Raw genomic sequence first — 57,072 nt, 5'->3', positions numbered from 1 at the left:
GAGAGCTTCGCCAACTTTTCGGAAGGTGTTGTTCCCTCTTGAGTAGGGTGGGGCAATTTTACTCGGAGGGTTCTGAAAGTTTGCTTTAATGGTTTTGCGAGTTTACAACGTAGGTTTCGAGAGTTTGCTTTAATGGTTTTGCGAGTTTGCAACGTAGGTTTCAAAAGCTACTTCGGAGGGTCGTGAGGGGCTGCAAGAAACTTTCAATGAAAAAGAGGGGGAGAATAAGTGGGGAGGAATAGAGGAAGCTGCTCGATAGGTAAGAGGTTTGCTCTGCTTTTATCGAAGAGGGCAAAAAAAGAGGCTGTGTTATAATGAAAATGACACAGCCTCTTGCTCTTCTTACGAGAGGGTAGTTGGTTTATTCTGTTCTGTACTTAACGGTGAAAGTACCCTCTTTTTGGTACTCAACGTAAATTTCAAAGTTTTTATCGACTTCGAGGGAGTTGGTCAGCTCATAGGCTATTCGCATAGCTTCGGACTGCTCCTTTCCTTTGCCTCCTATGCTCCAACTTTCATCTGTTAGAGGCTCTCCTGCTTGGGAGTCGCTATTTTTTCTCACTACAAGATGGGCAAAAGCCTCCGATACCTTATACTCTTCTTGACTCATGGCAAGATACTCATCGGACGAAGCTATGTGTAGGATGTAAAAATCTTCGGTAGGGTATTTTTCCATCCCTTCGGTGATAGCCTTTCCCAGTGGAGTCTCTTTTATTTGAACCTCCTCGATGGTTTGCTCTCTATTGCTTGTGTTACTACTCTGACATGCCATTAAGGACAATAGAGACAATCCTACGGATAAAAGTAGGTATAATCCTTTTCTGTATTCCATATTATTAGAGTCTTTTAGTTGTTAATTGATACAGTAACCGCCTCGTAAGATGTGGAGTTGCGAACATTTCACAACGTAAAGATATGTTTTTTGATATGCCGAAACAAATTTTTTTGTTCTCTCTCTCTTAAAGAATGCTACTGCGGAGTGTTTCGTATGGTTTAATTCTATATTTTTGCGTGCAAGAGACTGTGATACTCTACGGACTACTCCTTTCGGGTAGAGGAGCTACTTGGCAAGGAGAGGGCAGTAGGAAACCAAGAGTAGAATTATTATTCCAAAACGATTGAAAGCTATGGTAAGAGCTGGTGGTGCAAGAGGTTGTATTACCTCGTGGGTAATGTGTTTTTTCATGGTGGCTTCACTAACGGTATTCTCTTCGTGCAAGACGAGGGCTGTTTTGTCGAGCAAGGTAGCGTTGGGCATGACCCAGCAAGAGGTGGTAAAGATCTGTGGTAAACCCTATAAACAGAGTGCAAGAAAAGACCCTGCCAATAACTTGCAGGAGGAGTACTTCTATAAGGAGAAGATTTGGGACGATGTTTGGTCGTCCGACGAAACGACGGTCAATCACGTATTTGTCTTCAACAACGGCGTTTTGGTGGCTATCGAACAGGCCGAAGAAACCCACAACAGCACCAAAAGACATATGGTAGTGAATCTCTAAGCACCGCATAAAAGTATTTTTGTGATACGTAGTAATGAGGGTGGGGGCAAAAGCAATTTTGTTGCCCCCTCTTGCTATTTTTTAGAAGTCTTGTGTAGACTTTTGGGAGACTCTATAAGGGTCTCTCTTTATTTCTCTATTATCTTTTGTATTTTTGTGCGTAACTTATAAGTAGCAAAAGAGTGGTAGTGACCGAACGAATTTATATCCCCGAAGATGTTGATTTGGGCGTTTTTTATGGGGTCAATAGAGAGCACTTGATTTTACTGCGTACCCTCTTTCCAAAGATAAGGCTCTTGGTGTAGATGGGGCTTTGAAAATTTTGGGAGAGCCTTCGGCTATCGACCAATTTGTATTGGTGCTTGACGCTTTGGTGGCACATACGCAGAAGTATAATCAGCTCAACGAAGAGGCCATCCGACGCATTGCCCGAGGCGAAGATGCCTCTACTCCAGAGCCTGCCTACCATATACTCTATGGCACTAAAGGCAAGAGTATTTCGGCAAGGGGTAAGAATCAGCAACGCATGGTAGAGGCTTTCGATACGAAAGATATGATCTTTGCCTTGGGTCCTGCCGGTACGGGTAAAACGTTTATAGCGATCTCTTTGGCTGTAAAGGCTTTGAAAGAGCGCCGCATCCGTCGCATAATCCTCTCTCGCCCTGCGGTAGAAGCGGGAGAGAAACTGGGCTTTCTGCCCGGAGAGATGAAAGATAAGTTAGACCCCTATCTGCAACCTCTGTACGATGCACTGGAGGAGATGATACCTCAGCCCCGTCTCAAGGAGTATATAGAGATAGGGACTATACAGATAGCGCCGCTTGCCTATATGCGTGGGCGTACACTCAACGATGCGGTGATTATACTCGATGAAGCGCAGAATACGACGGTACACCAGATGAAGATGTTCCTTACCCGTATGGGGTACTACTCCAAAATGATTATTACAGGCGACGTTACGCAGATAGACCTCCCCTACGGAGTGCGTTCGGGGCTTAAGCACGCACAGGAGGTATTAGAGGGTATCCCATCTATTGCCCACATCCATTTTGAGCGAGGCGATATTGTTCGCCACCCCTTGGTACAGCAGATTGTCGAAGCCTACGATAAGGACGACCTGCGCCGAGCCGAGGAGCGTAGAGAGAAGACTAATGAAGAGAATACAAATAGACAAAAAGAAGGGTCGTTATGAAGTTAGAAACATTACTCCGCACAGATTATCACTTCCCCGGGCAGCAGAGCGTTTACCACGGTAAGGTACGTGATGTTTACTTTTTAGAGGGAGACCTTGTGGCGATGATTGCCACGGACCGCATCTCCGCTTTCGATGTGGTACTTCCAGAGGGCATACCCTACAAGGGGCAGGTACTTAACCAAATAGCTGCAGGACAGCTGGATGCCACTGCCGACATTGTACCCAACTGGAAGATAGCTACCCCTGACCCTATGGTAACAGTGGGGCATTGTTGCGAGCCTTTCAAGGTAGAAATGGTTATCCGTGGCTACATAACGGGGAGTGCATGGCGTGCTTATAGCGAGGGCGAACGCACGATATGCGGTATTAAGCTCCCAGAGGGTTTGCGCGAAAATCAACGCTTCGACCGCCCCATTATAACCCCTACTACCAAAGCTGACGAAGGGCACGATGAGAATATATCTCGTGAGGAAATTATCCGACAAGGGATTGTTTCGGAAGAGGATTATACGCTCTTGGAGCAATATACGCAGGCACTCTTTGCTCGTGGCACTGAGTTGGCACGCGAAAAAGGGCTCATCCTCGTCGATACCAAGTATGAGTTTGGTAAGAAAGATGGCAAGATTTACCTTATTGACGAAATCCATACCCCCGACTCTTCTCGTTACTTCTACGCCGATGGCTTTGAAGAGCGTTTCGAGAAGGGAGAACCTCAACGCCAACTCTCCAAAGAGTTTGTGCGTCGCTGGCTTACCGACAATGGCTTTATGGGACGTGAGGGCGAGCAGATACCAGAGATGACACCTGAGTACTGCAAGAGTGTTTCTGACCGCTATATAGAGCTTTATGAGAAGGTTACGGGTAAGCCTTTTGAACGTACCGAGCTATCCAACCTCTCCGAACGTATCGAGAAGAACATCGTCCGCTTCTTAGAGCAGCATAAGTAGAGACCTCGATACGGGCGTTTTACCTTATAGTAGACCTATGGGAGGGCATACCTCTCTCTTGCCAGATGTGGTGGGAGGGAGGAATGCTCTCAACACTTTTTTATTTTGAAGATTATGCCCACTCAAACGGAGACCAAAACCGAACGCGTGCGGAGTATGTTCGATGACATTGCTACCCGCTACGATTTGCTCAATAAACTCATGACCTTTGGGGTAGACCGCTCTTGGAGGCATCGTGCTGTGCATCTTCTAAAAGAGGACCAACCCACCACACTACTCGATGTGGCAGTGGGTACGGCAGATCTTGCGCTCGATATGGCAGAGAGAATACCCTCGCTTCGCTCTATCGTAGGGGTCGATATTTCTACCGAGATGCTTGAGAAGGGCGAGGAGAAAGTGCGTAAAGCCCATCTACCATTCCTATAACTCTTATGGAGGGCAACTGTGAGGCTCTTCCCTTTGCCGAAAGTTCTTTCGATGCCGTTACGTGTGCTTTTGGTGTGCGTAACTTTGAGCATTTAGAGCAGTCGCTCTGCGAGATGTACCGAGTTACTATACAGGGAGGTCAGATAGTTATCTTAGAGCTTTCTGTACCGCGCAATAGCTTGCTCCGCATGGGATATACCTTTTGGACGCATACGTTCGTGCCTTTTGTCGGTTCGCTCGTGGCGCACAATCGGGAGGCGTATCGCTACTTACCTCGTTCTATCGTTGCTATGCCCCAGTATGAAGCCTTTGCTTCGTTGCTTCGACGAGTAGGCTATCGCAATGTCTCTTTTACCCCTCTTTCGGGAGGTATAGCCACTTTATACAAAGCCATAAAATGAAAGAGTATGCACTTATAGGACACCCTGTAGAACACTCTAAGTCTCAGGTGTTTTTCAATGAAAAGTTTCGCTTAGAGGGTATTGATGCACAGTATATCAATGTCGATTTGGATAGCCTTAGTCGATTGAGGCGTTTTCTCTTAATGCACCCCCATCTGTGTGGTTTTAATGTAACCAGTCCCTTCAAAACGGCTATTCTCCCTTATCTGCACACCTTAGATGTAGAGGCAGGTTATGTGGGGGCTGTCAATACAGTGGTCGTACAGAAGAGTTTTTGGGGCAAGCGCAGATTGATAGGTTTCAATACCGATGTAGAGGGTTTCTACCAGTCGATGCTCTCTATTATGAAACCCCATTACAACAAAGCTCTTGTTTTAGGTACGGGGGGAGCATCGCTTGCCGTGCAGAGAGCTTTTAAGAAATTGGGTATTATGACTCTTGTAGCGAGCCGTAGAGAGGCTTTTGAAGATACCATCGGATATGACCAACTAACGCCCGAGTTGATTGCTTCCTGTCCTATTATCGTCAATGCTACGCCTGTAGGTATGAGTCCTCATATTCTGGCTATGCCTCCTATTCCCTACGAGGCCTTGACGCCCAATCATCTCTGCTATGACCTTATCTATGCTCCAGAGGAGACTCGCTTCTTGCGTATGGCACGAGCGCAGGGCGCAACGATAAAGAATGGTATTGATATGTTGCTTATCCAAGCTAATGAGAATTGGCGCATCTGGAGTGAGTATGGGAAGTAACCTATGCAAAAGATTGCTACCAAGAGGGGGAAGAAGCTATTTCTGTTGAGGAAAATAGCACATCAAAGCGACAAATAGACGCTTATTTTTGTCTAATATCTTGTTAGATCGAAAAAATGTACTACTTTTGTCGTGCGTTTTGGAACAGATAGTTTCAAATGGCGAGATAGCTCAGCTGGTTAGAGCGCATGATTCATAATCATGAGGTCCCCGGTTCAATCCCGGGTCTCGCTACTTTTTTTGAGTCATAGAAGATAGGGGAGAGGGTGTCGATGTATATCGGCACTCTTTTTTTGTATCCATACCTTTCTGTTGGGAGGGTGCACCGTCCGCCTCTTGAAGCTGTTGGTGAAGACTATTTTGTGCAGAGAGTAATGCTCTTTTGCCTCGCTTTTTATAAATAATTCTAACGGAGAGTTTAGTGTCATAGTTTTGCTTATTTTTGTCTTGGTGCACATGAAAGTGAGCCGATATGTATATATAGAGTTTAGAACATAAGAAGAATAGTATGAGCGAATTTATCAATAACTCTTCCCAGAGAAAGGAGATGCTTCGGCATCTAATCTTGCAGCTTCACAAGGGAGATAACCCAGAGGCACTGCGCCAGCAATTAATAGAACGTTTACGCTCTATACCCTACAACGAAGTGGTAGAGGTAGAGCAAGAGCTCATAGATAGTAAGGAATTACGCGAAGAGGAGATACTCCACTTTTGCGACCTGCATACGAAAGCTCTGGAGGGAGCTATCGACCACTCTTCACTCCAGCAAGTGCCGGCGGGTCATCCCATAGATACTTTTAAGAAAGAGAATATCGCTCTTCAGGCAGAGATCGAGCGTTACGAGGCATTGCGCAAGCGTGTAGAGACGGAGGCCCTCTCTCAAGAGGAGTTAGCAGCACTCTTTTTACAACTACACAAGATATTCAACAATTTAGCAGACGTAGATAAGCACTACAAACGAAAGGAGTTTTTGCTTTTCCCCTACTTGGAGCAGAAGGGCATCACTGGTCCACCCAAAGTGATGTGGGGCAAGCACGATGAGGCTCGAGACCTATTGAAAAAGGCTTTTGAGGCTATCAATGCGGGCTTCTCTTCGCAGGAAGAGTTTGCTGGGTTGATAGAGTTGGTTTTTACTCCTGCCATTGAGCAGATTGGAGGCATGATATTTAAGGAAGAAAATATCCTCTTTCCGATGTCGTTAGATACGCTTTCCGAGGCGGATTGGGGCAGGGTGTACGAAGAAACTATGGATTTCGGCTATTGTCTCATTGACCCTACCGATGAGTGGACACCCAAGGAAAAGCACGCTCAGGAGGCGCAGTACATTCAGAGCGATGCTATCCGTCTCTCTTCAGGGGCTTTTAGTATCAAGGAGTTGGAGGCTCTTTTTATACATCTCCCGATAGATATAACTTTTGTCGATAAGGACGATAAGGTGCGTTTCTTCTCGCACAGTCCGAAGCGAGTTTTCGAGCGTAACCGCTCTATCATTGGTCGAGATGTACGTATGTGTCATCCCCCAGGCAGTGTACATATCGTGGAGCAAATCATAGAGGACTTTAAGAGCGGACGGGAAAACAAGGCTGCTTTTTGGTTGAGCAACTTTCAAGGTCGCTTTGTCTACATCGAATACTCTGCTGTCCGTTCGCCCGAAGGGGAATACCTTGGGGTGGTAGAGGTAACGCAAGACCTTACTGAACTGCGCAAGTTGGAGGGAGACCAGCGTTTGCTCTCCTATACTAAGAAATAATAGCTTATAACTGTCCCCCCACTTCCGTATGGCTATATGCTTGTCGGAGGTGGGTTTTTTATTGATTATGTCAGAGCAAAAGTTACTTATCACTCCTGAGACCACCGTGGCGGATCTTTTGGAGTATTACCCCGGATTAGAGCAACGACTCTTGGAGCTATCTCCCTCTTTTGCTAAGCTCAAGAACCCTCTTTTGCGACGTACTGTGGCTCGCATCACGACCCTACGGAGAGCCGCCCAAGTAGCTGGCTTAATGCCATTGATATGGTTAATACCCTACGTAAAGTAGCTGGACAATCGCCTCTGCAAGAAAGTAGTCTACAAGGTGTAGGCGACGAGCTTTTGAAGCGTTTGCCTATTGAAATGGGGGCAATAGAGCCGACCCTCCGCTTGGATGTACGACCTCTTTTGGAGCGTGGAGCTTATCCTAAAGAAGAAGTTTTAGAGAGGGTAGAGAGTATGGAGCGTAGTGATACGTTGGAGTTGATAGCTCCTTTTCCTCCTATCCCTATTCTTGAAATATTGTTAGAGCGTGGCTATCACGTTTCACAAGGGATGCAGACCACAGATGTGGCAGTACATTACTATATTCGTCGTTCATAGAGTACTGTTGCATTAGCTTGCAGAAGTCTGTTTTTCTAAATGGACTTTTCTTCAAAAGGTACAATGGTTAGGGGCAAAACCATCGTACCTTTTTGCTTTAAGCATTAACCCTTGGGAGAGTAACCTTTATACCTTTTGGCTCCACTTATTGGAGTCGTTAAACACATAGTATTATGCCTCCTAAAGGCGACTTATATGGAGTGCTGTATGGTGATGACAGGACAAGGGCGAGTTGGTTATCTTTTCCTCGAAAATTTCCACTTGTAAGGGTGCAGAATATCCGTTTATTTATATTAGATTTGGTCTTAATTCTACAAACATAATGATGCGGAGCTATTGCCCTTGGTGTAGCTATCCCATAAGCGTTCCTCCCCTGCCCTATCATCCGATAAGCGGTAGTTGTAGGCACCCCATTCCTTTTTGGAACGCTCTTTGTGTTTTACCAGAGTAGAATTACCTGTATAAATTCAGCTTAAGAACTACTAAGTATATGGAAAATAACGCTTACAGTAGGCACATTTTTATCTTTCCCTTTCAGTGGGATTATATAGCGAAGAAAAAATACCCCTCCTACAATGATAGAACGGACATTAAGAAGTTCGACGAATTGTTTTCGGAAGTTAGCCCTCTTAAAAGGCATTACTTCGAAATAGGCGCTTCGGAAGAGCGCTACAATGAATACACCTATTTTCATCCTTTCGCCCGAAGAGCCCTCTTTGGAACAGAAAAACACACTTCGGTCTATCACTACGAACTGAGCGACACCCAAGGCACTTACAACATCTCCGTGAAAGCCGATGGAGGCTCTACAACCTACTCTCTACAACTTGAGAAGATAGTCGTGTCCGTGTTCGATACGGGGGTGGGAACGGTAGCCTACTTTCTCCGCAACGACAAACACACTGCATTTGAAGACATCCTCCGCATCAACGACTCGGGCAGACGCATCTATCCTCAATATATGGTAAAAGGGAACAGATTAAAGGCCAAAGATTCTTTTCTTGCCGACCGCATCTATGGGAGTTTAGGAGTGCTGAATTTTGACGACGACTTCCGTCAATTTGAGGGAGAGATCAGTCACAAAAACACCTTTCTCCCCCCCGACCATATTCGTCAGGTGTTCGGTTACAACAAAATGGATCGAACAGAAGACGATGGGTATCAAAAGTTCGTATTTCATCAAGAGAGCGAACGGAAAGAGATCATACGCATCTCCCCCGTTATGGACGATAGGATGTTCTTTATAACCTACTACCATAGCCCCGATTATGCCCAAAAACTGAAAGACAAAGTCCCTTTTCTCCCCAGAGAGGAAGAAAATATCGTCAATAAAGATGAAGACTTTGAAGACCTTTGGTTTCGATACCTTTTTGGGGATGGGAGAGGAAAAAGTGTGGCGAATGCTTCTGTACAGAGGGAGGATGTCAAGAGAACAACCTATGCAAGATGGTCGGGAGGAGGCACTCTCTTCGGTCTAACCAAAGACTCTCTCGTAGGTATTTCAAATGAGGATTTTATCGGGGATCACATTACAACTATGTACTACCAAATGGCGACATTGAGCCTTGTGCAACGCTCTACTATACTGCGCTTCAGCAATGAAATAGCCACCATCACACAACAGATATTGGATAAAAAGACAAAGAGAAAGACCGAAAAGCAGGTCAAAGAGCTGTACGGCAACTATATCCGCTTTCTCAATGAGACGTACTTTCGAGAGGTTACCCCTCAAATACAGGGCATAGAAATGTACGATATGCTTCAAAATAATATGAACATACGAAAAGATGCTAAAGCTCTCGACGAAGAGATGGGTGAACTTTTCAATTATACGGAACTTGAGGAGCAGGGGGTACTCAACAAAACTGCCAATCGCTACCTCCCTCTTACTCTATTTGTGGCTATTTTGAGTACTTATGCTCTCCAACGAGGAAAGCTTTTCAATAAGATATTTGAAACACAACATATAGCAGGAGTTTGCTCCTCAAATTGGAGACTAAACTATGGAGATATTATTACAATTATTCTCCTCTTAATATGTCTCTATTTTCCAATACAAAATTATCTCAAACATAAAACAATGATATGGAAAAAGAAACTTTGATATTACTCTGTCTGAGTGTGGTAGCCTTTACTATTATTGGTGTTGTAGCCATTATATGGGGTTACAAATTCAAAATCAAAAAAGAAGAATTAGAGTATCGAAAATTGGTCGAACAAGAGCGAGAAAGAACAAAAGAACTAAACAATGCTTTTGCCCAATCATTGCTTCAGACCAATAAGGAGATTATAGATGTCTATTGTAAGAACAATACAAAACAAAAAGAATAGACCACAATGTATAAGTTAGAATTTAAATTGGAACAGCATACGCCCATCATCCACTTCCAAGCCAAGGATGCAGGGGCAACGCTTCGCGCCTCCGAGGTCAAACCGAAGCTCGACAAGTTTGTCTTGATGCAAATAGGTAAGAGGTTTGTGAATGACCCCAAAGCAAATGAAGAGGTGTGTTACAAGGAGGGTAAAAAGCATCTCCAAAATAAAGATGCAGAGGCTCGTAGAGTGTACGAGGAAGAGAAGAAGAAAGGGAATAAGGATGCAAAATTGGAACTTTGTCTTATCCCCGGACAAGAGGGAGCCTTGAACTACAAACTCTCCTTTAAGCTAAGCTCTGATGCGAAAGTGCAATATTTCTTGCCTCGTGTTAAGGATAAGGGGAGAATAGAAGAAGGGGTAACAAATCTTTCAAACACTCCCTATTTTGCTAATGAAGCCAAGATAAAGGAACCTACAAAAGGTCCCGTATGTTTGGCAAATCATTTAGAAGAAGGTTGTGTTAAAGGCATTGTTTTAATCCATAATAAGGATATGAAAGCAGATATAGAAAAATACTTAGAAGCATTTTTCTTGTTGCATAACTTTGGTGCAAGGCAAACCAAAGGCTTTGGTAGCTATAGCCTTTGTCTCAACGGAGAAAAAAGGATTGACTCCTCGCCTCAAAAAGTAGTAGAAATCATGAAGAGTTATGGGGTAGAATACTGCTTAAAGCACAATTGTTCTAATATATCGGACACTTTCAATACGATTAGATCCTTTCACAACAAATTGAAAACAGGAGACAAAAAAAAGCGCTCTCTTATAAGAGAGTATTTCAGAAAAAAGGAGATAGAATGGGAAAAGCCTATCGAAAGAAAGTTGTTATCCTTGCGCATAGAAAAAGACACTCACGAAGATTTTCCTCAAAAATATGTTCGGGCTTTATTAGGATTACACTCTCTTTTTGATTTTACACACTCAAACCAACAAGTAATAGTATCTAACGAGGATATTGAACGATTTGCTTCTCCTATTGTGTACAAACCAATAGGTTCTACCATTTTTCTAATTCTGAAAGAAATAGACGAAGACATATTTGGCAAAAAGTTTATTTTTTCATACGGAAAGGAGAAGAAAGATGTTTACACACCATCAAAAGACACTTTTTCCTTGAAAGAATTAATATCTACAATACCAGAGGTAAAACCAATTTCTGCAAAGCACAATGAAATACACCGCAATAACCATAGGACCAATAGGTAAAACTTTGTCTAAGGCTCGGAGCGTAAAGTCCTTTTGGACGGCGAGCTACCTCTTCTCTTGGATAATGCACGAACTAATCGTGAGGATGCACAAAAAAGGGATTAATATTATCTCTCCAGTGCAAACAGACAATGATACTTTTCAGAACATTTTTGAAAAGGTGGGCTTATTCCCCGATAGACTTTTTGCAAAGGGAGTACTTAAAGAGGGAGAACTCGACACTATAAAAGGAGAGATTTTCGAGGAACTTCTCGAAAAATTCATACCTATTCTTCAGAGTAAAGAAAAGGAGATTGAGCAAAAGATAGCTACGGAAAGTGATCCAAAGAGGAAGAAAGAACTTGAAGAAATAAAAAGTCGGTATAACACCGATACATCAACGGGCAAGAAGTACATTTGTGAATTCTTAGAGAGCTACTTTTCTATCTCCTGCATAACGGTAGAGCTTGACTCCAATTGTGGCATTTTGAAGCGACTCAATAGCTACTTAGACACGCAAGAGTTATTCAACAAAGCCCCCATTCAAACCAACGAAGATTATATAGAGCTCTTTATCGAGGCCTCGAAGAATTCGTTCTTACAAGGTTATTCCAAGGAAAGAGCTTTCCCAAGCACTTCGGAGATAGCCGTATCGGGATGGGAACAAGCTCCTCCCAAAGATGAAAACGGAGAGGTAGAGTACACCCAATTAACCTCAAAGCCTGGTTTTCGCAACTGCTACAAGTATTTGGCAGTCATAAAGGCGGACGGAGATGGCTTTGGGACATATATCAAAAATCTCAAAGTACAAGAGGACGAGGATAAAAAGGTGGATGATGAGCTAACGAAATTTACAAAATCGTTCTTCGAGTTCTCTGTTGATGTAGCCGATGAGTTAATACAGAAAACAAAGGCTATACCTGTCTATATCGGAGGGGATGATCTCTTTCTCTTTGCTCCTGTATTGGAGGGCAATACCGAAAAGGATGTATTCAACCTTATTAAGGAGATAGATAAGCTATTTATCCAAAAGGAAATAGGCGAGGGTCTATCGATGTCTTACGGCGTAAGTATCTTTTACTACAAGAGTCCCATGTCTGAGGCAATAGAGATAGCCGAAAGTATGTTGAGGAAAGCAAAAGATGCAACGAGAGATGCCGTAGCTATATCCATACAAAAGCACAGTGGGCAGCGGATAGAGTTCTTGCTCCCCTGCAAGCATAGTACCGATAAGTGTAAACAAGAGACAGGGCTATACAAAAAGGCAACCGAGCTTATACGAGCCTTTAAGGAGGATGAGAGTATGCTCAACAGTCTTATCTATTGGATAGAAGATATGTATGAGACAATTTTCACCGACGAGGTTGCCCTATACAAAGAGCGTATCAATGCGGTCTTTGACAACTTTTTTGACGAAGGAATTCACAAAGAGAACGAAACGTTTTTCTCCCTCCTCAAGGATTTTATCTACTCTATGCATCGCTCCGAAGATGCTCCTCGCGAGTTGAAAGAGAAAAAGAAACTCCTGCACGGCATCTTGCGCTACTGTCAATTTGTAACTTCTAAAACAGAGAAATAATATGTCTACCTATCTTATTAAACTCACGCCTTTGGACAAGTTTTTCTTTGGGCAGAAGAAAACATTTGGCGATGATAATGCCGACTACTTTGTGTACTCCTCCCACTTTCCACAGCAAACTGCCTTGTTGGGGCTTTTGCGCTATCAACTGTTACAAATAGCGGGAGAGGACGTATTCAAGGATAATAAAATACAAAATGAAGATAAAGCTGGCGAATTGATTGGCGAACAGAGCTTCTCTCCATTCGCTGGGAAGAAGTTGGAGTTTGGTGTTATCCAATCGCTCTCTCCTGTCTTTATCATAGACAAGAAGAAGAACAATGAGGGTAAGGAAGAGTACTTCCTACCTGTGGGTAGACGGTTTCAAAAGAAGAAAGAAGAAGCCCCATACAATCTCTTACACCTCTCCTATGAATATGAAGATGAATACCCTCCCATCTTTGAGGCTTATGACCCCAAGAAAGAGCTGGCATCTTGCTGGCTATCATCCAATGGCACTACGCTCCTTAACGAAGAGGACTTTTTTATAAAAGATGAACGCATCGGGATACGCAAAGATTATAAAGGGGCTACGAACGACGATGCCTTCTTCCGTCAGAGATACTACCATTTCAAAAACTTCAAAGAGCTAAAGAGCGAAAAGACCAACGAGTGTAAGCAATCACCCGTGCGAGAGCACGACTTCTGCTTTGCCACTGTTTTAGAGATAGAGGGAGAAATCGAACACAAAAAGTTGAATGGGAGAATTGTCTACCTCGGTGGAGAGCGACAACCTTTCCTCATGGAGGTAAGCGAAAAGACAGAGGATCTCCAACTCAACATTAAGGGTTCTGCTCTTACGAGCGATGAGAAGCACTATACCGTGGTACTCCTATCCGATGCTATGATTGAGCCTAATCACCTCAAGGGGGTAAAATTTGCAAGCACGGAAGTGAAAGACTTTGCCTGTTTGCTCACTCACGTAGGAACACAAAGGTTCTACAACAAGAAGAAGAAAAGAGAGGAGCAGAGCCTCAAAGAAGCTGAAACAGCCCTAAGTCACCAGTACGAACTATACGCCAGAGGTTCCGTGTTTTACTTCGATACTAAAGAGCAAGCGGATAAATTCTGTAAAGAACTCAAGGAAGTTCCCAACTTCTATACCATCGGCTACAATCGTGCCGAAGTAATCAATCCATCAAAAACAATAAAATAAACAGAATATAAACATGAAAACTGCCACCTATATCATTCGATGCCTTACCAATATGCACGTGGGTAAGGGAGATGCCACCTACGAAGTAGTGGACAAATGTGTACAACGAGACGTAACCACAGGGACGCCCTGCATCTACTCCTCCAGCCTCAAAGGAGCTTTGAGACAGTTCTTTTCGAAGCAAGGCTTTACCGAGCTTGACTATGTGTTTGGGGCTGATGTGAACAGGGATAAGAAAAATAATAGTAATGAGAAGAATGAAGAAGAGCACAGCATTGGCAACTTCACCTTCTTCCAAGCTAACCTATTAGCCTATCCTGTTCAGACAACTGAAAAGAATATCAGTTACATTCTCAAAACAAACGAAGCTCTGCAAAAGCCTATAGGGGAGTTAGCAAACCTTCTTTCTACTCCGTCGAATATTGAAGCTCTGTTACCTGAAGGGACTGAAAAGAATTTATCCAATGAGGACTTTGAGCAACTCCCCGTCATAGCCCGCAACAAATTGGACAATGGAGAGAGTAAGAACCTATGGTACGAAGAGGTTGTGCCTGCCGAGAGCCATTTTGTCTTCTTCGTATCCTACGATAATGAAGACATTTTCAAAGAGTTCAACAAGATAATCGAAGAGGGTGTTATCCAAATAGGAGCTAATGGCTCTATTGGTTACGGTTTTTGCAAGATTACTAACCTTAAAGCTCCTCTCAAAAATGAATAAGAAAGTCATTCAGAATTTAATTCCCAAGGCGATGCAAGCCATCGAGTATGTAGAGGTGCAATTAAAGAAGAAAGAAAGTAGCAAACCAGAACTGACTAAGATTGTAGACCCTCAAACACACAAATTCGAGAAAGTCCACGAGGGGTATATCAATGCTCTTGGTCCTACTATCATTCAGTCGGGACTTCTTCCTACGCTCATATTCTACAATAAGGAGAAGCGAACCTTATGGCTCAGAGCTTTATACTATATGGCAGTGGACGGAGAGGAAAAGATGACTAATAACTCCCCCGCAGCGATTATCGAACTTGTAATAGACAAAAAGGGAGGAAGTATAGAAGAGTTAGAGGCAAGGCCAAGGAGTGGGAGCGCAAAATACTTGAGTATGCGGTAGCTCTCAAGTTGGCACTTCGGACTTTTGTTGCTGAAGAACCTGAGACAAGCAATACAGAACAACAAAAAGGAGGTGCACAATGAATTTTGGATACTGGTACTATCGAGAATATTTCAATACGATAAAACTCAATAGTGAGGGCATTGTAACCAACTTCTCTACGTTCAATAAAGGAAAGAATGATAAATTAAATGAGGAGCCCCTACTTCCCCACAACGAAGAAGTGAATATTCAAGGGATAAAGAGCTTCGAGCTAAAGACCTGCTATCCGGGGTTGCTCTGTGGTGTGGGCTATCACCACGAGATAAACAAACCTAAAGATGAGGGGGATAAAGAGGATGCCCCAGAGGTTTATAACCTTGGGATGTACTTCGACTATACGTCGGGTTTGCCCGTTATCCCCGGTTCTTCTATCAAAGGGATGCTACGCTCTGCCATCGAAGAGTGGGACTTCCTTGCAGATTACAAACCCAAAGAAGAGAAAACCCTTCCAGCCAGTCTATCCGATAGAGATGTTCTACGTAAAGCAATTATTCGGGCTGTCTTTGAGGGGGATGGGCTTTCCATTTACGACAGAGACATTTTTCTCGATGCCATTCCTGTAAAAGTAGATAACAAACTCTTTGGAGAGGACTACATCACCCCCCATTCCAAGCCCTTGAAAAATCCCAATCCTATACGCTTTTTGAGGGTCAATCCGGGTGTAACCTATCAGTTTCGCTTTATCTTGAAAGATCATGTTGACTTAGATGACAAGGTTGTTCTCAAAGATTCCATTTCTCTGAAAGATGACGATAAAGTATTAATAGCAGATTTTAAGGAAGAGCTCTTCAAAGCTATTATCTGCGACTTTGGTCTTGGGGCAAAGACCAACGTTGGCTATGGTCAGTTCATAGACGTAGAAAAGCCTAAACAGTAGCCTCTTTTGCACTAATCTCTAAAAAAGTAAGCGCCTACCCTATACGCAAAAAGTATTGGGGTAGGCGTTTTTTTGTATCCAGTGATGTACATCAAGAGAGAAACAAAATAGGTTGTGTATATATTAAAAAATCTTTTAGAGCATCAATCTAAAATTTTTTTCGCAAGGCGATAATTTTTTGTATATATAGAAATTTATTTTTGTACGTACAAAAAATTATTTTCGCACGTACGAAAATTTATTTACCTTCGTAAGCATAGTAGAAAACATTTATAACCAACAATTTATGCTGTTATGATTAAGATTAAAGCAGTAGAGCGAAAGGCATCATTCGTTAAAGGGTCTGGCAAGACGCTTTGGTATCCTGCCATTCATTTGCATTCTGATGTGAAGTTTGAGGAGTTTATCGAACTTGTGGCTGACGAGACGACCATCTCTTCGGCTGATATTAAGGCGGTGTTTGACCGTACTTCTAAGGTGCTTATTCGCCTGCTCCAAGAAGGTAAGAGTGTCGATTGTGGCGACATGGGCACCTATCGTCCAAGCATCACGGCGAAGAAAGGTTCGGGCGTTGAAAGCCCCGATAAAGTGGGGATTGACCTCGTGGATAAGGCGAAGGTCATCTATACGCCTCGTGTGAAGGTTAAAGTAGCTCTCAAAGGTGTTCGCTTAGAGCGAGCCGATCGTCTCCTTGATGTCGCCTATAACTCTTTGGGCAAGAAAAAGGGCGAAAAATCCTAAGAAGAAGCCCCTTTGCCCCCCAACAATGACGGGCATATAGGGATAAGATTTTGGCTAAAAGGTTAGAGGGAAAGCAGAGGGGGCAAGCGGGAGGCGAGGCGTTAGGGAAGGAGTTGCTCGAAGTGGAGGAAGAAGTTCTCCATAGCATCAGCGAAAGTGATTGGCATCAGCGAGGGGCGGTTGGGACGCCAAGCAGGGAGTTGTGCCATCATCGAGCCGAGCGTTTGGCTCATCGCTTCCACATCGTATGGGTCGAAAATATGTATTGCCGCCCTCTCCTCTGCCAGATAAGAGATACCAGCATTACGACTCACAGCTGTGGGAAGTCCCATCAAAAGAGCCTCATTGGCAGTTGCTCCAAACCGTTCTACTATACTGGGCAACACAAAAGCATCGGCAGCCACATAGTGTTTGTAAAGTTCTCTGCCCTCTTGCTTGCCACAGAAGAAGAGTTGTCGTGCCACAGATGTACGCCCCGCATACTCTTGTAGCATGGCTCGTTCGGGTCCGTCGCCTACGATGAGTAGTTGCATTTCGGCTGATGCGTAAAGGCTCGTTCAAAAGCGGTTATAAGTCGCTTGAGGTTTTTCTCAGGAGCTAATCGCCCCACATAGAGCAGTAGACGGCTTCGCTCGCCCTCTCGTTGGCAAAATATCTGTCGCAGAGCTTGGCTCTCCTCCTGCACCAGAGCCTTTTGCTTCTCGAAGAAGGCTTCGCTCTGTATAATCGGTAGGGTGAAGAAGCGACTACTTTTGGGGAAATAGTCCCGATAAATTTGCTCGGTACGCTTGTCGCAGAGTACCCAACCGTCGATATTACCATAGTTCATCACCTGCTTTTTGAGGCTCCAGTGGTCTCGGATTAAGTCTTGCGCTATAGGGTAACTATCATCGCACACCACAATCAAGCGCATAGGGTGCATAGTAAAAGCTCGGTACGCCCAGAGGGTGGCGGTGATAAGATTGACCTCGCTCATAAAAACCACATCGTACCGCCCTTGTCGGCATATATTCCATAGTTCTTTGCGCCAATTGGGCAGACTCTGAGGTCCCGGACTAAGCACCTTGTAGGGAAAGTGTATCCGTTCTTGCCAGAGGGAGGGGTCAAGCTCCTGCTCCCGTACAGAGGAGTATTCAAAGTAGATATCGGGCTGATAACGCTGATACAACTCGTTGAAAAAATCAATACGATAGGGGGCTAAAGACCTGTGAATAACTAATATACGTGGCTTCATAACGAACGCAAAGTTAGAAACTTATCGAGAAAGTCTACCGTCTTTAATTGTTTTTCGACCCCGTAAAATCGGGCAGACTGATAGAGAGCCGCAGGGCAAACGCTCCTTTTTGAGAGAAGTTGTATCCTCCATAGTAACCGCCTATTTGGAGGATGCCACCAACCCACACCGAATATCCTGCCTCGAAGTAGGGCTTTTGAGAAGCCCCGAAAGAGTAGGCTCCGCCGAGGTGGAACGACTCGTGGAAAAGCATCTGCCGAGGAAAAAGCATCGAAATCAATCCTTTGGGAAGATACGTTACCGTATGAGCCCGCACAAAGCTCCGCCCCAAGGGCGTGTAGGGCATAGGCGTTTGGAAGAGGAAAGGGGAGTAGTAGCCAAACGATAGGGTGGAGTTGTCGCCCTTCAAATAGTGTCGCTCCTCGGGATGTACTCTGCGGTCGCTCAGATAGGTAGCCGCCTCTACCCGATAGTCTACCAAGAAGCGGTAGTCGAGGGCAAGCGTTTGGTGGAGCGAGAGGCTTAGCCAATGGTAATCACTATCGAAGCTCCCTTGGCGAGGGATAGCCCCTCGGTATGCCAAGGTGAATATGGGTGCGCGTTGCCCTTCGTACATATGGTACTTGCGTCCGTTGTGGTCTAAGCGATAGTAAGGTAGTGGATTGTAGCGCAGTGCCACGCCAAAGCCGTATGTAGTATGGGCTGGGAGCTGTGTGCTGAGTAGAGCTTCTTCTTGGTTCGCCCCCTCGGGAGGCGTAGCCGAGGAGCTTTCTTTCGAGAGCCACCACTCTCTGTTCGTGGCAACGGGAGCACTATGACGCATCTGCCCCATAAGATTGAGCTGTAAACCGGGAGCGAGGTCTAATTGGTTGGTAAGTTTAACGAGCGAACGGTCGTAACGAATGCTTGAGGATAGCCCCGGTCCGAAGAGGAATACCGAAGCATACGAACTCTGCTCTTCGATCTGATGCTCCGTAGCCAAGTCCATACTTCTATGCCCCACTTGTAGGGAGAGCTTACCCCGACGTAGGGGAGCATAGAGCAGGGCTGTGGAAACGTCCCAAAAGAGTTTTTTGCGTCGGGTAGCGTACGAGAGAGTGGGCGTTAAACTCCACTGCACGGCGGGCGAAAATCGGTGGCGTAGGGTCGCTTTCTGTCCTACCCAATAGCCGTCGGCATAAGTAATATCATGCGCCAAGCCCATTAGAAGTCCCTGTGTTTCCAGTGTTGTTTTCTCCCCCAGTCGGTAGGTATGCCCCATAAGCATCTGCCAGAGCGCAGATTTATCATCCTTGCCCATCTTCTTTTCGACACGTGCCAAGAGGGATTTCTTCTTCTCAAGTGCCTGTATGAGCGAGTCTTTTTGTAGGTAACTTTTCTGCTCCTCTGGAGTTAAGGGGGTGGGTATGATAGATGACCAATAGGCAGAGTCTCGCTGTAATGAGAGCGAATCGAGCTGTGCCGTTACTCGTGCCCCTCTATGTGGTATGTAGAAAGCGTCGGGCACGTTATAGCCAAGGGTGTCAAGGTTTTGCCTCAACTTCTTGGTGTGGCGTAGCACTTCCTTTTGGGTGCGAAAGTGTTGGTCGCTTTGCGCCTTTAGCCGTTGTTCTATTTCGGGATTGAGTGAGATTTCCCGATAACGAGTAGAGGTGTAATAGTTGAAGAAAGCATCAATACCCATCAGATTGATTTTGGAGTTAACGGCATAGGTCGTGGGCAGGTAGAGCATAGGGGCTACCTCGTTAAGCTCGATACTAAACTCCTGTTGCACTGCCTTTTTGAGGTCTAATTTGAGCTTCATCCGTTGTAGAGTATAGCGGCCATCTACGACGAATAGCTCCCCCTTTATGGACTCTGTATCACGTAGCACGAAGGCTATGCGGTGCACTTTCTCTCCTCCTTCGGTCGAGGTACCGAGCAGACGATAACGATAGACTTGCAACCCCTTCTCACGGATGGGATTGTAGATGCCTCCCTCGCCGTCAAGCCCTATGGCGATGCCGTAGACATTAGTCGTGAGCAGGTTCATATAACTGGCTGTATCTGCCTTTAACTCCTCAGGAATGGAGCTGCGCACAGCACGTATTTTGCGATGATAGTGGTTGGGGGCAGAGAAAGATATATCTGCCTGACTTTCGACGACCATAGTTTTACCGATGTACTCCTTGAAGGGGATGCCCTCTTGAGTAGTTACTTTTTCCAAAAACTTTGGTACTTTATAGATGCCTCCTGTGCCCTTGGTATAGCTCTCCATACTACTTTTTTGCACCAAATGCTCGTACAGAGGCGTGCGTGCCATAAGGGCTCGCATGATGGGATAGGCAGGGTCTTCTCGCCTACGCTTTGCCACGACAGCTACTTCCTCGAGTTGAAACACCGAGGGGGATAGTTGGTAAACCTGCTTCTGGGTCTGCTCTCTGACCTCCAACGTGGTGTGAAGTGTCTGAAAACCCATCGAACGGAGGATAATGTTATATCTACCGGGTGTCAGATGGAGCAGAAAATTGCCCTTGCCATCTGCCACTGTACCGCTCTGTATCTCCTTGACATAAAGCGAAGCATAGGGTATCGGTTCACGGTTTTCAGTAGAGAGAACTTTACCCTCGATAAGCGTTTGCGCTCCCAGTGTTATGGGCAAAAGGAGCAGAAAGAACGCACAGAGGAGCGAAAACCGAGTACGTAAAGAGGAGGTGTAATACATTGTATCGAACATGTAGTGTAGTGATTTTTCGGAAAAGGTGTGGCTGGCGGAGGGTTGATTATAACGGCTTCAAGACGCCACTCTCCTGCCAATAGGGAAGTACGGGGTAGCGGTCTTCCTCTAAGCAAATGGGTATGGTAGCCAAACGTCCCAACCGCTCCAAACGACGATAGTGTTCAAAGTAACTTGTATAGTTACACAAGTCCGCTCGATGTGTGCGGTAAGCCTCTAAAGGGAAGAAGAGGGCATCGTTGTAGGTTAAAGAAGTAGGCAGGGCATCTCCCTCTCCAGCTTCTTTTCGGAGAGCTATTTCATGGGCCACTCGTTCGTACAGAGCAGCTGCAAAGAGGCAGTCTTCGGCACAAAGCGTCCCTTTCCAGCCTGCTGCTATAACAACTACTTCAGGATAATCTACCGAGAGGATATGTTGTGCCAAGAGAGATATATTGCCGAATGAACCCACTGTGAGACGGCGATAACCGAGCGAGAGAGCCCTATCTATGGAACGTGTGCCGTTGGTCGTAGTGAGTACTACATGCTTACCTTGGACTATTTGAGGAGTGTACTCCTCTGGGTCATTACCCAAGGGAGCAAAGGCACAGCGCAATGCATCTCGCTCTGCCGCCACGAGGTAATCTTCTCGGTCAAGATAGCTCTGTGCCTCCTCTTCGGTAGCTACGGGACGTATTGAAAGAGCCCCATGGTAAAGCGCAGAGAGCATCGTAGCCGAAGCTCGAAAAACATCGGTTACTACGATTAAAGCCTCCAAAGGTGGGGCGTAGAGATGTAGTAAATCGGGCGAGGGAGAGAGGGAGATTTTCATTCCAGAGTAGTGTCTAAATGGCTATTGTTATTCCTCTTCGGCAGGATATATCTTTGAGAAAAGTGCTTCAAGGGTAGAGACAAACGCCTCTCCCTCTTCGAGTTTGAGATAGTCAGTACCATCGCCTTTGCTTACTTTGACCTCACGAGTGTGAGGCAAGTAGCGCACTTCGTGCAGTTGAGTCAAGTAGGCTATGGGGTGTAGCTTACGACCATAATCATTGCCAGCCATAAGGATATAGGCTTCGTGATCTATGCAGTAGTACGTGTCTTGACGTAAGAAGTAGATAATCCCCGCGGGAATTATTGCCACAGGAGCAATAAGCGTCCACCACGGAGCAGGGGTGTGCGTGGCTATAAACCACGTAAATAGACTCAAAGCAATAGCATACAAAATAGCCAAGGCTATAGCTACACGGCTACTTTTAATACTGCGACGGAGGTAATATCTTCGGGTACTTGCGCCCTTTGTTGCGATTGTCATAGGCTAATTATGGGGTGTTACGATGAATGGGGTCGGATGGTTAGCATTGCTGGTTGCCTCAAAATTGAGTAGGATGATAGGACTCCGCAGAGCGTAGTAGCCTAAAGGGAGCGAAGAGGCAATAGCCTCCCCCTCAATAAGGGCAGGAGCTATACAGAGTATCCTCCTACTTAATTTTTTCATAATGTCTGTATATTAACTTTTCGACAACGTGCGTTGCGTTGCAAATATAACTAAATCTTGCCCTGCCTCGGCACACTTCTTCGAGAGTAGCACGGCACTTCAGGCGCACTCTTGCCCTGTGCTTTCTCTCTTATCATAGGACGAGCGAAAGCGCAAGATGTTGCCCACTCTGCCTTAGAGCGGAGCCAAAAGGTCATAAAAAAGGAGCCTCCACTGCGGAAGCTCCTCTTCTATCTCAAGGGAGAGCCGACATCTACGCTCCCCTATATCTAAGGTCTCAATAACTATGCTCTTGCCTTTTGGCAACTACCCTATGGAACTAAAATCGGTATGCAATGCCGATAGAGAAATCTATGAGTGCCGCAGGACTCAAAAAAGTATAGTATGCCATAGAGAAAGTAGGGTCGGGGTCTTTACTGCCTATCTTGCGTTTTCCGATGGGAGGTACTACTTTAAGCCCAGCATCTGTAGTTATGTACACTTGCCATTACGGGTAAGGGGCAACATCCCTCCTAAGCCGATACCCCCACCTGCATAGAACGGATAACCAGCTATGGCACTCTCTTGTAGGAAGTGTCCAGCCGTAGCATTGATACGTGCATATATTCCTTTGCCCACTTGCCCCAGAAAGTAGTATTTTAGATTTGCTTTGAGAGCTATATTGGGTGTCGAAGTAAGCCATAAATGCCCTGTTACATCGTAAGACATGCTCCACTTTCGAGACAATCCCTGCTCGAATCCGATGTTAGGACCAAAGAGGAAATGCTGTGGGAGTATTGTTAGGAAAGTACCATAACGCCCTTTTTGGGGGGAAGAAGTGGTCTCTTGGGCAGTGCTCAGAGCCGTTGAGCGTGCTCCATATTCAGAGGAAAGTATCGAAATACTACTCTTCTGTGCATACGTAGCAATAGCCCCACTTAGGGCAAGGGTAGCAGCTACACAAAGTACCCTTCTAATTAAAATTTTCATAGTGTCTGTGTGTGTTAATTATACTTATGATTTATATCTCAAGGCAAATATAATTAAATATATGACGCACAAGATGCATCTCCCCTAATCTCACCTTAAAGTGTGCCATAGCGATAAAGGTAATCCACATCTCTCAAGGAGAGATGATTGCATACTGCTTTCTCTCTGAGTCATTACTGATATTCGCTTTAACTCATACCCCTCGGTACGCTCTTTTCACGTTCCCTCTTGATGCTTTGTAAGGCACATTTGTCCGTCTCGGTGTCATTATACCTTAGCCTCGTAACCTTTATACCTTACGCTTCTAACCATCATAGGTTTTGCGCAAAAGGATTATAGCTTTTGATGCCACGCAGCACTCCTCTTTTGAGCTGAATAAATGTCAAGAAAGAAGAGCTTCGGGTAAGTTTGTAGGAGAGAGTTCGGTATAGAACACAAAAAAGCTCCGGTAAGAAAATCCTTACCAGAGCTATGTATCCTTTAGATTATCCTTTCTAACGGTTTACACCGTCTATCGTTTTACTCGAAATAGGGTTCGAAGTCGCTCTTTTCAGCTCCACACACTGGGCAAGACCAATCGTCTGGAATGGCTTCAAAGGGTGTACCGGGTTCGATACCGCTATCAGGGTCGCCTACGGCAGGGTCATAGATATAACCGCAAGGCTCACAAATATACTTCTGCATACTCATTACTTTACTTCCTTAAATTGTTTTATTCTATCGCGAACAAAGGTATATATTTTCGTTCAATCACCTATTAAGATAGCATCTATTTAATTATAGAATTTAGCTATACCCCTATTCTTGCGAAATATCTCTGTACTTAGGAGAAGGTCCATACTTATTGCTCTTCTCTTCACTATCCATACAGAAGAAAATGATGAGAATAACCCAACCAACAAAGGGGATTAAGCCAAAGAGGAGATACCAAGCCGAGTAACCGATATCGTGCAACCGACGTACAGACACTGCCAATAGGGGGATGAGGCAGATGATGCGTATCAGCGAAGAGAAACTTCCTATGATAAAGCTGGAGCGGAGAAACTCCCACGACAAGAAATACTCTTTCCAACTTGCAAAAAGATCATACAATCCATCGGGCCATACATCTATATGCCAGAAAAAGAAAGGTTCTCTCCATGCAAAAACAAACTGAGTGAAGAGGTAAAAGAAAAGGATAAAGCCCCAAAACTCACTGCGACGAGCACGCCCCGAAAAGGTAGCAAAACGCTCCGAGAAGCAGAGGAAAAAATATCTCCACAAAGAGTCCGCTTTAACCGATCGGGCAAAGCGACCATTAGGCATAGGAGGTCGCTTGGGCTTCTCAGTAGCGGTGCTGAAAGAAGGGTCTAAAGGTGGAGGCTCTGAGCCTTGTGGTTGAGGGGCGTCAGCCTCTTTTGCCTCCTTTTGTTGGGTCGCTGTTTCGGTTGCCCAACGCTCCTTGATACGGCGCAATTCTTCTACTTTGTCAAGTTCTACCCACGAGGTCATACCTTGCTTCCAAACGAATACGGCTTGGTTCAAGAGGTGTGGTTGTCGCTCCAACTCTTCGAGCGAGAAAGAGCCGATGCGCTCGGTTAGCGTAGAGAGGTAGTAGGGTTCGCTTGCTTCTTGTAGAGCTGAGTACTCCTTCTCTAAAGCCTCTCGAACAGAAGCATAGGGTCTCCACTCTGGCCAGTCAAGTCGCCAAACGAGTGTCTCGTCCGAGAGGTTACGACTCATCACATCGTGCAGAGAGAGCGGTCCCTCCTGCACTTGTTCAACGAGGATATAGAATTGTTTCATACAGGTATTCGGGTTTAAGAGTTTGAGTGTCTATTACTTCTTTTCAGGAGTAGGAGTCGCAACAGCCGTTGGCTCTTGGGTATAGCCTTCGTTAAGCCCTTTGATTACGGCATCGGTTATATCCAGAGCGGGATTGCCATAGAGCATATTGTCGGCACGCACATTGGTAAGGATGAGGTCGTAGCCCCACTCCTTATTCAGTTCGGCAATGCGACTCTTGATAGAAGTGTAGAGTTTCTCCTCGGCAGCTTGTTGCTCTTTGAGCATCTGCTCGGTCAGAGAGGCATTAAGTTTCTGTATGTCTTGCTCCATCTTCATAAGACGATTTTGCTCAGCTTCGGCAGCTTCTCGCGTTAGGAACTGATTGTTTTGCAGTTTCTGCTGGAAGTCTGCCCCTGCGCGTTGCAAGGCATTCATTTTGGCGGTTAGAGAGGCACGGCTATCGTTGCCCTTCTTTTCAAGTCTCTCTTGCATCTCTTTGTACTGCGCATAATTGTTCAGTACAGAGTCGAGTTGTACATAAGCTACCTTTAGAGTAGGAGTAGCGGTAGTGGCCTCTTGAGAGGCAATGCCTTGTGCTCCCGTTGCTTGAGAGGTTTGCTTATCGGCTTGCGAACAGGAGGGGGCGAGCAAAAGAAGCAAAGCTCCTAAGAGCACGCTTCCAAGTTTTAGCGACATTTTTTGCATAGTATAGTTTGTTGAATTGAGGTCTTCCGACCCCTGTTTATTGTTTAGAGATTTTATTCGTTGATGCGGTCGAAGAGGTTGCACCTATGTGTCTCCTCTTCCAATTGTTTGTTGGCACATCCGATGCCCTTACGCTGAAGGGCTTGGCTCGACTCGATATGCGTATTGGGAAAAGTCCCCCCACGTACAAAGAAAATACGCACCCCTAAAAGAAGTAGTGCTACGCCCACTATCAAGACTGTAACAAGGAAGAATATCATCATTTTGTCTTATATTTGCACAAAGCAAAGTTAGTATATTCCTCCCATAGGACAAAGGGGGTATTTTCTAAGAATTGAACTAAAACATATATAATAAAGCAATGAACATTACAGACCTTAAACCCGCTTTGGTGTGGCGTTACTTCCACGAGATTACACAGGTACCTCGCCCCTCCAAAAAAGAAGAGAAGATTTTGGCGTATCTGAAGAAGTTTGCAGAAGATCGCAAACTCGATTACAGCCAAGATGAAGCAGGCAACATCGTAATACGCAAAGCCGCAACTCCCGGATATGAAAACCTTAAGACCGTAATACTCCAGAGCCACGTAGATATGGTGTGCGAGAAGAACAACGATACGGTACACAACTTCGACACAGACCCTATACGCACCGTTATAGACGGAGAGTGGGTGCGTGCAGAAGGTACTACTCTTGGAGCTGACAATGGTATCGGTGTGGCGGCAGAGTTAGCTCTACTCGACGACAATAGTTTAGAGCATGGACCTATCGAATGTCTATTCACCGTAGACGAAGAGACAGGGCTTACAGGTGCTATGAACTTAGCCCCCGGCTTTATCAAGGGTACTATTTTGCTCAACCTCGATAGCGAAGATGAGGCGAAATGTTTATCGGTTGTGCTGGTGGTATGGGTACTACTGCAACTTTCAACTATACCACAGAGGCTACACCTGCCGACTACTTCTATGGCAAAATCAATGTAAGTGGTCTCAAGGGAGGGCACTCAGGTGGCGATATTCACGTAGGGCTTGGCTCTGCCAATAAGATTTTGACCCGTGCTCTCTATGCTATTCGTGAAAAGATGCCTTTGGTGCTGGCGCAAATAGATGGAGGTAACCTCCATAATGCTATTGCTCGTGAAGCGGTAGCTCTCGTAGGTGTGCCTATGAACCGCAAGGAAGAGCTTGCTATCCTTATCAACGAATTGGATGCAGATGTACGTACAGAGTTGGCTGCAGTAGACCCCAATGTAAAGGTTGCATTATCTTCTACTGAAACTCCTACACGCATTATCGACAGAGATACTACACAACGTCTCATTTTGGCTCTCTATGCTTGTCCTCATGGCGTTATGGGCATGAGCCACGCTATCGAAGGCCTCGTAGAGACCTCTACCAACCTTGCTTCTATCAAGATGAAGGAGAACAACAAGATTGTCGTAGAGACCAGCCAACGCTCTTCCAGCGAATCTCTCAAAGCAGACGTAGGTAACACCGTTAAGAGTGTGTTTGACTTGGCTGGAGCAGAGGTGGAAGTGCGCGATGGCTACCCCGGTTGGAGTCCTAACCCTAACTCTCCTATCTTGCAAGTAACCATTGATGCCTACAAAAAGCTCTTCGGAAAAGAGCCTGCCGTTAAGGCTATCCATGCGGGGCTTGAGTGTGGACTCTTCCTTTCAAAGTATCCTTACCTCGATATGGTTTCTTTCGGGCCTACGCTAAGAGATGTACACTCTCCCGTAGAGCGTATGGAGATTGCCACAGTAGACCTCTTCTGGAGTCATCTCCTTGAAGTACTCAAGAACGTTCCTAGGGCTTAAAACCTCGTTTGTTTTTAGTCTAAAAGGAGATAAACGATTGTAATAACTCCCCCAAAGGTTCTTATGAAAAGAGCTTTTGGGGGAGCTTTTGGGTTAAAAGTATCGTAAGTTTTGACTCGAACGGTTTTAGCTTTTGAGAGAAAAGTGTTGTAGATGTTGGAGAGAACCTCGCTTAGAGACCCCAAGATGCTCGGTCGAGTCCTCGGTAGAGAATTGCTTCAGCGATGTGTTCGGAAGTTATAGTGTCGGAGTTTGCCAAGTCGGCAATGGTTCGTGCTACCTTTAAGATGCGGTCATAGGCTCGTGCCGAAAGCCCTAAGCGTTCCATTGCCTGTTTGAGTCGAGCCAATCCCTCGGCGTCGGGGCGTGCGTAGAGAGCGGTTAGTTTGGGAGGCATTTGCGCATTGCAGTGGATATGAGGGTAATCTTTGAATCGCTCTGTCTGTCGTAGACGTGCCTGCAAAACGCGCTTGCGGATGCTTAGCGAAGGCTCGGCAGGGGTTGCATTGGAAATCTCCTCAAAGGGCACAGGGGCAATCTCTACCTGTATATCTATGCGGTCCATTAGAGGACCTGAAACTTTGGAAAGATATTTTTGTACAGCTCCCGATGCACAAGAGCAGGTACGTGTAGGGTGATTGTAATAGCCACAGGGGCAGGGATTCATAGCCGCCACCAGCATAAACGAAGCTGGGTAATCGACCGTTGCTTTGGCGCGAGATACCGCTATGGTACGCTCTTCCATAGGTTGGCGCATTAGTTCGAGTACATTGCGGTTGAATTCTGCCAATTCGTCCAGAAAAAGTACCCCATTGTGCGCCAAACTAATCTCACCCGGACGAGGATTTACGCCCCCTCCTACCAACGCAGGTACAGATACTGAGTGGTGTGGGGCTCTGAAAGGACGATGCGTGAGTAGGGTGGTATGAGGCGGTAGTTTGCCTGCTACGGAGTAGACTTTTGTAGTCTCTAAGGCTTCGCTTAGGGTAAAGGGCGGAAGAATGCCTGCTACTCTTTTTGCCATCATAGATTTACCCGAACCGGGAGCACCGACCATAAGGATATTATGCCCGCCAGCGGCTGCTACTTCGAGGGCACGTTTTACATTTTCTTGTCCTTTGACATCGCTAAAATCGTAGAGTACTTCGCTTTGCTGACGGCTAAACTCTGCCCGAGTATCTACCTCAATGGGGATTAAAGAGAGCTTACCCTCAAGAAAATCGACCACTTCTGTAAGTGTGTCGGCAGCGTAGACTTTGAGCCGATTGACCACTGCTGCCTCTCTGGCATTGGCTTGAGGTACAATCAGTCCCTCCAACCCTTCTGCCCGTGCTTTTATAGCAATCGGTAGAGCCCCTTTGACAGGGCGTAGATGCCCATCTAATGAAAGTTCTCCCACCATCATATAGCGAGATAGTTGTTCGCTTTTGAGTTGCCCGCAAGCAGCAATCATTCCGATAGCAATGGGTAGATCGTAGGCAGTACCCTCTTTCTTGAGATCGGCAGGAGATAGATTAACCACCATTCGTTTTCCATAGAGCTGGTAGCCTGAGTTGTATGCAGCGGTGTGTATGCGGTCGTAACTTTCGCGTACAGAGGCATCGGGTAGTCCCACGATAGAGAATGTGCTACCCTCTGTTGCATTGACCTCTACCGTTACAGTGTGCGCATCTACACTCACCAAAGCAGCCGTAAAGGTTTGAACTAACATATAACAGAAGTGAGGAAAAAAGGTTAAGAATTGCCACGAGCCTTACGCATTGTATCCAATGCCCGTGATAGGTTTTTGCCTCGATAGATTATGCGGTTGTTCTCCGAAATAAGGAGGAAGTAGGGCATATCTTGTACTCCCCAATGACGCATGATATGGCGTACTATAAGAGGAGCGGGGTGCTGAGTGTAGTAATGAGGCATGAGAGCAAGCGAATCTGCCCATGCTATTTTTTGTTGCGTTGTGTTGGTAGAAATAAGACTGTCCGATTGAGGAGCACTCTGTGCCAATATGAAGAGTGATTGGGAGAGCGAATCGGCTCGTAGCGCTTTGTGCATAGTTCGTTGCACATCGTTTCTCCACAGAGAGTCGGTCATCGCTATAAGTAGATAGCGAGGGGTAGAGTGGTCTCTTTTCCCACACTTTGCGGAGCGTAGAGGGCATGGGAAAGAGGTGAGGGTCTCGCCACAATGTATCGGTCGATCTACTCTTCCAGTAGGCTATGTAGTTGTTCAGACGTAGTAGGTGGTGGGGGAGAGACTCGTTGGGATAGAGGTGTAGGAAGTCGAGCGCTCCTTCGAAAGAGGGGAAGTACTCATCTGCGAGTGCGGCAATGCCAAGTTTCTCCTTGTTGGCAACGATGAAGTGTGCTGCTTGGGTTTGCAACTTTTGCTCCAACTTTCGTCCCTCTTCCGTTGCTTTACGCCACTCTTGAGCGGAGAGTTTGCTACCCTCCGTATATAATCGCTGTGCTATGCGATCTAAGGCTTGTAGCGTTTCTTTCTCTTGGCGGACGAACTTACGCCTTAGGTCTGCTTCGGGATAACCTTGGGCTGTGTGCAAGCGAGGCGAGGAGCAGTCCAAGTCGAGCCGCACCTCCCGACGAGGAGCGAGTTGTAGCGCAAAAGCCCACTCCCCCGTAGTAGTAGAGAAGGGCTTCTGTGGTACTGGTTAATGGAAAGTGTAATGTCTCTCTGCCCGAAGCATCGGTGAGCCAAATCGTTTTTACGGAGCTTTGTCCCAGAGAGTCTGTTAGGTGTAAAAAGAGTTCGGTAGAGTCTCCTTTCGCTCCCTTCCAATGCAACTGAAGGCGTGCCCCTCTTGGAGGCTCAGCACCACAGGAGAAAAGAGCAAAAACAACAAGTAAGAAGAACCCTCCCGAATAGAAGTAGCGCAACGAAGAGGAAGAAGACCTATTAGATAAAGTATAATCCCGGTGTTTTTCAGTACAAGGGTCTCTTCCTCTCCGTGCTGGCCATTCGACTTGTGATTAAAAACAAGCAATTATAAACGCAATTCTCTTGGATCGAATGGTTAGAACGTATATCCGAAGCGGAGGTAACCTCCGGGATACAAACTACTCATAATGGCTGGAGAGAGAGAGATAAAAGGACTCAAGCCAACAGCAAAGAAGATGCCTCCTCTGGCAGCTGATAACGCCATCCGAACACAGGACTGAGACCAGCCCCATAACCCGATACATACTTTACTTTTTTGATACTCCCTTGATAGGAATTTCCATAGTAATAGTCGTAGCGAGAAGAATACTCCTCTTGGCTCTTGCCAAAGAGGGTGAGGATGCCTCCCACCTCAAAGAAGCTATTGCGTGTTCCGAACAGGTAGTTAATCCCTATCGGAGCAGAGACTACGAGAACGTCTCCTGCCGAGAAGAACCCAAGTCCAATCTGACCGCCGATACCGTTTACTTGTCCCTTGGTAAAGCGCATATCATAGTTGAATGAGATACCCATACTGGGCGTACCCAATTCGGCAAACAGCGCCTTCTTGTATTTGTTAGGGGCAACTTTTCCTCTTCTCTGAGCCTGAGAAGTAACAGGAATAGCAAGCATTGCCAGCGAGGCAAGCAGTAGGATAAGTTTTTTCATTGTGTTGTTTTCTTTATGTGTGTTACTTATTGTACATTTCGGACACTTTATCCGACGCCCAAAGTTAATAAAACCTTTTATCAATACCAATAGGGGCTGTTTACTCGGGGGTAATTGGCTTATCGAAAAGATAATATTTGTAATTTTGCCCTTGCCTTTTACAAAAACGAATAATTGCTTTCTATGGAACAGACTCCACACTTAACCCCCATACGCAAAACGGTAGTGGGTGTACAGTATCTTTTCGTTGCCTTCGGAGCTACCGTTCTGGTACCTCTTTTAGTAGGCTTAGACCCTTCTACTGCTCTCTTCTCGGCAGGTATTGGCACACTGCTATTCCATTTGGTAACTAAGGGGCAAGTGCCCATCTTTTTGGGTAGTAGTTTCGCTTTTATAGCACCCATCATTAAAGCCACCGAGCTTTATGGTTTGAGTGGTGCTCTTTTCGGTATTTTGGGAGTGGCAGCGGTGTATATTGTTATGTCGGGGCTTATCCGCCTCTTCGGTTTGAAGTTCATCAATCGCCTTTTCCCTCCTATCGTTATTGGACCTATCATTATGCTCATCGGGCTTTCGCTCTCAGGAGCTGCGGTCAATATGGCGGCAAACAACTGGCTTTTGGCTCTTGTCTCGCTTGCCACAGCGATTGCTGTAACGCTCTATGCCAAGGGTATTATGAAGCTCATCCCTATTTTCTGTGGCATTATAGTGGGCTACTTGACCGATATGATCTTCTTCGACATCGACTTCTCGGAGGTAGCCTCTGCATCGTGGTTTGCTTTGCCTCAGGTGGTACTGCCTAAGGAGTTCAGTTGGGAGCCTATCCTCTTTATGATTCCCGTAGCGATAGCTCCCGTTATTGAGCATATTGGAGATGTTTATGTAGTCAATAGTGTAACGGGCAAAAACTTTGTAAAGTCTCCGGGGTTGCACCGTACAATGCTGGGTGATGGGGTGGCTTGCCTCTTTGCCTCCCTTGTGGGCGCACCTCCTGTAACAACCTATTCCGAGGTTACGGGTGCGATGTCTTTGACCAAGGTAACAGACCCTTCGGTGCTACGTATAGCTGCTATTACGGGCGTAGTTTTCTCGATGATTGGTAAGGTGAGCGCACTACTCAAGAGTATAGACCCTGCCGTATTGGGCGGTATAATGCTCCTTCTCTTCGGTACTATTGCTGGGGCGGGCATTTCTAACCTACTGAATAGTAAGGTGAACCTCTCAAGCCCTCGTAACATAGTAATCATTTCGGTTACACTCACCACAGGTATTGGTGGAGCTATCTTACAGATGGGTACTTTTTCGCTATCGGGTATTGGGCTTTCGGCTATTATTGCTGTACTATTGAACCTGATTTTACCTGAGACGAACGAGGATAAGGTGGCTTCTAAAGAGTAATTTACTCGCACAAAAACTCTGCTACGCTGACCTCTGTGATGGTTGGCGGTGCTTTTTATTTCTATAGGTAATCTCGAACAAACAGTATCAAATACACGATTTTATGAAAAAATTATTCCTCCTTATGGCTACTCTTTGTGTAGCTCTATCCATTAGTTCTGTTGCTAAAGCGCAGAACGTACAGTTGCATTATGACTTTGGTCACCTCCTAACAGAGGATATGAAAGCACGCCCTGCACTTACCTCCACGGTAGAGATGTTCCGTCCTGATAAGTGGGGTAGTACCTTCTTCTTCATAGATATGGACTACCAAAACTCTGGTATCAAGTCTGCCTATTGGGAGATAGCACGCGACCTCCGCTTCTGGAAGTTGCCCCTCTCGGTGCATGTGGAGTATAATGGAGGCTTGAGCAATGCTTTCTCTTACAACGATGCCTACCTCTTAGGGACTAATTACTCCTATAACGCAGACGACTTTTCTTACGGCTTCGGCATCACACCTATGTATAAGTACCTTGCCAAGCAAAGCAACCCTCACTCCTTTCAACTAACGGGCACATGGTACTACCACTTTGCTAAGGGGCTTTTTACCTTTACGGGATTTGCCGATTTGTGGGGCGATCGCGACTTCTCAGGTCAAAATATGATGGTCTTTCTTATGGAGCCTCAGCTTTGGTTTAACCTCAACAAACTCCCCTGCATAGCAGATGACTGCAACCTAAGCATCGGTACAGAGGTGGAGATGAGCTACAACTTCCCCGTGAAGAATGAGCGTTTCTACGCCCTCCCCACTATTGCTGTTAAGTGGAGCTTTTGATGGGTTGGAGTCGAATGATGGGGTACTAACAGAAAAAAAGAACTACCTATGAAATTTTTGCAACTATTAGCTTCTCTCCCGAACGCCACAAAGTGCGCACAGAGGTTATAGCAGGGCTTACTACCTTTCTTACAATGAGCTATATCCTTGCCGTTAATCCTTCTATTCTCAGTGCTACGGGTATGGATAAAGGCGCTGTCTTTACTGCTACAGCACTTGCCTCGGCTATTGGTACTATATTGATAGCTTTCTTTGCCAAACTACCCTTTGCGCAAGCTCCCAGTATGGGGATTAATGCTTTCTTTGCCTTTACACTTGTACTTGGTATGGGATATAGCTGGGAAGCCGCGCTTACTGCTGTCTTCGTTGAGGGTATTATCTTCATCTTACTGACAGCATTTAACATTCGAGAGCAGATTGTACGTTGTATTCCGAAGAACCTCCGCTTTGCCATCTCGGCAGGTATCGGTATGTTCATTGCCTTTATCGGACTGAAGAATGCAGGTATCATCGTTGCGAATGAGGCTACTTTTGTAGCCTTGGGCAAGTTCACGCCAACGGCTATCCTCGCCTCGTTAGGCATTGTTATCAGTGCTGTACTTATTGTCCTAAAGGTGCGCGGTGCGCTCTTCTATGGTATTATTATCTGTACGCTGGTGGGTATTCCTTTGGGGGTTACCAACATTCCTGACGGATTCTTGCCTGTTTCGATGCCACAGTCTTTGGCTCCCACGTTTTTGAAGTTCGACTTTGCCGCGATCTTCAATATGGATATGATGCTCACCATCTTTGCACTCGTTTTTATGGATATATTCAATACCATAGGAACGCTTATCGGAGCTGCTGCTAATACCGAAATGATGGACGAAAAGGGCAATGTCAAGAATGTCAAAGCCGCTATGATGGCAGATGCTGTAGCTACTTCGGCAGGAGCGATGCTCGGTACTTCTACGGTAACAACCTTTGTGGAGAGTGCTTCGGGTATTGCCGAAGGGGGACGTACAGGGCTTACTTCATTTTCGACCGCTATGCTCTTCCTCTTGGCTCTCTTCTTCTCGCCCCTCTTTTTGCTTATACCTGCGGCTGCCACTACGGGGGCACTCGTCTTGGTAGGGGTCTTTATGCTGAGTGCTATTCAGGAGATTGACCTCTCGGATATGTCGGAGCTCTGCCCAGTTTTATTACAATGATTACGATGATTCTTACCTATAACATTGCGGAAGGTATGGCTCTTGGACTCATTAGCTATACCCTTGTGAAGCTCTTGAGCGGACAGTGCAAGCAGGTAAGTGTAACGCTCTACATTGTAACCGCGCTACTCATCTTGCGCTATATATTGCAGTAAAAGTTCTTTTTTAGAGCCTAAACTTTCAAACACCTACCCCATACTTATATGTTAGGGGTGGGTGTTTTTTTCTATTGCAGAGACTGTTGAAAACGACTCGTGCGATGCTCTCATCTGGAGGGTATAATCCTTGGGAATGTTTGCACGGAGGGTTTCGACTATAACCATCGTACCTTTTGCCTCGAATGATTATACCTTTTGGGGCTAACCATCATAGGAAACAGAAAGGGGAAGACAAGGAGACGTTGAGAAGGTGCGATACATCGAGTGTCCAACATTTTTTTAAGTTGTTGTTACCTGCTGTATAGGTTACCTCCAACTAAGATGGGAACTTTTTTTGTATTTCGAGAGGGGAAATAAACTCTCTACTCGAAATACTCCTTAATTGCTTATTTATCATCTATTTAGTTGCCTTTTTAGAGGCATTTAATGGATGCTTTCGAGGAGAAAGAATTGGAAAAAAGCAAATTTTTATAGGTATATTATTTGGATAATACAGATGTATTAAATACCTTTGCTCCGTATCATTATAGTAAAACACCTAACCCCTTACACTTAAGAGTGGGGTTTAAGATTAAAATACAACGTACAATGGCACTGATAGAGTTGAGCGGTATAGAGAAAACCTACCGGGTGTGCAACCGCTACATGTACTAAAGGGTATTGATGCTCAAATAGAAGAGGGTGAGATGGTGGCCATAATGGGGGCATCGGGGTCGGGTAAAAGTACGTTACTTAACATACTGGGGCTCTTGGACACTTTCGATAAGGGCGAATATGTCTTAGATGGGCGTTCGCTACGTAATCTCACGGAAAGCCAAGCTGCCTATGTGCGAAGCCGAGAGATTGGATTTGTATTTCAATCTTTTAACTTAATAGCGTATAAAGATGCCGTGGAGAACATTGCCCTCCCCCTCTTCTATCAGGGGGTGGCGCGTTCTCTTCGTCGCGAACGAGCCCTTTCCCTCCTTCGAGCAGTAGGGTTGGAGGAGTGGGGGCATCACTTGCCCAGCGAGCTTTCGGGGGGGCAGAAGCAGCGCATTGCTATAGCACGCGCCCTCGTTACCGAGCCTAAAGTGATCCTTGCCGATGAGCCTACGGGTGCGCTCGATAGTACCACTACGGTAGAGGTTATGGAGCTTCTCAAGCGAGTCAATAAAGAGGGAAAAACTCTTATCGTAGTTACTCATGAGAGTAGTGTGGCAGCTTTATGCGACCGCACCATACATATTCGTGATGGTATTATTGTAGAGTAATTACTCTGCCCCATTGTGCTATAAAAGAGCCTCACAGCTTTTGGGCTTTAGAGGTAGATTGTTTAAGAAAGAGTAGATATGTTTCATTGGTACACAGAGATATCCGCTTCATTGATGCGCAATAAGCTCCGCACCTTTCTCACGGGTTTTGCCGTGGGCTGGGGCATACTTTTGCTCATCTTACTCTTGGGTACGGGTACAGGTTTGCGCCATGGATTAGAGGCGAATAGTGATGCCATCGGGATGCGCTCAGGGAGTAGTTCGCTCCACTGTTACGAAACTCGATTGCCCTATGCAGGGTACGAAAGAGGGCGCACTATACAGCTCTACGATACGGACATTCAACTGCTCCAACGCAAGTTCCCCGAGATAGAGAGCATCTATCCGCAGCTTAATAAATGGGTAGATAATGCTTCGATGGAGGGCGAAGTGATTAGTGCCAACTTTGGATTGGAGTTGCGAGCTGTTTTTCCCGAGTATGACGAAGAGATACAGCAAGTACCCATCGTAGAGGGGCGTTTTATAACGGTTGGAGATATGAAGAGTAGAGCGCGCAACGTGGTGATAGACGACAAAACGGCCCGTAGTTTGCGCCCCAATGGAGGCTCTGTACTGGGCAAACTGATATTCTTAGGACCTTTTTCCTATACAGTAGTGGGGGTTTACAGACTTTCTGGCTCTCGCAATGCTGTATGCTATCTGCCCTTTACAACCATGGCGGCACAATTTCCCGACGAGGGTGTCGCTTATAGCAACCTCTATCTTTATTGTCCGAGTATTACGCAAGAGGCAGATTTCGAGCATTTGGAGCAACGTGTGCGCCAAACCTTAGCATTGGTCAAAGAGTTCTCGCCCGAAGATGATTGGGCAGTTTATATGTCCAACGATACCCTCTCTACCTCCGATATGATGGGCAAAATCTTCTTTGGTTTGGATGTTTTCCTTTGGTTTATCGGGCTTTCCATACTGACGATTGGGGTTATCGGGGTAAGCAATATTATGCTCGTCTCGGTGCAGGAGCGGATGCGTGAGTTCGGCATCCGTAAAGCATTGGGGGCGCACCCTAAGCATATCATCGGTATGGTCTTGGCAGAGTCGGTCTTTGTTACCCTTATTTCGGGGCTTTTGGGGCTTATTTTAGCAGTGGCACTCCTTTGGGGGGCGGACTATTATTTGGCAACATCGGGCATTGGCTCTCGGCAAATCTTCGAGGGAGTTACGCTCATCTTCTTCCAAAACCCTGTGATACCCCCTTGGGTGGCAGTAACCTCTCTTACGGTTATGGTTATATCGGGTGTTTTGGCGGGGTATATGCCAGCTCGAAAAGCGGTGCGCATACCTGCTATTGTGGCGATGAGAGAGCAATGAAAGGAGTAAACGAAAAGGGGCAGTAGACGTATGAATAGATTGTTCGACAGAGATACTTGGCAGGAGGTTTTTACCACCCTAAAGAGCAACCGCAGGCGTACTATCATCACGGCGATGGGTATCTTTTGGGGCATTTTCCTCTTAGTTATCTTGCTTAGTGTCGGTTATGGCTTCAACAATGCTATGCAGCGACAGGTGCAAGGGCTGGCACACAACACGCTAACCACAATCGCTACCCCAACGACTCAAGCCCATAAGGGTTTTTCTAAAGGGCGTATGTGGGATTTTACTATGGATGACATTGAATTTCTTCGCCAAAATCATAGAGAGATTGACCATATCACTCCTGTCAATTTCAACTCTGGGCGAGGGGTTACTCTTACCAACGCTGATAAGCGAATGACCGTATACAATGTTTTAGGGGTATGTCCAGACTACTTCAATATCTTGACACTGATTGTTGTAGAAGGAAGGTTACTCAATGAAGTTGATGAAAGAGAGGAACGAAATCATTGTCTCATAGGAGAGGAAATTCGAGAGCGACTATTTCCTTCAGAGTCTGCTATAGGCAAGCAGATAGAATATAAAGGGGGAAGCTATACAGTGGTAGGAGTTGTAAAGCAAGCCGCAGAGAACCTCAATCTTTTTGGTTCTACTAATCGTATGATGTTACTTCCCCATCAAGTCATGAGGCGAAAGAATGGAGATGGAGATAGAATAGATGCTCTTGTCTTCTCTGTGTTTCCTCACGTGCAGGATACACAAGGGGTACTTGATCGAGTCAATCGTACACTACGCATACGTCATGATGTTGCGCCCGATGATGATGGAGCAGTAATGACTTTCGACCTCTCGCAGTTTTTCCAAATGATGGATATGGTGCTTCTCTCGATCTATTTTTTAGTTTGGTTTGTGGGTATCGGCACTATCATATCGGGCATTGTAGGGGTGAGCAATATCATGCTCGTTACTATCCGTGAGCGTACTCGAGAGATAGGCGTAAGGCGGGCATTGGGAGCGCGCCCGAGAGACATCGTTTGGCAGATACTTTTAGAGGCAGTTACCCTGACTACATTGGCAGGCTTGTCGGGCTTTGTACCAGCAGTACTCCTTATGATGGGCTTCAATAGCCTCATCGAATCCAATCCAAGTGCCTTTATATACCAACCTCTTATCCCCTTTGAAGTGGGGCTTTTGGCAGCCTTTATCGTGCTGGTGAGCGGTATTTTGGGCGGCTTGCTCCCCGTAGCCCGTGCCATTAAGATTAAAGCCATCGAGGCACTACGTGATGAATAAAAAATAGTAAGATAGATACAAAAGCGATGAAAAAGTTGTTCAAAATCTTAGGATGGTCCCTCTTTGCCATTTTGGTGGTGGTAGTTTTCGTCTTCCTCTTCCAGAAGTCTCGTAAGAAACCCGACCGTTACGCTATCGAAGAGGTCAAGCTGACCGACACCATAGAGAATAAGTCCGTACTCACAGGACGCATAGAGCCTCGTAACGAGGTACTGCTTAAACCTCAGCTCTCGGGCATCGTGGCAGAGATTATGCACGAAGCGGGCGATGTGGTGCAGAAGGGCGATGTGATAGCTCGTATAGCCGTAGTGCCTGAAATGATGCAGGTAACCAGTGCTGAGAGTCGTGTGCGCCAAGCCGAGATAGCCTACAAAAAGGCAGAAGAGCAGTATCAACGCGCCCAAACACTCCTTGCCAAAGAGGTGATAGCCCGTGAAGAGTTCGAAGCTATCGAGGCTACTTACCGCCAAGCACAAGAGGAGATTGCTTCATCTCGAGAGGCACTCCAAATCGTGCTCACGGGCAAATCGACCGGTACTGCCTCTACCTCTACCACGTTGGTACGTGCACTATATCGGGTATGATACTCGATGTGCCTCTCAAGGTGGGTAATTCGGTAATTCAAGCCAATACCTTTAATGACGGTACTACCGTGCAAGTATTGCCGATATGAATGATATCCTCTTTACGGGTAAGGTCGATGAGACTGTGATAGGCAAGCTCCGCCTCGGTATGCCTGCCTACATCACCATAGGAGCATTGGGCAAAGAGCGTTTTATGGCAGAGATTGAGTACATTGCCCCCAAGGGTACCGACAATATGGGTACCAATTTCTACGAAATTAAAGCCAACGTACAGATCCCAGCGGGTAAACCTATCCGTGCAGGGTACAGTGCCAATGCAGAGGTCGTACTCAACGCCAGCTACAAAGTACTCGCTATACCAGAGTCTTGCCTCCTCTTCGAGGGAGAGAAAACCTTCGTCGAAGTGGTACTCAAAGAGGAACCCGAACTCACCACTGAACGTAGAGAAATAGAGACAGGTGTCTCTGACGGCATCAACATAGAGGTGAAGAAAGGGCTCAAGAAGGGCGAGAAAGTGCGTGGTGTAAAGCTAAACGATAAGTAGTACCTTTGTGGTCGTTTTTAATTACCAATAGAGGATTCTGTCGGATAGTGGTAGGGCAAGCGGTGGCGGTAGAGGTCGTCCCAAGCGTACGGAAGTGTGCCGAGGCATCTCTTGCCGAAGCCTTAGCCGAGCCAACCCCTATGCAATAGCGTCTCAACCTATCACTTTTTGAAAAAAAGGATTGTATGAAGTGTTGTAAATACCTACTCTTACTCGGCGCTATGCTATGCGCTACCCCCTTTGTCCAAGCACAGCAGTTGGAAACCATCTATGAGTCGCTCCACCGACCCATGTCTTATGAGGAATGTGTGGCACGGAGTGTTTTCTTCGATAGCAATGTGGGGCGTCAGCTGATAGATAGTGCTATGGTGCGCCTCAACTTAGACAAAGCCAGGAGTGCCTATTTGCCCACTCTACGCGCCTCCTTTGGCGAAAACTGGGAACTCGGGCGTGCGCAAGACAACACAGGCACCTATTTGGAGCGTTCGTCTGCCAATTCCTCCCTTGCCATTACCACATCGTACGACCTATTCACGGGGCTTCGTCGCCCTTCGATGCTCAAAACGGCTCGTTTGCGTGAGGCACAATCCGACGCTGCATTGGCAGGCTTGCGCGAGCGGGCAGAGCTTCGTGTGGCTGGCTTCTTCTACAATCTTTTGCTCCAAGAGGAGATTATCCGTGTAGCCCGTCTACGTATCGAGCAGACCGAACGCACCTTGGCGCAGACTCGTACCTTTGTCGAGGGGGGCAAGTGGCCCGCTTCTAAGATTAGCGAGGTAGAGGCGCAGCTCGAGGCAGATAGAGCTGCGCTCATCGAGGCAGAGAATGGGGCTGCCATCATACGGGTCGATTTGTCGGTAGCCGTGGAGTATTACGGCGAAGCTCCTCTACAGATTATCACCCCCGATATAGACCAACTCATCCAAGAAGCACGTGCCAAAATCATTCCTCCCGCTACTATCTATCAAGAGGCATTGGCACGCCGTCCCGAAATCAAGGCGACGGACTTCGGCATCGCCGCTGCCGAAGAGCGCATACGTACCGCTCGCACGGGCTATTGGCCTCAACTCTCGCTCAATGCAGGGTATAGCAACGCCTACTTTCGCCTCTTGGGCAGGAACTATGCAAGTAGTAATCAGTCGCTCGCCGAACAGTTGAAACACAACGGACGCTTCTTCGTGGGCGTTACCCTCTCGGTGCCTATCTTCGATGCTTTCGCAACATCGCAAGCCATTCGTCAGGCGAAAATCGACCTTAAGTCCGCCCAAACCGACAAGATAGATGCCGACTTGGGACTCTATAAAGAGATATTCAAGGCGCACGCCAATGCAGTGGCAGCCGAGCGCACCATCGTAGCTTCGGGCAATGCCGAGCGTGCAGCTCGTTCGTCGGCAGAGGCAGTAAGAGCCTCTTTCGAGGCAGGTCGTAGCACCACGTTCGAATTGGAGCAAGCAGAAAATAAACTGCTTATGGCGCAGATCGACGCCCTCCGTGCCAAATACGACTTTATCCTAAAGAGCATCTTCTTGGAGCTTTATCGCCGATAACCTTCGGCGCCCACCTCCTCTGTAAGTCCCCATTGCCGCTCTTCCACAAGCCGTTCGGTGCAATGCTACAACCCTTAGAAACAAAAGGGGGAATAGTTGGCAACAAAAGGTATAGTCCTTTGGAGCAAAAGGTATAAGGGGTAGCCACAAAAGGATAGACCCTTTTGACCGAAACCATCCGAGTAAACTTTTCGATAGATTATACCTTTTTCTTCAATAGCCCCGATACAATAAAAGGCGCACTCCCTACGAAGTGTGCCTTTTTCTTTTTATTTCTCGATAGTCTGTTTTATTCTTTCATGGGGGTGAGTTATTGGGTGATGCTAATCTTGCCCGATAGGGTGCGTCCTCCCTCTTCGGCTTGGACGATGTAGACCCCTTGCGCTAACCCCGCAGTAGATACTTGTTTACCCACCGACTGCAACAGCAATGTTCCGTCCAATGCGTATAGGTTTATGCGTGGATGTTCCATATTGACCACTTCGAGTATGCCCTCTTCGAGGCGGAAATTAGTACTTTCGTTGGCAGGAAGGAGAGGCTCAATGCCTGTGAGCGATTTGTCGATTTTGAAAGCAGGGCTAATAGTTTGCGTATGTTTATTACCGCTTTCGTCCGTGAGTATGATGGTGAGGTCGTACCATTGGGTCTCTAACTTACTCACGGGAGCCAAGGAGCCTTGATAGAAGTAACCGAACCCCGGCATACGATAGTTTTCGGGTACTTCTTGCACGGGGAGGGCTTTCCAATTCTCAGAGCCATGCTCGGCATACTGCACCTCTACGGTAGTTTTTTTGCAGTTGAAGTAACGCTTTTCTCTGTTTGTAGCATCGTGATGGTAGATGAAGTCGCCTGCAGAAAATTGTAGCGTGCCATCGGCAGGAGTTCCGAAGCGGTCGGTAACCTGTTGCTTGCCATTGACAAAGCGCAACATCTGAATGGCAGGGGCTGTAATATCTTCGCCCGAAGTTTGGCATAAGAGTTGGGTAATGTTTTTTCCTCGGAGGTCGTCTACCTGTATGTTATCTGCCGTATAGGTATGTTTCATAAATGCCCCCTCCTGCTTATGCTCTTCTTTGCAGGTTTGTAGTACCGCTTCTCGAATCTCTCCGTAGCGACCTAAAAATGTGCGCACCTTGCTCGATTTGCCATCATAATCTTTCATTTTCAGTGCTAAAATAGGCGTATTATTGCCTTGGATAAAGTTTACCGTGTCTTTATCTGTGAAGGTAAAGATGGGATGCCCGGGATAAATCATACTTTTCCCTCCCCCTATGGGTACGAGCAGGTCGCCCAAAGAGTCGTAGCCAAAGTTTATAAATTTGAGACCTTCCTTGCTATTGCCCAGTACGGGAGTACCAATGGTGAACTTGTACTCGTACTTGCCTGCGTTGTTTTTCTTTCGGAAGTCGCCACAGAGAGGGCTAACCATTCCCACGAAATTCGTCTCAGGTCGCTCGGGCAGGTCGATATAGAGTTCGTTAATTCCATCTTCAAGCACGTGAGAGGGATTGAACACTTTTGCCCGAATGGCATAAGCTCCATAGCCTGCACAGTGTATTTGAAAACCGAAGACTCTTGTAGCATTGTCCGAGATTTCTGGTGCTGCTGCAAAGGCTTGTCGATAGAGCTTCAAATCTTGATGATTGTTGGATAGCTCTAAACTCTGGTTCAAAACACCATCGTAGCGTAATATGTATCTCTTATTGGTCTCTTTGGTTTTCATCGAGCATACGTGTCCGAAGCTGATGCGCTCGCTGACGGGATTGATGTGTAGCAGTTGATGGTAACCTTTGATACGATATTCGCCCCCTATCATAGTGTGCATAATACCATAGTCTTTGAGGAGAATAAAAGTGTAGCTCCGATACTCTTTGGCATTACCCTCTTCGACTTGACTTCCGTTATGTATGTCGAGGGTTAGCTCCGTATTGTTTTCATCAAAGTTTCTGATAACTACTTGGTGGGTACATTCTGCTTGGTCAAAAACGAGTGTCATACCCTCCTGTACGGTTACATTTTCTTTGTATAAGAGATAAGTACCTGTGGGTCTTTTGCTAAATGTTGCTTGAAAGTCGTATGTCCCCTCAGGTATTTGTACTTGTATTGTATTGCTTTGAGGGTTTTCACTGAGTTTGATACCCCCCAATTCCTTATTAAAGGCATAGACGGAAGTCCCCTTTCCATCTTTGATAGCTTTGTACTCAAGGGTGATATTGACCATCTTGAGATCTGCTCGTAGCGGTTCTCTTTGCAAAGAATAGACAGTGCAATCGGAAAATTCTTGGCGTGTATAGCCTTGCTGAGGCATCAGTGACCATTCGCTTTGAAATTCCTTACCTTTTGTTGGCTCCATAGAGGAGTAATCCACAATCTGTTGTGCCTGTGTGGAGGTATAGGTCAAAACTCCAAAAAGGGATAAAATGGAGATGAGTATTTTCTTTTTCATAATCTTTTTTCTCTTATGCGGTAGGTGAATAATGCTTGTTATAAAATCAATTTAGTAGTAATGAGAATAGCACCATTGGAAGCCTTTACGATGTAACAACCTTTGGGAAGAAGAGCCAGAGAGAGCTTCTGTGCGTGAGTTTGGAGTACAGACTGCCCTTCTAAGGTGTAAACGCTGATTTCGGCATTCGGTATGTGGACAACCTCTAAATGTTGATCTGTGATGCGGAAGTAGGCATCGTCGGCTTGTATAGGTTCGATGATAGAGGTCAAGTTTGCGATTTGGAAAGCAGGACTAATCGTTTGCGTGTGTGTATTGCCTGCTTTGTCTGTGAGTTCTATTTTAATATCAAACCAACCTTTCCTCGCTTTTAACCCTTTCTCTCCTACTGCTTTTAGAGAGGCAGAGTAGAAATAACCGAAGCCGGGCATATGAAAGCCCGATGGATCTTCTGTGAGGGATAGAGAGGTCCACTTCTCTTCATGGTAGGGAGAGAAAGAGAGCTTGGCAGTTATCTCCTTACAGTCGAAGTAACGTTGGAATAAATCCTCGTTATCGTGATAGTTAAAGTCTCCAGCGGCCAGCTCGATACGTCCCTCTTCGGCACTGGCGAAGCGATCGGTACGCGCTCCGTTGCTATGTCGGAAAGTGAGCATTTGAGGCGTTGGAGGGGTTTTATCGTCCTGTTGTGGATTGTAGTTCATAGTTACATCTACGCCCCCTTCGAGACCATCGACCTGTGCATTCTTACTTTTGATAGTATGGATGTGGCGTCCTGACTCTGTGGAGCTTTTCTCCTCATAGGTTCTATAGTCCGTTTCGTATTGCTCTCCAAAACGCCCTAAGAATACGCACCCAATTGTGCTTTCGCCATTGTTGTAGTACTTGAATTTGGTCGATGCCATAGGGGCACTACCTCCATAGGTAGGTTGAGTCTCTTGAGCCGAGAATGAAAATTTAGGGTGTCCCGGGTAGCCTATTGCCTCGCCACCTCCTTCGGGTACAGTGTAGTCTACATATATATCGTATCCGTAGTGAACGTGTTGTAGCTTCCCTTTGCTACCCATTACAGGGATACCTACTGTAAACCTATATTCTGCATATTCGTCGTTGTAGGTATCTCCCAACAAGGGGCTTACCATGGCATTGAACTTGCTCCCATTTACCATAGGGAGCCCTATGTAATAGTCAGTTACTCCATTGGCAGGATTTTTCCCAGGGTTGTACGACCGCACAACGGCTTTGATTTTGTTATTAAAGAGTACCCATAGTTGGTATCCCTGAATGTGAGCTTGGGGCATTTGTAGACCAGCCTTTGTGGGGAGAAACTTTTGGGTATGTAGGGCGATCTGTGTGGGGTCGTTGGTTAGGGTGGATATATCTTTTAGAGCCCCTTGATAGTGGACGAAATAATCTTTCTTTTCCGTATGTAAACTACGTACTTGAAAGTAGTGGTAACGCTCACTTACAGGGTTGGTAAAGAACTCTGCTTCGATTTCTTTTACGCGATAAGCCCCTCCGAAAACGGTTTCGACTACGCCTACGCCATCGAGGACGAAGAGGTCGGTAGTACCCATATCTACCAGATTGCCCTTTTTGTAAATACTACCTCCACTGTAAATATCGGGGAAGAGTTCTTGGTTGTTCTCATCTACCGACTTGATAATTATAGGTCGGGTAGCAGTGCTTTGGTCAAATACAATCTGCTGGTCCTTGTCGATTTTTACCTGCTCTTTGAATACAAAGTAGAGTCCTACCCCAGCTTTGTTTTGGAAAAGAGCGTGCATATCATAAGTTCCTTTGGGTACTTTGATCTTTAGATTGGGTTTATAGCTAACGTCAAAGATTTCTTGGGCATTGTATAGTGTTACCTTTAGAGGAGTACTATTTCCTAATGCCTGGAAGACAACTTCTACTTCGCAAATGTCGGCCTCCTTTAGGGGAATTGTAGCCATTCGCCCTTTTTCTTGAGGCAACGTAATCGAGGTACGAAAAGCTGGTTTGTATAGCTCGGAGGCAATTTGTTGGGATTTTTGAGCCGTTATGACAGCTTCTCTTTCGGCAGTGTGCGTTGCGTGATGCTCTGTGCCTGTGTCCTCAGAACCAAGGGGTAACTTGATGCTACGAGGAGAAGGCTAAAAAGTAGTGATTTTTTCATAGGAGTAGTATTTTATTTCGTCTAATTTTTCTAAATAATTGGCGAGTACCGCAACTCTCAATCCATCTTTTAGTTTGAGTGTATATTCTCAAATTTAGTAACTATTTCCATTATTTCCTATTATTTGAAAGAAAATCTATTAAAATAGTGTTAATCTATGCCCATTTGTAATGCAGAGGGTACAAAAAGCCTATTGTCTACTCTCTAAAAGGAGCTATCGAGCTTCGATAACAATTTTTCTCTCAAAAGGGCGAGAGGGAGAGCTGAGGTATTGAAACTGTTTTGTAATGACGGTTTCTTTTACGAAAGAGGAAAGAGAGGGGCAAGATGACTTTGTCGAGCCATGCCGATGGTGTGTTACAATGTGTCGATTACAGCATTGCTTGTTAGATTAGGCTTTACTTTTCTGCTGAAGCACCTATAATACTTTGGAGCAAAAGGTACGATGGTTAGGCGTGTAACCTACCGTGCAAACACGCTTAAGGATTATAGGTTTGAAATAAAATCAAGTATCAATAATAAAAAAAGGCGCACCTCTTAAAAAGTGCGCCTTTCTTTTAGCTCTCACTCAAGAGCGAGAGATTGCTTGCTTACTCACGTACAAAGCGATGAGTTGCCATACCGCCATCTTCCGCAAGTAGGCGGATGATGTAGTTGCCCTCAGGGAGGTGTGCTACATCAATGCGATGACTTGCCTTGCCCTGTGCCACGCATGCACCCTCTATCGAGTAGATGTAATACTCGGAGTAGAGCCCCTCGACGAAGAGTGTTTCGCGAGTGATTGTAGGATATACTTTGGTGGGGTTAAAGGCATCGGGTACCTCTATGGCGTTGTCGAACTGTGCCACAAGGCGTACCAACTTAGAAGCACTGCCTCGGCTCTGTACGAGAAGCGCGGCGGCACGGTCTTTATCGTCTTTCGACTTGAAACCGACTGCAACATCGCCCCCCTCTTTAGGAAGTTTCGTTGTAGAGAGTTTGAAACGCTCTGCCAAGCGTGAGGTACCATAGTCAAGGCGATGGGATGCTTGGGATTTTTGGTAGTTACGGTGAAGACCTGTGGTGTACACTCCTGATCTACCTTGAAGAGGAAGGAGATGAGGTCTTTATCAACATTGATTTCGGTCATATCGGTGCGCCCAAAGGTTACATCGTCTACCATAAAGGTAAGCGAGGTAGCGTTGCCTCCGACAGGGCTGTAGAAGCTAAATCCAATGTGGAAAATATCTTCTACCGAGATACCCTCTACCTTAGAGAGGTCTACATAGTAATCATACCACGTTTCGTTTTCGATGTTCTCTACCAAGAGGAGCTTGGTGATGTCCAAGTATTGAGGGTCGATAGCCCCCTCTTTCTCCTTGATGATAAAGACGCCGAACTTCTCCTCGCCGTTTTCAGTGGGCAATTCGTAGCGTAGGCGGAAGGTGAGTATCTTACTCGCTGCCTTTTGATACGATAGGGCAGGCGAGATGAGCCATGCTTGATGCTCTCTCTTATCGCTTGGATTAAGCGTGTTGAGGAACGAAATCTGGGCGCATTGCTCCTCTACCTCCATCGTGCTTTTGTTCTTCTGCGCCCAACCCCAGAAAGGACGGTCGCCTTGCAGTGCCAAGGTTTGCCAGCCTGCAAGGTCGATACCTCTGGTGTGTCGACTACCATTGAATGTCTCGTTGAGGAGGGCAAGTGGCATAGCATCGGCATTGACCAACATCGCTTTTTCATTGAGCTTAGGGAAAGAGATGCGCTCTTCGGGCTTGCCGAGAGTGAGGCGGATTTGCTCTATTTGAATAGCCTCTTGGGTCGTATTGACCAAGCGGAAGCGAGTCGGTCTGTGGGTCTTGATAGCCGACGAACCGTTTCTGTCGAAGCTTCGCCCTTTTGCCAATGACCGCCACCATCTATGCTGTACTCCAAACGCACCTTGCTTGCCAAGCTGATAGGAGCGATGGTGATGTTTTCTAAGCCATTGGCAAACCATTCATCGCATTCGAGAGTACCCTCTGCTTTGATTTGCACCTTGCCTGCTTCTTGCCAAGCCCCATCTAAGCGATAGTAGCCACGGTCGAAGAGGTGATACCCCTTCCATGCTTCGCCTACAAAGCGAGGATCGAGAGGTTTATCGGCAGTGAACTTTTCGAGCCATCCATCGCTATTCTTCTTGCCCTTACCTTTGATGGTTAGTACAAAAGGTTCCATAAGAGCCGTTGTGATAACGAGTTGGGCGGTGTACTCCTTCTCTTCTTTGGGGCGGAAGGTTACTTTTACCGTGCTATTGAGTACCTTATCTTGCTTTACCGAATAGTAGAAGCTGGAGGTGCTAAGCCTAAAGATACCTGCCTCGTCTTGGAGGATAGCCACTGTGGGAGAGTCGATAACGCCTGTTATATCGAACGTAAGAGTTTGCTCGTCCGTCTCTGTGGGGAAGCTCTCCATCTCTCTAAGAGGAGTTGTAGCCGAGAGGCTCACCTTGGGAGGATTATTTGCATCAATAAAGTAGGCATTGAAAGCAGAGGTTGATACAGGGTCATCTCCCATAAACTTAATGATGTAACCATTGAGATAAACACCCTTTTTGTCGGGAGTCATCGTTACGGTGTAAGTGCCTACGCTATTGCCTTGGGGGACTGTTTCGGGAGCTATGCTCATAGAGCCATTTTTAGCATCGAAAGAGGGTCGCTGTGCATAGGGTAGTTTCATACCTTGCACCAAGATAGAGCTGGTAACGCTCTTGTCCTTCTCGCCTGTAATAATGGTGATATGAGGCAGTACAGCGATGAAAGGCATATTGGCATTGTCTCGGGTGAGGCGCAAGAGTCCGAAGTCATCCATCTCTACAAGACTACCAGCGCGAGTAACCACTTTGAAGAGGAAGTGGGTAGCTCCTGCTGGAGCAATAGTGCGGAAGGCTACTTTGTCCCAAGCCTTATGGCGGTCGAAGAAGTCCCTATTGTTGATAAAAGCATCTTCGGCAGAGGCTATAGGTTGTCCATCGGCATTCAGCCACTGGCAGGCAAGGCGTACAGCTCCGCCCTCTACTTTCTCTCCCATAGAGCGGAAGTGGATAGTACCCTCAAGCATATCGCCCTCTTTGACGGTTATCTTGTCGTTCTTGAGAGCTACCTTTTGGAAGATAGAAGCCCCCTGTTCGCTACCTTGTGCATCGAGTTGCACGGCAAATCCAGTGCTGGAGTTGTAGCCTCGTTCGAGTTTGGTTACCTTTCCTTCAAATGCCCAATCGGTAGGTTGGTTTTCTGTGTTGAAGTTGTAGAAGTAGGGGTCTTTGAGAAGCTCTATGTCATCGGTTGGCTCGGGAGTGGGAGCTTCGCCAGTACCCTCTCCTGTCATGTGGATGTTGAGCAGAGTGCCTTGTACTTGTAGCTCGATGGTGGCAGACTTAACGCCCTTGGAAGAGGGAGTAAAGGTTACCATAAGTCCTCCGCCTTGATGGGTGAGTTGGTCGGCACCCGTTACGGCAAAGTCGCCTGTATTGGCACCCTTAAGCGTCATAGTGGGGGCTTCTAAGGCATTTTGTACCTCGATGGCGATGGATTTAGGTCCTTTGCTGCTACCTACATTAACCTTTCCAAAGGCGATAGATTGGGGCGAAGCGGTCATCTTGATAGTCGCGGCTGCACCCGTAGCCCTGCCCGTGAGGGGCACGAGGAAGGTCGCTGTGCCTGCCGAGATTTGTATGTCGGCTTTCTTGTCGCCTCCGCTTTTGGGTTCGAAGACTACCGAAAGTTTTCCACCCATCTGTGTCAAGGCATTTTTGTTGAGGAGGCGGAAGTCGCTTGCGTTGATGCCCGTAAGAGTTACTTCGGGTACTCCTACGAAGTTTTTAATGAAGATTTCTACCTCTTTAGTTGCCCCAACAGAGCCAGCCGGCGTAGTGTCGAAGTATAAGCCTCTTTAGGCGTGCAAGAGATTTGTACCTCTTGAGAGGCTTCGGCGAGCTTCAGTGCATTGAGCTTGAATTGGGTGCGGTTTTCCTTATCTCCCTTGGCAACGAAAGCTATAAACCCTATGCCCGTGAGGTCGCTTGGCATCTGCACTTCTTTGGGGAAGTAGCTCGTATTGCTCGAAGAGATTTCGCTCACGCTCAATAGCTCTCGGAGTGTAGCTCCTTGGTTGTCGATGAGTAGCACCTTGAGGGGCGATGTGCCTGCCGAAGAGGTGGCGAGCATCGAAAAGGAGAGAGCCTTACCGCCCATCTTGCTGAGGTCGAGTGCGGGGGTAACCAAATAGCTACAATAAGGTGCCTTAACACTGAATTTCGTGGGAGAGATGCTGAAACAGTCATCTTTGAAAGTCGTGGTCCACTTCATCCCCGGGAAGGTATTCAAGGTAATAACCTTCCAATTGGTCGCTAAAGCGGCTTTGAACCCTCCGTCGGTAACTTCAAACTGCTCGACGGGATTGTTACTCTCTAATACGGAAAAATCCATATTCTCTGGGGGCGTGCCCTGTGCCGAGGCGCGTAGACCGAGCACCGCACTTATCCCGATGAGGAAAAGCCATAGCCTATTCCTCAAAAAAGAAATGCTTCTTTCTTTCATGATATACTCTCTTTATTAAACTAATATTTTGTAGAAAAAATCTGACCTCCCAAAGGTATTAAAACTACCCTAATTAGCAAAGCCAGAGGGTTCTATATGGGGGTATAATAAAATAATAGTTTAAGTGTCCCGCCGAAACCGAATAAATTGCTTTCGTTTAGGGAGAACTGGGGGCGATGGTGTGTGCGGTTTGGGAGAGGCGGTAGCTTATTTTGTTGCCTTTCTTGGGTCAAGGGGGAAGAATGTGCTGTACTTACCGATAAAGAGGGGAGAGGGATGCGCTTCTTTCCCTCTTTTTTGTGTAGTTGGGGGGGCAGGAGGAGGCGGGGTGATGGGCTGTGGGCGAGGAGAGGGATATATATAGAGTGCAACCCAAATCTGCCTTTAGAAAAACCAAACCTAATGACAAATCTGGGTTGAAGTAGTAGCTTGTCGCCACGGCTCCAAATGGATAAATGTTCGCAGATGTAGTAGAACAAGCGATAGTTATCAAGCTGTTTGGATGCAAGGCATCCTATAACGTGATGGGGACGGAAAGAGGTTTGATGCTCGTCGCTGAGTAGCTTACTCTTTGGCAATAGGTACGCTTAGAGCTGGCTCTACTTCGGTTTGTTGTCCTCTCTATTGCCCTGTTTTTTTGTGCGGACTAACGATTTAGACAAGGGTAATTGTCCGATAAATCACTCATGGGTAACTCAATCTTCAAAAGTTATGCTACGCTCCAAAACACCCATGCGGAATATCTTTTTCGCAAAAATATGTTCGGGGTGATTTAATTCATGGCATATCCATACCCCGTCCTTGAAACCTCTCTTGTAGGAACCTGTCCAAAGTCTTTCTTCGCCGTAGTTATAGCATTTCCATATTCCCGTTCTTTGCCCCTTATCGTAGTTCCCCTCTTCATTGTAAACCCCACCTTCGTCTACTTCACGCCAGTAGCCGACTTTCAGATCATTATCATAATATCCAAAGTCACCCCCGTGTATGCCCGATGAGATATAGAGCCCCTGCCTTTTCCCATTTTCAAAAGTCTCCACCCAAAAGAACAAATCGGAGTCAAAAGTAACCCATTGACCATGCTTTTTCCCGTTTTTGAAGCTGAGAATCGTTCTTTGCTCTTTGTCCATCAAGACGTAAGCTCCATCAAGACGAGACGTATAGGTGCTGTCATTAAGCTGTTCTTTCGTAAGGATCTCTTGGGCTCCAACCTTTGGGATACTTCCCAATAGTAGGACAATCAAGCACAAAAGTCTACTCTTTATTCCCATGATATGAAACTATTTCTTTTGCTTTTTCAGAGCCGTTGTCTGCTCAATGCAGGTGCCGGTATCAGGTGCAATGCTGTTGCAAATATATAGTAAGCTGTTTTATAGGGGGGATGAAACCGAATGACAAATCTGCGATTGGTACTTTTGGTACAGAGCCTCCAAACCCTTGCCCTCTTGGGTAAAGAAAAGAGAGACAGGCATAGTCCCCGCCTCTCTTATTCGTTCAAATGTTATACTGTTACTATCCACTCAGCCAGTGGGAGCAGTTGCATGGAGCACTTCCTTCCAACTAAGCCGAGAATGGCATAGCATTTACTCTACGATAAACTTCTCTACAAATCGTCCCGTATCGGATGCAACCTTGAGCAGGTAGGTACCCTTGGGCAAGTGTTGTACGTTGAGTTTATACGCTTCGCCTTCGAAAGAAACTTCGGCTACCTTACGCCCCTGCATATCGTAAACAAAAGCCTTCCACGTAGCATCCATTGGCAACTTGAGCATCATATATCCATCGGTAGAACTTGTGCAGAGCTTTACCCCCTCTCCCTGTGGGAGGATTTCTTCCACAGATGTGATCGTACTCCACTCTGTGTCTGCCCTAATGACACTCTTGTCCGTATGGTATTCTCCCCAAGCCCAGCAAGCTTTTCTTTTGATGGGATGAATGTCCACCTGGGGTGTTACCGTGGTATTGAAATCATCTCTGTATACATACCTTACACTCCACTTTTTTAGATCGTTGAGAAGATCGTAGGGCACCCAGCAGTAATTTAATTTCCACACGTCTGAGCCTTCATATTCAAAAGTGTTGGCATAAGTAACCAGATAGTGACCATAACTCTTGTCATACGATAGATCTCCAATAAACTCATCGCTTGAGGTAGTTGCAAACGGAGCCTCTTCCAAATCATCCATGGTCGGTGTTACTCCCTCTTTATATCTAAAATTAGGCTTGGGATAGACGTACCGAATCTGCCAATCACGCTCATCCGAATCATAATGATTGTACATAATCATAAAGTTGTGGCTGTTTTTCCCAGCGAGGTATTATCTTTTTCACTATCCAACATCATTTGGATCTTTGGACCTCTAGCCTCTCCGAAAGTGTTCACTTTTATGGGGGCTGCCCACCTAAAATCTGAATCATAGTCGACAAAGTTGGATAGGAACCCTATATCACTCTTGGAGTTTCCTACTCTATTCATTTCGAAAACGACTCCCATTATGGGCCATTTATTGTGCGTCATAGAAGAAGAGGTACTACCCAAAGAGAGGTCTACTTTTCCTATTTTTTCCTTTCCGTCTTGACTAAAAATGGGATGGTGAAGTTTAAATTTGCGTCCCGCCTCCGTAGATATGAGATAGCCCACGAAACTCTTATTTTCCGCGCTGTTAAAGCCCGTATAAGCGATAGCCAAAGCAAAAGGATCACCCCCTATCAGGTCGGGAGCGGGCGAACGATAATTGGAGGCTATGGACACATCGTACAGTTGTGTGTTGGTAAACTCTTTTTCGTACATGCGAACAGCATTGCCATTCTCTAAATTGGCATTGCGCTTAAAGACACTAAGAACACTCCTATTCCCAGCGGGATCATTTAGAAGCTCTACCGACCAGAACCGGATATCAGATTCGTCCTTACCTGTTACTATGATATCGAAATCTTGAAAGAACCAATAACTCGAGCGCGTCCAATGCGTTATCTCTTGGAAGGTAACTCCATCATCCTTAGAGCGAAACACTCTCACTTCGGTCTCTCCCGATTCGTGTTTGCCGTGAGCCATTAGATAAATCCATCCATTGTCTGCCACAGTCATTTTCGTCTTTATCGCTGGATTGTTTTTGTAGTCAAATACCTTGACATCTCCTCCTCCCATCGTTTGCGCTTGGGCAAGGGAAGAAAGGGTTATAAGGCAAAAGCTGCCAGTACCCATTTGTGTAAAATTGTTGTTCTCATAATACTTATTCTTTAGTAATATCAATAAACCTTGTTACAATACTCATTAAACCACCACACGCTAAAGAGTGCCTAAACACCAACACTCCAACACTCTCAAAAATGTAGTTGGCACTCTTTTCAAGAACTCTTCTGAAAAGCAACAACCCGAGGGGTTAACCACTTTTCAGAGGGCAAATTTATAAATAATACAAATACAAAACAAATAAGGTCTCTTCAGTTGGATAATTTTATTTGTCTTATCACGTCATTTTACACTCCTGATATGCAAAATAATCAACTAATATGCAGTAAAATAACTAAAAAAGAGTCTACTTTATTCTACAAAAGTCTCTATTACCCTTTTTTACAGGAGATAGGCTCTGTTGTAGGAGGGGCTACTTTCGCTTTTCTTAGCATTAACCCTTTTGTTGCTAAGGATTAATCCTTTTGAGGCGAAGCATTAATCCTTTTGAGCCGAACCTACGACCCTTTTTATTCGCTCCTTTTCGTACAATAGTTCTATGGGTCAAAGAGGAAGGAACTTGCTTTTATTAGTTGCGTGTGCCCTCTGTCTCTTGTATTTCTAAATATCAGTTGTGTCATCTGCCGATCTTCATATAAAGCACTCTAACTCTTCGTTGATAATGTCTGAATATCTCCCTTGTAAATCCCTTTATTGCCTTGATAATGAGAGGGAAGAATGCTTTGTTCCCTTTGCTCTCCTCTGTTGATAACCTCTTGATAACTTGTAGATACAGCTTTGATAAGTGGTAGATAAAGGCGCTACAAGCTGTTGAAATGCTTTCGATAAGCTGTTCATAAGCCTCCGATATTCTGTTGATAGTGTTGTGGAGAGGTGTTAATAAGACGTTAATAACCTGTCAAAATACTTTTGATAAGCTGTCGATTTCTCTTTGATAACCTGTCAATAGCTTGGGGATAATCGGTCGAAAACTTCTTGATAACTTGTCGAAACAGCCCCGATAACCTGTCGATAATCTCCTAATAAGCAGTCGATGCTGGGGTGAGTGTGATGCGTTTTGCGCCATAGGGTGCCTCTCAATCGTGAATAATTTGTAAATAATGTTGCTATTTTCCGTTATGATTTGTTATATTTGTACCAGAACTGGTTCGCCAAGAATTGTAATGGTTTAGCTTGTGTTCTGAGTGTCTCGAGAGTCTCCCCCCCTTCCCATTCAGAGAGGAGATGAAGGTTCGGATAGCTTTCGGAGTACATTGCTGACAGAAGGTTTATAGAGTGTATATAATTATAGTATCGGTATGAAAAAGTTGATTGGAATAGCTCTTGCCGTAGCTTTTACGGCTGTGCTGGCGGTAGGTTGCAAGCGCAAACCTAAGGAGTACACCTACGATGTTTACGTAGCAGGAGTGGAGAGACTCCGCGGAGGGGGAAATAGAGCTCTGCTCTGGAATAAGGATCAGTTCACAAGGTTGTCGGAGGAGGAGAGTCATGCTTACTCCGTCTGCGCCTCGGGCAGTGATGTTTATGTAGCGGGTAGTGGAGTAAAAGGAAGAGACTTTGTTGCTGCACTTTGGAAAAACAGTAAGCCCGAAGTGCTTACCGATGCCTCGATAGGGTCCGATGCCTCCTCTGTCTTTGTTTCGGGCACTGATGTCTATGTAGTAGGTAGTGGGTATAAAGGAGGAAAAGATGTTGCCTTGTTTTGGGAAAACAGAAAGCCCATGGCGATTATCGATGGCACCGAAGAGGCCGAGGCTTATTCCGTTTTTGTCTCGGGCAAAGACATCTATGTAGTAGGCAATGACGAAAGCGTAGCTATGCTCTGGACGAAGAGGGTGAGCAAAAAGACTTGGAAGGCTCAAAAGTTGGCAGGTGAGGATAGTAATGCCTTCTCTGTTTTCGTTTTGGGAAGTGATGTCTATGTGGCGGGCGAGGCAATGCATAGCGGTAAGAGTGTTGCTACACTTTGGACAAACAAGAAAGCCAAGCACTTGACGAAGAATACATCTGGAGCCAAGTCGGTTTATGTTTCGGGCGATGATGTCTACGTAGCAGGCTATGAGGAGCGGGGCGGAAAGTACTGTGCTATGCTTTGGAAGAATGACAAGCCTACTCGCTTAAGTGATAGGAGGGCAACACGAGCAGAGGCACGCTCTGTCTTCGTAATTGATAACGATGTCTATGTGGCAGGCTATGAGATGCACGGAGGTAAGAATAAAATGATGCTCTGGAAGAATGGCGAGCCTGTGCAGTCGCTTATCGATGCCGCCCCAGAAGCCACTGCCTCCTCCGTCTACGTAGTCAAGCGGGAGAAGGAGTAGCGACACATATTGTGGAGCCGTGTGCTCCCTTGTAGAGCAAAGGGGGCGAACGTCTTTCGGGAATAGATGAGTAATAAAAAGAATAGAGTAAGTAACGTATAAATATGATTAGTATGAGAAAGTCAAATTTCGTATGTATTGCCTTCGTCTCTATGACAGTGCTGGCGATAGGCTGTAAGCGTGATATACCCAAGCCCAACCCTCAACCACCGACGCCTAAGGAGTACACTTACGACGTCTATGTGGCAGGTACACAGGAGACGGGGAGTGGAGAGGTAGCAATGCTCTGGACCAATGGCAACCCTACCCCACTCTCCGAGGAGAAAGAGTATGCCTCGGCACTCGCCGTAGGTGTGCGGGGGAGCGATGTTTACGTAGCAGGTAACCGCAAAGTGGGCACGGAGATGGTCGCCACACTCTGGAAGAATACCCAACCGCTATCGTTGCCTTTTGCTACAAGGGGTGCTTATACCCACACTGCAGAGCAAGGGCTACAGGGCACTTTGATGAGGGCACCCCTCCGCAGAGAGGTTGGAGCACCGAGGGGAGACTCTTACACTAAGTTTGCTTCTGCTACTGCACTCTGTTTGACAGATAACGACCTCTACGTAGTAGGCTACGACTCGAAAGGAGCTGCGGGAGAGCCCGTAGCGATGCTTTGGCGCAATGAGAGCCTCATGCCTCCCTTAGAGGAGGCGCAGAATGCCCACCCCTTATCCGTGTGGGTAGCAGGGGGTAGAGTCTACGTAGCAGGCTATAAAGAGCAGTGGGGCAAGCGGATAGCTATGCTCTGGGAGAATGGCAAGGCTAAGCCCCTAACGATGGGTAGCGAAAATGCCGAGGCGCACGCCGTCTGTGGCACGGCAGAGAGCCTCTACGCAGTAGGTTGGAAACAGCAGGGAGAGAACCGTGTAGCCATACTGTGGAAAGATGGTAGCCCTATGCAGTTGAGTTCCCTCCATGCCGAGGATGCCGAGGCGTTCGACCTCTGCATAGCCGACAATAAGCTCTACATAGTAGGGTATGAAGCTCTTGGAGAGCGTACCGAGGCGATGCTATGGCACGATGGCAAGGTAACCAAGCTACCCAGCTCTTCGGATTTGTCCGAAGCTCGTGCGATCTATGAGGTCGATGGAACCTTTTATATAGTAGGGTACGAGGAGGACAGCACTTCGGACATGAATGTAGCGATTCTTTGGAAGCGAAAGGGTAATACGGGAGATTGGGAGGTACAGAGATTGACCGATGGTAAGAGCAATGCCGAAGCCTGCTCCGTCTACGTAGCT

The 57,072-nt window shown here is 46.1% G+C and carries 57 protein-coding genes, 1 tRNA gene and 4 pseudogenes; 31 read left to right on the top strand and 31 right to left on the bottom strand.

The genetic code is table 11. The features are described 5' to 3' along the window. Positions 1–361: 361 nt before the first annotated feature. Together JCM15907_RS07635 and JCM15907_RS13035 are read right to left on the bottom strand one after the other, a co-directional pair. Complete coding sequence (locus JCM15907_RS07635) at positions 362–832, bottom strand: hypothetical protein (RefSeq protein WP_036885630.1); 471 nt, start codon at positions 830–832, stop codon at positions 362–364. Between the two features lie 228 nt (positions 833–1,060). Further along, a complete protein-coding gene (locus tag JCM15907_RS13035) occupies positions 1,061–1,258 on the bottom strand; it encodes a hypothetical protein (protein ID WP_025843351.1) in 198 nt (65 codons plus the stop codon). Between JCM15907_RS13035 and JCM15907_RS12665 the strand changes: the two genes are divergently transcribed. The 19 genes and pseudogenes from JCM15907_RS12665 (at position 1,257) to JCM15907_RS07535 (ending at position 16,677) form a co-directional block, all read left to right on the top strand. Continuing rightward, positions 1,257–1,499 (top strand): hypothetical protein, encoded by a 243-nt coding sequence (locus JCM15907_RS12665; protein WP_025843350.1) that lies wholly within the window; start codon positions 1,257–1,259, stop codon positions 1,497–1,499. The two genes, JCM15907_RS13035 and JCM15907_RS12665, sit on opposite strands and share 2 nt — an antisense overlap. Before the next feature lie 188 nt (positions 1,500–1,687). After that, a pseudogene (locus tag JCM15907_RS11365) lies at positions 1,688–2,691 on the top strand (PhoH family protein). Next, positions 2,688–3,641, top strand: a complete 954-nt coding sequence (locus tag JCM15907_RS07610) for a phosphoribosylaminoimidazolesuccinocarboxamide synthase (protein WP_025843349.1) — start codon at positions 2,688–2,690, stop codon at positions 3,639–3,641. The pseudogene JCM15907_RS11365 and the gene JCM15907_RS07610 overlap by 4 nt, the downstream one beginning before the upstream one ends. A 114-nt stretch (positions 3,642–3,755) precedes the next feature. Then, positions 3,756–4,067 (top strand): class I SAM-dependent methyltransferase, encoded by a 312-nt coding sequence (locus JCM15907_RS13710; protein WP_051522441.1) that lies wholly within the window; start codon positions 3,756–3,758, stop codon positions 4,065–4,067. A 5-nt stretch (positions 4,068–4,072) separates the two neighbouring features. Next, complete coding sequence (locus JCM15907_RS13705) at positions 4,073–4,468, top strand: class I SAM-dependent methyltransferase (RefSeq protein ID WP_051522440.1); 396 nt, start codon at positions 4,073–4,075, stop codon at positions 4,466–4,468. Continuing rightward, complete coding sequence (locus JCM15907_RS07600) at positions 4,465–5,220, top strand: shikimate dehydrogenase family protein (RefSeq protein ID WP_025843348.1); 756 nt, start codon at positions 4,465–4,467, stop codon at positions 5,218–5,220. Before JCM15907_RS13705 ends, JCM15907_RS07600 begins: the two co-directional genes overlap by 4 nt. Positions 5,221–5,380: 160 nt before the next feature. Then, positions 5,381–5,454, top strand: a tRNA-Met gene (locus JCM15907_RS07595). Between the two features lie 274 nt (positions 5,455–5,728). After that, complete coding sequence (locus JCM15907_RS07585; RefSeq protein ID WP_025843346.1) at positions 5,729–6,970, top strand: DUF438 domain-containing protein; 1,242 nt, start codon at positions 5,729–5,731, stop codon at positions 6,968–6,970. A gap of 28 nt (positions 6,971–6,998) precedes the next feature. Next, a complete protein-coding gene (locus JCM15907_RS12415) occupies positions 6,999–7,259 on the top strand; it encodes a DUF1858 domain-containing protein (RefSeq protein WP_051522439.1) in 261 nt (86 codons plus the stop codon). Beyond that, positions 7,235–7,573, top strand: a complete 339-nt coding sequence (locus JCM15907_RS13460) for a DUF2249 domain-containing protein (RefSeq protein ID WP_051522438.1) — start codon at positions 7,235–7,237, stop codon at positions 7,571–7,573. The genes JCM15907_RS12415 and JCM15907_RS13460 overlap by 25 nt, the downstream gene beginning before the upstream one ends. A 490-nt stretch (positions 7,574–8,063) precedes the next feature. Continuing rightward, positions 8,064–9,677, top strand: a complete 1,614-nt coding sequence (locus tag JCM15907_RS07575) for a hypothetical protein (protein ID WP_025843345.1) — start codon at positions 8,064–8,066, stop codon at positions 9,675–9,677. Beyond that, positions 9,659–9,904 (top strand): hypothetical protein, encoded by a 246-nt coding sequence (locus tag JCM15907_RS07570; RefSeq protein WP_025843344.1) that lies wholly within the window; start codon positions 9,659–9,661, stop codon positions 9,902–9,904. Before JCM15907_RS07575 ends, JCM15907_RS07570 begins: the two co-directional genes overlap by 19 nt. 6 nt (positions 9,905–9,910) lie before the next feature. Next, on the top strand, positions 9,911–11,152 hold the full coding sequence (locus JCM15907_RS07565) for a hypothetical protein (RefSeq protein ID WP_025843343.1): 1,242 nt from the start codon (positions 9,911–9,913) through the stop codon (positions 11,150–11,152). Further along, positions 11,115–12,710, top strand: a complete 1,596-nt coding sequence (cas10, locus tag JCM15907_RS07560; protein WP_025843342.1) for a type III-B CRISPR-associated protein Cas10/Cmr2 — start codon at positions 11,115–11,117, stop codon at positions 12,708–12,710. The genes JCM15907_RS07565 and cas10 overlap by 38 nt, the downstream gene beginning before the upstream one ends. 1 nt (position 12,711) lies before the next feature. Further along, positions 12,712–13,905: a type III-B CRISPR module-associated protein Cmr3 gene (gene cmr3, locus JCM15907_RS07555; protein ID WP_025843341.1), complete on the top strand. Its 1,194-nt coding sequence runs from the start codon at positions 12,712–12,714 to the stop codon at positions 13,903–13,905. A gap of 13 nt (positions 13,906–13,918) precedes the next feature. Continuing rightward, complete coding sequence (gene cmr4, locus JCM15907_RS07550; RefSeq protein ID WP_025843340.1) at positions 13,919–14,623, top strand: type III-B CRISPR module RAMP protein Cmr4; 705 nt, start codon at positions 13,919–13,921, stop codon at positions 14,621–14,623. Next, positions 14,616–15,017 carry a type III-B CRISPR module-associated protein Cmr5 gene (locus tag JCM15907_RS11350; protein ID WP_242396863.1) on the top strand — a complete coding sequence of 134 codons (402 nt, stop codon included), beginning with the start codon at positions 14,616–14,618 and terminating at the stop codon, positions 15,015–15,017. Before cmr4 ends, JCM15907_RS11350 begins: the two co-directional genes overlap by 8 nt. A gap of 79 nt (positions 15,018–15,096) precedes the next feature. Next, on the top strand, positions 15,097–15,936 hold the full coding sequence (cmr6, locus tag JCM15907_RS07540; protein ID WP_025843339.1) for a type III-B CRISPR module RAMP protein Cmr6: 840 nt from the start codon (positions 15,097–15,099) through the stop codon (positions 15,934–15,936). A 294-nt stretch (positions 15,937–16,230) separates the two neighbouring features. Then, positions 16,231–16,677 carry an HU family DNA-binding protein gene (locus JCM15907_RS07535; RefSeq protein WP_025843338.1) on the top strand — a complete coding sequence of 149 codons (447 nt, stop codon included), beginning with the start codon at positions 16,231–16,233 and terminating at the stop codon, positions 16,675–16,677. A 101-nt stretch (positions 16,678–16,778) separates the two neighbouring features. Here JCM15907_RS07535 and JCM15907_RS12405 read toward each other — a convergent pair whose 3' ends face one another. The 13 genes from JCM15907_RS12405 to JCM15907_RS07475 all read right to left on the bottom strand — a co-directional run bounded on the left by JCM15907_RS12405 (position 16,779) and on the right by JCM15907_RS07475 (position 25,808). Next, complete coding sequence (locus JCM15907_RS12405) at positions 16,779–17,210, bottom strand: glycosyltransferase family 4 protein (protein ID WP_051522437.1); 432 nt, start codon at positions 17,208–17,210, stop codon at positions 16,779–16,781. Further along, positions 17,192–17,911 carry a glycosyltransferase family protein gene (locus JCM15907_RS11345; RefSeq protein ID WP_051522436.1) on the bottom strand — a complete coding sequence of 240 codons (720 nt, stop codon included), beginning with the start codon at positions 17,909–17,911 and terminating at the stop codon, positions 17,192–17,194. Before JCM15907_RS11345 ends, JCM15907_RS12405 begins: the two co-directional genes overlap by 19 nt. Positions 17,912–17,954: 43 nt before the next feature. Continuing rightward, a complete protein-coding gene (locus JCM15907_RS07525) occupies positions 17,955–20,627 on the bottom strand; it encodes a DUF5686 and carboxypeptidase-like regulatory domain-containing protein (protein WP_025843337.1) in 2,673 nt (890 codons plus the stop codon). 46 nt (positions 20,628–20,673) lie between these two features. Next, positions 20,674–21,438, bottom strand: a complete 765-nt coding sequence (locus JCM15907_RS11340; RefSeq protein WP_025843336.1) for a 2-phosphosulfolactate phosphatase — start codon at positions 21,436–21,438, stop codon at positions 20,674–20,676. 27 nt (positions 21,439–21,465) lie between these two features. Continuing rightward, positions 21,466–21,921 carry a hypothetical protein gene (locus tag JCM15907_RS07515; RefSeq protein ID WP_025843335.1) on the bottom strand — a complete coding sequence of 152 codons (456 nt, stop codon included), beginning with the start codon at positions 21,919–21,921 and terminating at the stop codon, positions 21,466–21,468. Between the two features lie 3 nt (positions 21,922–21,924). Continuing rightward, positions 21,925–22,104 (bottom strand): hypothetical protein, encoded by a 180-nt coding sequence (locus tag JCM15907_RS07510; RefSeq protein ID WP_025843334.1) that lies wholly within the window; start codon positions 22,102–22,104, stop codon positions 21,925–21,927. Between the two features lie 50 nt (positions 22,105–22,154). Continuing rightward, a complete protein-coding gene (locus tag JCM15907_RS13030; RefSeq protein WP_159099928.1) occupies positions 22,155–22,301 on the bottom strand; it encodes a hypothetical protein in 147 nt (48 codons plus the stop codon). Positions 22,302–22,423: 122 nt separating this feature from the next. Continuing rightward, complete coding sequence (locus JCM15907_RS13025; protein WP_159099927.1) at positions 22,424–22,585, bottom strand: hypothetical protein; 162 nt, start codon at positions 22,583–22,585, stop codon at positions 22,424–22,426. Beyond that, positions 22,576–23,073: a hypothetical protein gene (locus JCM15907_RS07495; protein ID WP_025843333.1), complete on the bottom strand. Its 498-nt coding sequence runs from the start codon at positions 23,071–23,073 to the stop codon at positions 22,576–22,578. The genes JCM15907_RS13025 and JCM15907_RS07495 overlap by 10 nt, the downstream gene beginning before the upstream one ends. Positions 23,074–23,592: 519 nt before the next feature. Beyond that, positions 23,593–23,757 carry a rubredoxin gene (gene rd, locus JCM15907_RS12660; RefSeq protein WP_081773828.1) on the bottom strand — a complete coding sequence of 55 codons (165 nt, stop codon included), beginning with the start codon at positions 23,755–23,757 and terminating at the stop codon, positions 23,593–23,595. Between the two features lie 114 nt (positions 23,758–23,871). Beyond that, positions 23,872–24,858 (bottom strand): DUF805 domain-containing protein, encoded by a 987-nt coding sequence (locus JCM15907_RS13020; protein WP_025843332.1) that lies wholly within the window; start codon positions 24,856–24,858, stop codon positions 23,872–23,874. A 33-nt stretch (positions 24,859–24,891) separates the two neighbouring features. After that, positions 24,892–25,536, bottom strand: coding sequence for an OmpH/Skp family outer membrane protein (locus JCM15907_RS11330; RefSeq protein ID WP_052102586.1), 645 nt, complete (start codon positions 25,534–25,536; stop codon positions 24,892–24,894). Between the two features lie 62 nt (positions 25,537–25,598). After that, entirely contained in the window at positions 25,599–25,808 is a 210-nt protein-coding gene (locus tag JCM15907_RS07475; RefSeq protein ID WP_025843330.1) for a hypothetical protein, read from the bottom strand. A 98-nt stretch (positions 25,809–25,906) separates the two neighbouring features. Between JCM15907_RS07475 and JCM15907_RS11325 the strand changes: the two are divergent. Next, a pseudogene (locus JCM15907_RS11325) lies at positions 25,907–27,363 on the top strand (aminoacyl-histidine dipeptidase). 172 nt (positions 27,364–27,535) lie between these two features. On the opposite strand, the gene JCM15907_RS07460 reads toward JCM15907_RS11325, so the two are convergent. The 4 genes from JCM15907_RS07460 to JCM15907_RS12395 form a co-directional block, all read right to left on the bottom strand. Further along, positions 27,536–29,074, bottom strand: coding sequence for a YifB family Mg chelatase-like AAA ATPase (locus JCM15907_RS07460; protein WP_025843329.1), 1,539 nt, complete (start codon positions 29,072–29,074; stop codon positions 27,536–27,538). A gap of 42 nt (positions 29,075–29,116) precedes the next feature. Next, positions 29,117–29,938 (bottom strand): FliH/SctL family protein, encoded by an 822-nt coding sequence (locus tag JCM15907_RS07455; RefSeq protein ID WP_025843328.1) that lies wholly within the window; start codon positions 29,936–29,938, stop codon positions 29,117–29,119. Next, complete coding sequence (locus JCM15907_RS12870) at positions 29,874–30,251, bottom strand: hypothetical protein (RefSeq protein WP_148297491.1); 378 nt, start codon at positions 30,249–30,251, stop codon at positions 29,874–29,876. The genes JCM15907_RS07455 and JCM15907_RS12870 overlap by 65 nt, the downstream gene beginning before the upstream one ends. A 217-nt stretch (positions 30,252–30,468) precedes the next feature. Further along, on the bottom strand, positions 30,469–30,960 hold the full coding sequence (locus tag JCM15907_RS12395) for a hypothetical protein (RefSeq protein WP_025843326.1): 492 nt from the start codon (positions 30,958–30,960) through the stop codon (positions 30,469–30,471). Positions 30,961–31,143: 183 nt separating this feature from the next. Between JCM15907_RS12395 and JCM15907_RS07440 the strand changes: the two genes are divergently transcribed. The 8 genes and pseudogenes from JCM15907_RS07440 (at position 31,144) to JCM15907_RS13865 (ending at position 39,568) form a co-directional block, all read left to right on the top strand. Continuing rightward, positions 31,144–32,358 (top strand): uracil-xanthine permease family protein, encoded by a 1,215-nt coding sequence (locus tag JCM15907_RS07440; RefSeq protein ID WP_025843325.1) that lies wholly within the window; start codon positions 31,144–31,146, stop codon positions 32,356–32,358. 103 nt (positions 32,359–32,461) lie between these two features. After that, positions 32,462–33,175 carry a nucleoside-specific channel-forming Tsx family protein gene (locus JCM15907_RS07435; protein ID WP_025843324.1) on the top strand — a complete coding sequence of 238 codons (714 nt, stop codon included), beginning with the start codon at positions 32,462–32,464 and terminating at the stop codon, positions 33,173–33,175. A 53-nt stretch (positions 33,176–33,228) separates the two neighbouring features. Beyond that, positions 33,229–34,520: pseudogene (locus JCM15907_RS11315) on the top strand (NCS2 family permease). Positions 34,521–35,117: 597 nt separating this feature from the next. Then, positions 35,118–35,776 (top strand): annotated as a pseudogene (locus JCM15907_RS11310) (ABC transporter ATP-binding protein). A 78-nt stretch (positions 35,777–35,854) separates the two neighbouring features. After that, on the top strand, positions 35,855–37,144 hold the full coding sequence (locus JCM15907_RS07420; RefSeq protein ID WP_025843323.1) for an ABC transporter permease: 1,290 nt from the start codon (positions 35,855–35,857) through the stop codon (positions 37,142–37,144). 30 nt (positions 37,145–37,174) lie between these two features. Continuing rightward, positions 37,175–38,440 carry an ABC transporter permease gene (locus JCM15907_RS07415; RefSeq protein WP_025843322.1) on the top strand — a complete coding sequence of 422 codons (1,266 nt, stop codon included), beginning with the start codon at positions 37,175–37,177 and terminating at the stop codon, positions 38,438–38,440. 26 nt (positions 38,441–38,466) lie between these two features. Continuing rightward, a complete protein-coding gene (locus tag JCM15907_RS13870) occupies positions 38,467–39,024 on the top strand; it encodes an efflux RND transporter periplasmic adaptor subunit (protein ID WP_306305485.1) in 558 nt (185 codons plus the stop codon). An 85-nt stretch (positions 39,025–39,109) separates the two neighbouring features. Continuing rightward, positions 39,110–39,568 (top strand): efflux RND transporter periplasmic adaptor subunit, encoded by a 459-nt coding sequence (locus JCM15907_RS13865; protein ID WP_306305484.1) that lies wholly within the window; start codon positions 39,110–39,112, stop codon positions 39,566–39,568. Here the strand turns inward: JCM15907_RS13865 and JCM15907_RS12865 are convergent. Continuing rightward, the gene (locus JCM15907_RS12865) at positions 39,522–39,725 is read right to left on the bottom strand and encodes a hypothetical protein (RefSeq protein ID WP_148297490.1); all 204 of its coding nucleotides are present in this window, start codon (positions 39,723–39,725) and stop codon (positions 39,522–39,524) included. The genes JCM15907_RS13865 and JCM15907_RS12865 overlap by 47 nt on opposite strands. A gap of 28 nt (positions 39,726–39,753) precedes the next feature. On the opposite strand from JCM15907_RS12865, the gene JCM15907_RS07405 reads away from it, so the two are divergent. Next, on the top strand, positions 39,754–41,115 hold the full coding sequence (locus JCM15907_RS07405; protein ID WP_025843321.1) for a TolC family protein: 1,362 nt from the start codon (positions 39,754–39,756) through the stop codon (positions 41,113–41,115). Positions 41,116–41,425: 310 nt separating this feature from the next. Here the strand turns inward: JCM15907_RS07405 and JCM15907_RS07400 are convergent, their stop codons facing one another. The 11 genes from JCM15907_RS07400 to JCM15907_RS13015 all read right to left on the bottom strand — a co-directional run bounded on the left by JCM15907_RS07400 (position 41,426) and on the right by JCM15907_RS13015 (position 54,545). Then, a complete protein-coding gene (locus JCM15907_RS07400; protein ID WP_025843320.1) occupies positions 41,426–43,561 on the bottom strand; it encodes a hypothetical protein in 2,136 nt (711 codons plus the stop codon). Between the two features lie 38 nt (positions 43,562–43,599). Then, positions 43,600–45,516, bottom strand: a complete 1,917-nt coding sequence (locus JCM15907_RS07395; RefSeq protein ID WP_036885629.1) for a T9SS type A sorting domain-containing protein — start codon at positions 45,514–45,516, stop codon at positions 43,600–43,602. A 793-nt stretch (positions 45,517–46,309) separates the two neighbouring features. Continuing rightward, on the bottom strand, positions 46,310–46,567 hold the full coding sequence (locus JCM15907_RS12390; protein ID WP_025843318.1) for a T9SS type A sorting domain-containing protein: 258 nt from the start codon (positions 46,565–46,567) through the stop codon (positions 46,310–46,312). Beyond that, the gene (locus JCM15907_RS12385) at positions 46,543–47,604 is read right to left on the bottom strand and encodes a choice-of-anchor J domain-containing protein (RefSeq protein WP_148297489.1); all 1,062 of its coding nucleotides are present in this window, start codon (positions 47,602–47,604) and stop codon (positions 46,543–46,545) included. The genes JCM15907_RS12390 and JCM15907_RS12385 overlap by 25 nt, the downstream gene beginning before the upstream one ends. Further along, positions 47,499–49,472, bottom strand: coding sequence for a choice-of-anchor D domain-containing protein (locus JCM15907_RS12380; RefSeq protein WP_025843316.1), 1,974 nt, complete (start codon positions 49,470–49,472; stop codon positions 47,499–47,501). The genes JCM15907_RS12385 and JCM15907_RS12380 overlap by 106 nt, the downstream gene beginning before the upstream one ends. 98 nt (positions 49,473–49,570) lie before the next feature. Then, positions 49,571–50,275, bottom strand: a complete 705-nt coding sequence (locus JCM15907_RS07375; RefSeq protein WP_025843315.1) for a choice-of-anchor J domain-containing protein — start codon at positions 50,273–50,275, stop codon at positions 49,571–49,573. A 92-nt stretch (positions 50,276–50,367) separates the two neighbouring features. Then, positions 50,368–50,853 carry a hypothetical protein gene (locus JCM15907_RS12860; protein ID WP_148297488.1) on the bottom strand — a complete coding sequence of 162 codons (486 nt, stop codon included), beginning with the start codon at positions 50,851–50,853 and terminating at the stop codon, positions 50,368–50,370. A 117-nt stretch (positions 50,854–50,970) separates the two neighbouring features. Continuing rightward, positions 50,971–51,522: a toxin-antitoxin system YwqK family antitoxin gene (locus JCM15907_RS07365; RefSeq protein WP_242396862.1), complete on the bottom strand. Its 552-nt coding sequence runs from the start codon at positions 51,520–51,522 to the stop codon at positions 50,971–50,973. 333 nt (positions 51,523–51,855) lie between these two features. Beyond that, positions 51,856–52,560 carry a T9SS type A sorting domain-containing protein gene (locus JCM15907_RS13455; protein WP_242396861.1) on the bottom strand — a complete coding sequence of 235 codons (705 nt, stop codon included), beginning with the start codon at positions 52,558–52,560 and terminating at the stop codon, positions 51,856–51,858. Continuing rightward, a complete protein-coding gene (locus JCM15907_RS13450) occupies positions 52,557–53,477 on the bottom strand; it encodes a hypothetical protein (protein ID WP_242396860.1) in 921 nt (306 codons plus the stop codon). The genes JCM15907_RS13455 and JCM15907_RS13450 overlap by 4 nt, the downstream gene beginning before the upstream one ends. Positions 53,478–54,407: 930 nt before the next feature. Further along, on the bottom strand, positions 54,408–54,545 hold the full coding sequence (locus JCM15907_RS13015) for a hypothetical protein (protein WP_159099926.1): 138 nt from the start codon (positions 54,543–54,545) through the stop codon (positions 54,408–54,410). A 218-nt stretch (positions 54,546–54,763) separates the two neighbouring features. Here JCM15907_RS13015 and JCM15907_RS07350 point away from each other — a divergent pair, with 218 nt between their 5' ends. After that, on the top strand, positions 54,764–55,786 hold the full coding sequence (locus tag JCM15907_RS07350; RefSeq protein WP_025843312.1) for a Kelch repeat-containing protein: 1,023 nt from the start codon (positions 54,764–54,766) through the stop codon (positions 55,784–55,786). Positions 55,787–55,899: 113 nt separating this feature from the next. Further along, the coding region (locus JCM15907_RS07345; protein ID WP_199897235.1) for a hypothetical protein at positions 55,900–57,072 on the top strand (1,173 nt) is incomplete at its 3' end.

Source organism: Porphyromonas gingivicanis JCM 15907, from assembly GCF_000614585.1.
GTDB classification, from domain to species: Bacteria; Bacteroidota; Bacteroidia; order Bacteroidales; family Porphyromonadaceae; genus Porphyromonas; species Porphyromonas gingivicanis.
Note: the sequence above shows the minus strand (reverse complement) of the source record. Positions and strands in the feature narration are given on the sequence as shown.

Excerpts from the sequence above, each read along its gene's own strand:
- JCM15907_RS07395 (WP_036885629.1), bottom strand. The coding sequence starts at position 45,516 with ATGGCTACAATTCCCCTAAAGGAGGCCGACATTTGCGAAGTAGAAGTT.
- JCM15907_RS07565 (WP_025843343.1), top strand. The coding sequence starts at position 9,911 with ATGTATAAGTTAGAATTTAAATTGGAACAGCATACGCCCATCATCCAC.
- JCM15907_RS11340 (WP_025843336.1), bottom strand. The coding sequence starts at position 21,438 with ATGAAAATCTCCCTCTCTCCCTCGCCCGATTTACTACATCTCTACGCC.
- cmr4 (WP_025843340.1), top strand. The coding sequence starts at position 13,919 with ATGAAAACTGCCACCTATATCATTCGATGCCTTACCAATATGCACGTG.
- JCM15907_RS07460 (WP_025843329.1), bottom strand. The coding sequence starts at position 29,074 with ATGTTAGTTCAAACCTTTACGGCTGCTTTGGTGAGTGTAGATGCGCAC.
- JCM15907_RS13455 (WP_242396861.1), bottom strand. The coding sequence starts at position 52,560 with ATGATTATGTACAATCATTATGATTCGGATGAGCGTGATTGGCAGATT.
- JCM15907_RS07610 (WP_025843349.1), top strand. The coding sequence starts at position 2,688 with ATGAAGTTAGAAACATTACTCCGCACAGATTATCACTTCCCCGGGCAG.
- JCM15907_RS07350 (WP_025843312.1), top strand. The coding sequence starts at position 54,764 with ATGAAAAAGTTGATTGGAATAGCTCTTGCCGTAGCTTTTACGGCTGTG.
- JCM15907_RS07525 (WP_025843337.1), bottom strand. The coding sequence starts at position 20,627 with ATGTTCGATACAATGTATTACACCTCCTCTTTACGTACTCGGTTTTCG.
- JCM15907_RS07400 (WP_025843320.1), bottom strand. The coding sequence starts at position 43,561 with ATGAAAAAGAAAATACTCATCTCCATTTTATCCCTTTTTGGAGTTTTG.
- JCM15907_RS07375 (WP_025843315.1), bottom strand. The coding sequence starts at position 50,275 with ATGAAAGAAAGAAGCATTTCTTTTTTGAGGAATAGGCTATGGCTTTTC.
- JCM15907_RS07515 (WP_025843335.1), bottom strand. The coding sequence starts at position 21,921 with ATGACAATCGCAACAAAGGGCGCAAGTACCCGAAGATATTACCTCCGT.
- JCM15907_RS07405 (WP_025843321.1), top strand. The coding sequence starts at position 39,754 with ATGAAGTGTTGTAAATACCTACTCTTACTCGGCGCTATGCTATGCGCT.
- cmr3 (WP_025843341.1), top strand. The coding sequence starts at position 12,712 with ATGTCTACCTATCTTATTAAACTCACGCCTTTGGACAAGTTTTTCTTT.
- JCM15907_RS07535 (WP_025843338.1), top strand. The coding sequence starts at position 16,231 with ATGATTAAGATTAAAGCAGTAGAGCGAAAGGCATCATTCGTTAAAGGG.
- JCM15907_RS13870 (WP_306305485.1), top strand. The coding sequence starts at position 38,467 with ATGAAAAAGTTGTTCAAAATCTTAGGATGGTCCCTCTTTGCCATTTTG.
- JCM15907_RS07440 (WP_025843325.1), top strand. The coding sequence starts at position 31,144 with ATGGAACAGACTCCACACTTAACCCCCATACGCAAAACGGTAGTGGGT.
- JCM15907_RS07510 (WP_025843334.1), bottom strand. The coding sequence starts at position 22,104 with ATGAAAAAATTAAGTAGGAGGATACTCTGTATAGCTCCTGCCCTTATT.
- JCM15907_RS07575 (WP_025843345.1), top strand. The coding sequence starts at position 8,064 with ATGGAAAATAACGCTTACAGTAGGCACATTTTTATCTTTCCCTTTCAG.
- JCM15907_RS12405 (WP_051522437.1), bottom strand. The coding sequence starts at position 17,210 with ATGCAACTACTCATCGTAGGCGACGGACCCGAACGAGCCATGCTACAA.
- JCM15907_RS07570 (WP_025843344.1), top strand. The coding sequence starts at position 9,659 with ATGGAAAAAGAAACTTTGATATTACTCTGTCTGAGTGTGGTAGCCTTT.
- rd (WP_081773828.1), bottom strand. The coding sequence starts at position 23,757 with ATGCAGAAGTATATTTGTGAGCCTTGCGGTTATATCTATGACCCTGCC.
- JCM15907_RS13450 (WP_242396860.1), bottom strand. The coding sequence starts at position 53,477 with ATGGGTACTGGCAGCTTTTGCCTTATAACCCTTTCTTCCCTTGCCCAA.
- JCM15907_RS07495 (WP_025843333.1), bottom strand. The coding sequence starts at position 23,073 with ATGAAAATTTTAATTAGAAGGGTACTTTGTGTAGCTGCTACCCTTGCC.
- cmr6 (WP_025843339.1), top strand. The coding sequence starts at position 15,097 with ATGAATTTTGGATACTGGTACTATCGAGAATATTTCAATACGATAAAA.
- JCM15907_RS12380 (WP_025843316.1), bottom strand. The coding sequence starts at position 49,472 with ATGGGTGGAAAACTTTCGGTAGTCTTCGAACCCAAAAGCGGAGGCGAC.
- JCM15907_RS13865 (WP_306305484.1), top strand. The coding sequence starts at position 39,110 with ATGAATGATATCCTCTTTACGGGTAAGGTCGATGAGACTGTGATAGGC.
- JCM15907_RS07435 (WP_025843324.1), top strand. The coding sequence starts at position 32,462 with ATGAAAAAATTATTCCTCCTTATGGCTACTCTTTGTGTAGCTCTATCC.
- JCM15907_RS13705 (WP_051522440.1), top strand. The coding sequence starts at position 4,073 with ATGGAGGGCAACTGTGAGGCTCTTCCCTTTGCCGAAAGTTCTTTCGAT.
- JCM15907_RS13020 (WP_025843332.1), bottom strand. The coding sequence starts at position 24,858 with ATGAAACAATTCTATATCCTCGTTGAACAAGTGCAGGAGGGACCGCTC.
- JCM15907_RS07420 (WP_025843323.1), top strand. The coding sequence starts at position 35,855 with ATGTTTCATTGGTACACAGAGATATCCGCTTCATTGATGCGCAATAAG.
- JCM15907_RS07475 (WP_025843330.1), bottom strand. The coding sequence starts at position 25,808 with ATGATGATATTCTTCCTTGTTACAGTCTTGATAGTGGGCGTAGCACTA.
- JCM15907_RS07635 (WP_036885630.1), bottom strand. The coding sequence starts at position 832 with ATGGAATACAGAAAAGGATTATACCTACTTTTATCCGTAGGATTGTCT.
- JCM15907_RS13710 (WP_051522441.1), top strand. The coding sequence starts at position 3,756 with ATGCCCACTCAAACGGAGACCAAAACCGAACGCGTGCGGAGTATGTTC.
- JCM15907_RS07415 (WP_025843322.1), top strand. The coding sequence starts at position 37,175 with ATGAATAGATTGTTCGACAGAGATACTTGGCAGGAGGTTTTTACCACC.
- JCM15907_RS12665 (WP_025843350.1), top strand. The coding sequence starts at position 1,257 with ATGACCCAGCAAGAGGTGGTAAAGATCTGTGGTAAACCCTATAAACAG.
- JCM15907_RS13460 (WP_051522438.1), top strand. The coding sequence starts at position 7,235 with ATGGTTAATACCCTACGTAAAGTAGCTGGACAATCGCCTCTGCAAGAA.
- JCM15907_RS11350 (WP_242396863.1), top strand. The coding sequence starts at position 14,616 with ATGAATAAGAAAGTCATTCAGAATTTAATTCCCAAGGCGATGCAAGCC.
- JCM15907_RS11330 (WP_052102586.1), bottom strand. The coding sequence starts at position 25,536 with ATGTCGCTAAAACTTGGAAGCGTGCTCTTAGGAGCTTTGCTTCTTTTG.
- JCM15907_RS12415 (WP_051522439.1), top strand. The coding sequence starts at position 6,999 with ATGGCTATATGCTTGTCGGAGGTGGGTTTTTTATTGATTATGTCAGAG.
- JCM15907_RS07585 (WP_025843346.1), top strand. The coding sequence starts at position 5,729 with ATGAGCGAATTTATCAATAACTCTTCCCAGAGAAAGGAGATGCTTCGG.
- JCM15907_RS07600 (WP_025843348.1), top strand. The coding sequence starts at position 4,465 with ATGAAAGAGTATGCACTTATAGGACACCCTGTAGAACACTCTAAGTCT.
- JCM15907_RS12395 (WP_025843326.1), bottom strand. The coding sequence starts at position 30,960 with ATGAAAAAACTTATCCTACTGCTTGCCTCGCTGGCAATGCTTGCTATT.
- JCM15907_RS13035 (WP_025843351.1), bottom strand. The coding sequence starts at position 1,258 with ATGCCCAACGCTACCTTGCTCGACAAAACAGCCCTCGTCTTGCACGAA.
- JCM15907_RS11345 (WP_051522436.1), bottom strand. The coding sequence starts at position 17,911 with ATGAAGCCACGTATATTAGTTATTCACAGGTCTTTAGCCCCCTATCGT.
- cas10 (WP_025843342.1), top strand. The coding sequence starts at position 11,115 with ATGAAATACACCGCAATAACCATAGGACCAATAGGTAAAACTTTGTCT.
- JCM15907_RS13030 (WP_159099928.1), bottom strand. The coding sequence starts at position 22,301 with ATGACCTTTTGGCTCCGCTCTAAGGCAGAGTGGGCAACATCTTGCGCT.